General features: G+C 57.3%; 44 protein-coding genes (1 of these 44 running past the window's edge). 36 read left to right on the top strand and 8 right to left on the bottom strand.

Going from position 1 to position 57,671, the window contains the following annotated elements:
* The coding region annotated (locus VN622_14120; protein HWR36994.1) for an RNB domain-containing ribonuclease crosses the window boundary (this coding region is incomplete at its 3' end): on the bottom strand, positions 1-1,740 show 1,740 of its 1,841 nt. 101 nt of the annotated region lie to the left of the window's left edge.
* A gap of 359 nt (positions 1,741-2,099) precedes the next feature.
* On the opposite strand from VN622_14120, the gene VN622_14115 reads away from it, so the two are divergent.
* From VN622_14115 to VN622_14100, 4 genes are all read left to right on the top strand, one after another.
* Positions 2,100-2,639 (top strand): polymer-forming cytoskeletal protein, encoded by a 540-nt coding sequence (locus tag VN622_14115; protein ID HWR36993.1) that lies wholly within the window; start codon positions 2,100-2,102, stop codon positions 2,637-2,639.
* Between the two features lie 141 nt (positions 2,640-2,780).
* On the top strand, positions 2,781-2,975 hold the full coding sequence (locus VN622_14110; protein ID HWR36992.1) for a hypothetical protein: 195 nt from the start codon (positions 2,781-2,783) through the stop codon (positions 2,973-2,975).
* 386 nt (positions 2,976-3,361) lie between these two features.
* A complete protein-coding gene (murJ, locus tag VN622_14105; GenBank protein ID HWR36991.1) occupies positions 3,362-4,954 on the top strand; it encodes a murein biosynthesis integral membrane protein MurJ in 1,593 nt (530 codons plus the stop codon).
* 172 nt (positions 4,955-5,126) lie between these two features.
* Complete coding sequence (locus VN622_14100; protein ID HWR36990.1) at positions 5,127-5,672, top strand: inorganic diphosphatase; 546 nt, start codon at positions 5,127-5,129, stop codon at positions 5,670-5,672.
* Positions 5,673-5,772: 100 nt separating this feature from the next.
* Here the strand turns inward: VN622_14100 and hemG are convergent, their stop codons facing one another.
* Genes hemG through hemE form a run of 3 tightly spaced genes read right to left on the bottom strand, consistent with a single transcriptional unit; the run spans position 5,773 to position 9,236 of the window.
* Complete coding sequence (gene hemG / locus VN622_14095) at positions 5,773-7,191, bottom strand: protoporphyrinogen oxidase (protein ID HWR36989.1); 1,419 nt, start codon at positions 7,189-7,191, stop codon at positions 5,773-5,775.
* Between the two features lie 36 nt (positions 7,192-7,227).
* Positions 7,228-8,178 (bottom strand): ferrochelatase, encoded by a 951-nt coding sequence (hemH, locus tag VN622_14090; protein ID HWR36988.1) that lies wholly within the window; start codon positions 8,176-8,178, stop codon positions 7,228-7,230.
* Positions 8,175-9,236, bottom strand: coding sequence for a uroporphyrinogen decarboxylase (gene hemE / locus VN622_14085; GenBank protein HWR36987.1), 1,062 nt, complete (start codon positions 9,234-9,236; stop codon positions 8,175-8,177). Before hemE ends, hemH begins: the two co-directional genes overlap by 4 nt.
* A gap of 222 nt (positions 9,237-9,458) precedes the next feature.
* Here hemE and VN622_14080 point away from each other — a divergent pair, with 222 nt between their 5' ends.
* From VN622_14080 to VN622_13970, 23 genes are all read left to right on the top strand, one after another.
* A complete protein-coding gene (locus tag VN622_14080; protein HWR36986.1) occupies positions 9,459-10,019 on the top strand; it encodes a hypothetical protein in 561 nt (186 codons plus the stop codon).
* A 138-nt stretch (positions 10,020-10,157) separates the two neighbouring features.
* Positions 10,158-10,604, top strand: a complete 447-nt coding sequence (locus tag VN622_14075) for a DUF1761 domain-containing protein (GenBank protein ID HWR36985.1) — start codon at positions 10,158-10,160, stop codon at positions 10,602-10,604.
* A 403-nt stretch (positions 10,605-11,007) separates the two neighbouring features.
* Positions 11,008-11,676: a response regulator transcription factor gene (locus VN622_14070; GenBank protein ID HWR36984.1), complete on the top strand. Its 669-nt coding sequence runs from the start codon at positions 11,008-11,010 to the stop codon at positions 11,674-11,676.
* Between the two features lie 905 nt (positions 11,677-12,581).
* The gene (locus tag VN622_14065; protein ID HWR36983.1) at positions 12,582-13,175 is read left to right on the top strand and encodes a UpxY family transcription antiterminator; all 594 of its coding nucleotides are present in this window, start codon (positions 12,582-12,584) and stop codon (positions 13,173-13,175) included.
* 94 nt (positions 13,176-13,269) lie between these two features.
* The gene (locus VN622_14060) at positions 13,270-15,690 is read left to right on the top strand and encodes a TonB family protein (GenBank protein ID HWR36982.1); all 2,421 of its coding nucleotides are present in this window, start codon (positions 13,270-13,272) and stop codon (positions 15,688-15,690) included.
* A 198-nt stretch (positions 15,691-15,888) separates the two neighbouring features.
* A complete protein-coding gene (locus tag VN622_14055; protein ID HWR36981.1) occupies positions 15,889-16,509 on the top strand; it encodes a cellulose synthase operon protein YhjQ/BcsQ in 621 nt (206 codons plus the stop codon).
* A 59-nt stretch (positions 16,510-16,568) separates the two neighbouring features.
* Positions 16,569-18,218, top strand: a complete 1,650-nt coding sequence (locus tag VN622_14050; protein HWR36980.1) for a UDP-glucose/GDP-mannose dehydrogenase family protein — start codon at positions 16,569-16,571, stop codon at positions 18,216-18,218.
* Between the two features lie 68 nt (positions 18,219-18,286).
* Positions 18,287-19,093: a polysaccharide biosynthesis/export family protein gene (locus VN622_14045; GenBank protein HWR36979.1), complete on the top strand. Its 807-nt coding sequence runs from the start codon at positions 18,287-18,289 to the stop codon at positions 19,091-19,093.
* A 38-nt stretch (positions 19,094-19,131) separates the two neighbouring features.
* The gene (locus VN622_14040; protein ID HWR36978.1) at positions 19,132-20,673 is read left to right on the top strand and encodes a hypothetical protein; all 1,542 of its coding nucleotides are present in this window, start codon (positions 19,132-19,134) and stop codon (positions 20,671-20,673) included.
* A 76-nt stretch (positions 20,674-20,749) separates the two neighbouring features.
* Positions 20,750-21,442, top strand: coding sequence for a hypothetical protein (locus VN622_14035; protein HWR36977.1), 693 nt, complete (start codon positions 20,750-20,752; stop codon positions 21,440-21,442).
* Between the two features lie 30 nt (positions 21,443-21,472).
* A complete protein-coding gene (locus VN622_14030) occupies positions 21,473-22,792 on the top strand; it encodes an ATP-grasp domain-containing protein (protein HWR36976.1) in 1,320 nt (439 codons plus the stop codon).
* Positions 22,793-22,820: 28 nt separating this feature from the next.
* Entirely contained in the window at positions 22,821-24,368 is a 1,548-nt protein-coding gene (locus VN622_14025) for a flippase (GenBank protein HWR36975.1), read from the top strand.
* A gap of 129 nt (positions 24,369-24,497) precedes the next feature.
* On the top strand, positions 24,498-25,154 hold the full coding sequence (locus VN622_14020) for an SIS domain-containing protein (protein HWR36974.1): 657 nt from the start codon (positions 24,498-24,500) through the stop codon (positions 25,152-25,154).
* A gap of 6 nt (positions 25,155-25,160) precedes the next feature.
* A complete protein-coding gene (locus VN622_14015) occupies positions 25,161-25,820 on the top strand; it encodes a sugar transferase (protein HWR36973.1) in 660 nt (219 codons plus the stop codon).
* Positions 25,820-26,824, top strand: coding sequence for a UDP-glucose 4-epimerase GalE (gene galE / locus VN622_14010; protein HWR36972.1), 1,005 nt, complete (start codon positions 25,820-25,822; stop codon positions 26,822-26,824). Before VN622_14015 ends, galE begins: the two co-directional genes overlap by 1 nt.
* 54 nt (positions 26,825-26,878) lie before the next feature.
* Positions 26,879-28,330, top strand: coding sequence for a sugar transferase (locus tag VN622_14005; GenBank protein HWR36971.1), 1,452 nt, complete (start codon positions 26,879-26,881; stop codon positions 28,328-28,330).
* Positions 28,299-29,405 (top strand): GHMP kinase, encoded by a 1,107-nt coding sequence (locus VN622_14000; protein HWR36970.1) that lies wholly within the window; start codon positions 28,299-28,301, stop codon positions 29,403-29,405. The genes VN622_14005 and VN622_14000 overlap by 32 nt, the downstream gene beginning before the upstream one ends.
* 169 nt (positions 29,406-29,574) lie before the next feature.
* Positions 29,575-30,306 (top strand): nucleotidyltransferase family protein, encoded by a 732-nt coding sequence (locus VN622_13995; protein HWR36969.1) that lies wholly within the window; start codon positions 29,575-29,577, stop codon positions 30,304-30,306.
* Positions 30,291-30,941, top strand: coding sequence for an HAD-IA family hydrolase (locus VN622_13990; GenBank protein HWR36968.1), 651 nt, complete (start codon positions 30,291-30,293; stop codon positions 30,939-30,941). The genes VN622_13995 and VN622_13990 overlap by 16 nt, the downstream gene beginning before the upstream one ends.
* A 62-nt stretch (positions 30,942-31,003) precedes the next feature.
* Entirely contained in the window at positions 31,004-32,329 is a 1,326-nt protein-coding gene (locus VN622_13985) for a glycosyltransferase family 4 protein (GenBank protein HWR36967.1), read from the top strand.
* Positions 32,330-32,392: 63 nt separating this feature from the next.
* Positions 32,393-33,550, top strand: a complete 1,158-nt coding sequence (locus VN622_13980; protein HWR36966.1) for a hypothetical protein — start codon at positions 32,393-32,395, stop codon at positions 33,548-33,550.
* A 108-nt stretch (positions 33,551-33,658) separates the two neighbouring features.
* Positions 33,659-35,254, top strand: a complete 1,596-nt coding sequence (locus tag VN622_13975) for an O-antigen ligase family protein (protein ID HWR36965.1) — start codon at positions 33,659-33,661, stop codon at positions 35,252-35,254.
* A gap of 98 nt (positions 35,255-35,352) precedes the next feature.
* Positions 35,353-36,294: a polysaccharide deacetylase family protein gene (locus tag VN622_13970; protein HWR36964.1), complete on the top strand. Its 942-nt coding sequence runs from the start codon at positions 35,353-35,355 to the stop codon at positions 36,292-36,294.
* A gap of 100 nt (positions 36,295-36,394) precedes the next feature.
* Here VN622_13970 and VN622_13965 read toward each other — a convergent pair whose 3' ends face one another.
* A complete protein-coding gene (locus VN622_13965; GenBank protein ID HWR36963.1) occupies positions 36,395-38,755 on the bottom strand; it encodes a DNRLRE domain-containing protein in 2,361 nt (786 codons plus the stop codon).
* A gap of 491 nt (positions 38,756-39,246) precedes the next feature.
* Between VN622_13965 and VN622_13960 the strand changes: the two genes are divergently transcribed.
* Positions 39,247-41,016, top strand: coding sequence for a hypothetical protein (locus VN622_13960; GenBank protein ID HWR36962.1), 1,770 nt, complete (start codon positions 39,247-39,249; stop codon positions 41,014-41,016).
* A 139-nt stretch (positions 41,017-41,155) separates the two neighbouring features.
* Here VN622_13960 and VN622_13955 read toward each other — a convergent pair whose 3' ends face one another.
* Complete coding sequence (locus tag VN622_13955) at positions 41,156-42,832, bottom strand: hypothetical protein (protein HWR36961.1); 1,677 nt, start codon at positions 42,830-42,832, stop codon at positions 41,156-41,158.
* Between the two features lie 158 nt (positions 42,833-42,990).
* On the opposite strand from VN622_13955, the gene VN622_13950 reads away from it, so the two are divergent.
* The 3 genes from VN622_13950 to VN622_13940 all read left to right on the top strand — a co-directional run bounded on the left by VN622_13950 (position 42,991) and on the right by VN622_13940 (position 46,886).
* On the top strand, positions 42,991-43,998 hold the full coding sequence (locus tag VN622_13950; protein HWR36960.1) for a GDP-mannose 4,6-dehydratase: 1,008 nt from the start codon (positions 42,991-42,993) through the stop codon (positions 43,996-43,998).
* Positions 43,999-44,132: 134 nt separating this feature from the next.
* Positions 44,133-45,149: a glycosyltransferase gene (locus VN622_13945; GenBank protein HWR36959.1), complete on the top strand. Its 1,017-nt coding sequence runs from the start codon at positions 44,133-44,135 to the stop codon at positions 45,147-45,149.
* A 264-nt stretch (positions 45,150-45,413) separates the two neighbouring features.
* Positions 45,414-46,886 (top strand): carboxypeptidase regulatory-like domain-containing protein, encoded by a 1,473-nt coding sequence (locus tag VN622_13940; GenBank protein ID HWR36958.1) that lies wholly within the window; start codon positions 45,414-45,416, stop codon positions 46,884-46,886.
* Between the two features lie 15 nt (positions 46,887-46,901).
* Here the strand turns inward: VN622_13940 and VN622_13935 are convergent, their stop codons facing one another.
* Complete coding sequence (locus VN622_13935; GenBank protein ID HWR36957.1) at positions 46,902-47,522, bottom strand: GDSL-type esterase/lipase family protein; 621 nt, start codon at positions 47,520-47,522, stop codon at positions 46,902-46,904.
* 427 nt (positions 47,523-47,949) lie between these two features.
* Between VN622_13935 and VN622_13930 the strand changes: the two genes are divergently transcribed.
* The 5 genes from VN622_13930 (at position 47,950) to VN622_13910 (ending at position 55,232) form a co-directional block, all read left to right on the top strand.
* The gene (locus VN622_13930) at positions 47,950-49,773 is read left to right on the top strand and encodes a GNAT family N-acetyltransferase (GenBank protein HWR36956.1); all 1,824 of its coding nucleotides are present in this window, start codon (positions 47,950-47,952) and stop codon (positions 49,771-49,773) included.
* Positions 49,774-49,854: 81 nt separating this feature from the next.
* Positions 49,855-51,024 (top strand): GNAT family N-acetyltransferase, encoded by a 1,170-nt coding sequence (locus VN622_13925; GenBank protein ID HWR36955.1) that lies wholly within the window; start codon positions 49,855-49,857, stop codon positions 51,022-51,024.
* 63 nt (positions 51,025-51,087) lie between these two features.
* Positions 51,088-52,185, top strand: a complete 1,098-nt coding sequence (locus VN622_13920) for a DegT/DnrJ/EryC1/StrS family aminotransferase (protein ID HWR36954.1) — start codon at positions 51,088-51,090, stop codon at positions 52,183-52,185.
* 25 nt (positions 52,186-52,210) lie between these two features.
* The gene (murJ, locus tag VN622_13915; GenBank protein HWR36953.1) at positions 52,211-53,827 is read left to right on the top strand and encodes a murein biosynthesis integral membrane protein MurJ; all 1,617 of its coding nucleotides are present in this window, start codon (positions 52,211-52,213) and stop codon (positions 53,825-53,827) included.
* 49 nt (positions 53,828-53,876) lie between these two features.
* Positions 53,877-55,232: a nucleotide sugar dehydrogenase gene (locus tag VN622_13910; GenBank protein ID HWR36952.1), complete on the top strand. Its 1,356-nt coding sequence runs from the start codon at positions 53,877-53,879 to the stop codon at positions 55,230-55,232.
* 145 nt (positions 55,233-55,377) lie between these two features.
* On the opposite strand, the gene VN622_13905 is transcribed toward VN622_13910, so the two are convergent.
* On the bottom strand, positions 55,378-57,671 hold a 2,294-nt coding region (locus VN622_13905), incomplete at its 5' end, for an MBG domain-containing protein (protein ID HWR36951.1).

The following is a 57,671-nucleotide window of genomic DNA, read 5'->3' as shown; positions in this document are numbered from 1 at the left end:
CGGCGTGAGGTGAACCTCTTCCGGCAGTTCGATGGGACGGGAGCCGCCTCGACCTGTTCCCTTGCGCGCGCGACGATCTCCCCGCGGCTCGAAGCGCTTGATGGGAAGCGCACCGACACCCAGCGAATAGCCAAAGGCCGCAGCAATGTTCTCGAATTCGTAAACGCGTTTAGGATCGGGCTTCTGGTGGATGCGATAAAGCGACGCGACCTGCTTGTTTTCGAGGTAACTGGCGACGCTCTCATTGGCTGAGAGCATGAACTCCTCGATGATGCGGTGCGCGATGTTGCGCTCGGAGCGCGTGACGCCCTGCATTAGTCCGTTTTCGTCGAACTCGATGAGCGGTTCGGGAAGGTCGAAGTCGATGGAGCCGCGGCGCTTGCGCTTGGCGTTAAGAATCATGGCCAGTTCGCGCATCAGATCGAACAGATCGACGAGCGGCGAGTAATGCTCTCGCATCGGCTTGTCGCCCTCAAGGATTAGATTGACGTTGGTGTACGTCATGCGTTCGGCGGAGCGAATTACGCCGGGCACGACGACGTAGCCGACGATCTCGCCACGATGGTCAATCTCCATGATGCAGGACATGACGAGGCGATCGACATGCGGCCGCAAGGAGCAGATGTCAGTAGAAAGCTCGATGGGCAGCATGGGCACGGCGCGGTCGGGAAAATAGACGGAGGTGCCGCGCAGGCGTGCTTCGGCATCGATGGGCGCGCCGTCGCGGACGTAGTGAGCAACGTCGGCGATGTGGACCTGTAGCTCAAAGTTGCCATTGGAGAGGCGACGAACAGTAACAGCGTCATCGAAGTCGCGGGCCGTCTCGCCGTCGATCGTAACGATTGGCAGATTTCGGAAGTCCCTGCGGCGCCGGAATTCGCGAACGGGCAGGATGGGCTCGATGGCCTGCGCCTCATCGATGACCGTGGCCGGAAAACGGTGCGGTAGGTGATGCTTGCGAATGATGATCTCGACATCGACGCCGAAGTCGTCTTCGTGTCCAAGAATCTCGACGACGCGGCCCCTCGGATTCTGCGTAGGCGTAGGCCACTCGGTGATCTCGACATCGACGACGAGACCTTCGAGATCGTCCCACTCGGCGCGACGCGCTTCGGAGCCAATGACGCGATCGGCTTCGACCCTATGCTTGCGTTTTTTACCGTTGGTTGTGCTTGCGACGGCCTCGCCCGGAACGCGTTCCTCTTCGGGCCACTCGTCTCCGCGCGCGATAACGATGTCGTTGGTGACCTTCTCGTCGATGGGACGAACATAGTTGAAGCGCTGGCCGTAGTGGAAAGTTCCGACAACGGTGGCGTGCGCGCGCTCAACGATGCGAACGATGCGCCCTTCGGCGCGACTATCTCCGGGGCTGCGGCGAATTTCCACCAGCACGCTATCGCCGTGCATGGCATTCGCGATGGCCGGAGGCGGGATGAATATGTCGCCTTCGAGCGACTGGCGCAGCTCAACGCTATCTGGAATCACGAAGCCGAAACCGTCGCGATGCATATTAAGACGGCCCGCAATGAGATTCTGCCGTTCAGCCGCCGCTTCGGCGAGTGTGTAGCGGTCGCGTCCGGCCTCGACGAGTTTGCCGCGACGAACAAGTTTCGCGAGAAGGTCTTCTAGTTCCTGCCGCTCACTTCCCCGCAGACTGAGTTCGCGCACCAGTTGCTTGTATCCGGCGGAGCGGTTGGGCAGGCGTTCGATATGACGAAGGACTTGTGACTCGGAGATCATGTCTATCCTGATGACACAGCGCGAAAAGCGCGACTCGCTGAGAATTCACACCAACATACAGGCGCAAGAGCCAGAATAGAGAACCTGCTACTTTCTTCCTAATCCTTTCTTCTTGGTTAATGTTAAGCGCGAATGAAAACTTCATATAAGGTGTTTTCCCGATATAAGAAATGCCAACAGGGGTAGAGTATTTACAAAGACATCGCGGCTGATTTCGTTGACCGGAACAGGGATGAGGCAACGAAAAGCCACGTCAATCCGGCAGTTCTGCTTTGACGATTTGAACAACCTGGTTTGGCCAAGTACGTGCGGCTGGATATCTAGTCCATCATTCTCCCCTCGAAAGGAATTAGAACCACATGTGGAAGCCCGCTAATGCTACGCCCAATACGCCCGCTGCCGAGCCGCAGCGCCCTTCAGCAACGCCCCAGCGCCCCGCGCCCTCGACGTCGAATTCGTCGGTGATGGAACCGGCCAGCGCGCCGCGCAACGCGACACTGAACAACACCGAGCAGGCAACGATTGGCAAATCGCTTGTAATCAAGGGCGAAGTAACCGGCTCCGAAGCGCTGTACATCGATGGCCGTGTAGAAGGTTCCATCAGCCTCGCGGGAAATCGGGTCACGGTGGGACGTAACGGCGTAGTCTCGGCCAACATCTCGGCGCGCGAAATCGTTGTGCTCGGCAAAGTTCGCGGAAACCTTGTCGCAAGCGACCGTGTCGATATCCGCAATGAAGGTTCGCTGACCGGCGATGTGATCGCACAGCGCATCAGCATCGAAGACGGTGCATTCTTCAAGGGCGGCATCGACATCCGCAAGCCGGGACAGAAGATGGAAGCGAGTTCTGAATCTGCCGGCAAAGAGAAAGAAAAAGAAAGCACGGCCGCGCGAGCGTAGTAAGACTGCGGTGGCGCGCGAGAAGAGAGATGGGTTGCGGGCGGCGTAGAGCGCTGCCCGCAGCATCAGCGGAATTCGTAACAGTTCCGCACAGCCCACCTGGCGGTGGGCTGAAAGGCTGGACGGATGTTTGAGAAAGTAATGCAACTACTGTCGTTTAGTTGCCGGCACAACAATGTTTCGCAGCCGTTCGCATCGGCCGCGGTCACTGCTACTAAGAACGCTAAACAAGATTGGGAGCCGGTGACGGCGAGCCCCGGCGGACATTACGTGGTATGCCTGGACTGTGGCAAGCAGTTTGGCTACGACTGGTCGAAGATGCGCATCATGAAATAAGAAAGCGCCGCAAGCACAGTGCGACATGGATGAGGCCCCGGTAAACCCGGGGATTTCAGACTGCTACAAAATCCTCCAATAACTTATGCGTCATCCTGAGGTTGCGCCGCATTGCGCGGGCCGAAGGATCTGGTGTGTTTTCAGCAGCAGCACAAAGCAGATCATTCGCTTCGCTCAGAATGACACTTCGACTTTCAACGTTTTTCCACGTGCACGAGTTTGTCACAATCTTTTGTCCCACCTAAGGACCCGGAAACCCCGGGCCCTTTCTGTCTGTGCAACATGGCACGGTGCGTGGCCTACTGGAGCGGTGACCTAATGCGTTCTTGTCCTTCGTGGTTCCGGCCGTGTCCGCGCAAAGCTGCCGGCTTGTTATATTGAACGCAATGGCGAGTCCGACGGCAACGCGGTTCAACAAGCTATTTGCGGAGAGAGGCGCCGCCTCGCTGGTGGCCGCCGGAATTCTGCTGAGCCGCGTCGCCGGCCTGTTCCGCGACAGCGCGTTCGCGCACTACCTCGGCAACTCCTACACGGCAGACGCTTTTCGCGCGGCGTTCCGCATTCCGAATTTTCTGCAGAATCTTTTCGGCGAAGGCGTGCTTTCGGCGTCGTTCATCCCCGTGTATGCCCGTCTGCGCGCGGAAGGCAAGCACGAGGAGGCGAGCCGGTTGGCGGAGGCTATCGGCGCGCTCCTGGCGCTTACGACCTCTTTGCTCGTTGTGCTCGGCGTGATCGCAGCGCCATGGCTTCTCGAGCTTATCGCGCCCGGCTTTCACGGCGAAAAGCGCGAGCTGACGATTCAGCTGGTGCGCATCCTGTTCCCCGGCAGCGGACTGCTGGTGTTCAGCGCCTGGTGCCTTGGCATCCTGAATAGCCACCGCAAGTTTTTCCTCTCCTACGCGGCTCCGGTGATCTGGAACCTTACGATCATCGCGACCTTCCTGCTGAAGGGTCCCGGCGCGAAAGCGGCGCATTTGGCGACACTTGTGGCCTGGGGCTCGGTGCTGGGGAGCGCGTTGCAATTCGGCGTGCAACTACCAGTCGTTTTGAAGTTGCTGAGTCCCATGCAGAGCCTGATCGCGGCGCGCTCGCAGCATGTGCGGACGGTGGTAACGAATTTCTTCCCCGTGTTCGTGAGCCGCGGCGTGGTGCAGATTAGTGCCTATATCGATTCGATGCTGGCGAGCTTTTTGCCCGATGGCGCTGTGGCTGCGCTCGCGTACGCGCAGACGCTGAACTCGCTGCCGGTGAGCCTGTTCGGCATGGCAGTTTCAGCGGCGGAGCTGCCCGCGATGTCGAGCGCAATGGGGAGCCAGGATGAGATCGCTGCCGCGCTGCGCACGCGACTGGCACGCGGACTGGAGCAGATTTCGTACTTCGTTGTGCCCTCGGCGATGGCGTTCCTTGCCCTGGGTGACGTGGTGGTGGCGACCATCTACCAGTCGGGCATCTTCACTGAGCGCGACGTGCGCTATGTTTGGGCGGTGCTGGCTGGCTCGGCTATCGGCTTGCTCGCGTCCACATCCGGACGTTTGTATTCGTCCACGTTCTACGCCCTGCGTGACACGCGCACTCCATTGCGCTTCGCCGTCATTCGGGTCGCGCTGACCCTGGGGTTGGGATACCTGTGCGCGTTGCCGCTGCCGGTCTGGCTGGGCATCGACCGGCGCTGGGGCGTTGCGGGCCTTACGCTTTCGGCGGGACTGGCAGGATGGATAGAGTTCGTTCTGCTGCGCCACTCGCTGCACGGACGCATTGGACGCGTAGCATTTTCGGCGCGATACGTGGCAAAGTTGTGGGTGGCGGCAACGTTGGCCGCGGCAATCGCGGTCGGCATACGTTATGGGGTGCCGGTTCATTCGCGCATCCTGCGCGGCATCATCGTGCTTGGCCCCTACGGCCTGCTCTACTTCGGATTCACCGCTCTGTTCGGGATTTCCGGAGTAATGAACAGACTGCGCCTATTCCGAAAACGGTAGCTGCGCCTAAAGTAATTTACTTCTTGATAGCGGATGTGACTTTCGGCGCCGGAATCGCAACGATGAATGGCGGGCGTAGCGCCGGATGGTTACAATAAATCCAGAGTCTGCGAGTGTGCCGTGTATTGGCCACTCTCTCTCGATCGACCTCCCTGGAAAGAGTCTTCTTCTCATGATGCACGCATGGCACGACATCACACCGGGCGAAAATCTGCCCTCCGAATTCATCACTGTCATCGAGATCCCGTTTGGCTCGAGTGTGAAGTATGAACTCGACAAGAAGAGCGGGCTTATCAAGTTGGACCGCGTGCTGTACTCGGCCGTGTACTATCCAGCAAACTACGGCTTCATCCCGCAGACGCTGGCAGAAGATGACGATCCGCTGGACGTGCTGGTGCTGTGCCAGGAGCCAGTCGTGCCGCTGACGATGATCCACGCGCGCGCCGTGGGACTAATGACAATGATCGATGCCGGCAAGAAAGACCACAAGGTCATCGCCGTGGCGACGCAGGATCCGGAATTCAATAGCTATCGCGAAGCGGCCGAGATGCCGGACCATCGCCTGTTGATGTTGCGGCGTTTCTTTCAGGATTACAAACTACTGGAAGGCAAGGCCGTCGAAGTAGATGAGATTCAGCCGGCAGCGCAGGCGTACCCGATCATCGAGGACGCGCTGCAAAGGTACAGTCAGCAGAGACGTAAGGGGTTTGGTAGGTAGGCAGAGGCAGTGGTTAGTTGGCTTTCTCAGTAGTCTCAGGCCGCCCGTGGGCGGCCTTCCTGTTTTGCGAGTAATAACCGCACAACGCGTTCCGGTGGCGTTACTTCGTGGGTTGTGTTTGCACTGCCAGGCGCGCCATCGTTTTGGCAGCGTCCTGCCCGGAGTGGACGCAATCTGGGACACCGATGCCCTTGAATGCGTTCCCGGCCAAGGCAAGTCCGTGGAGTTGTTGCGTGTTGCGTTCGATGCGCGCTACGCGGTCGAGGTGTCCGGAGGAGTACTGCGCCATGGCACTGCGCCAGCGGTAGATGCGGATGAAAGTCGGCTCTGCATCCAGTCCGAGCACTTCGCGAAGCTCGCGGCGAACGATATTCTCAATCTCTTTATCGCCGAGACCGAGAACGAGTTCGTCCTTCGCGCCTCCGAGGAAGCAGCGCAGGATACCTTTATCGGGCGGAGCGCGGTGCGGGAATTTTCTATGAACGAAGGTGCAAGCGAGCATGCGCTTGCCTTCGCTCCGCGGCACCAGAAAGCCGAAGCCGGGAGGCAGCGAGCGGAGCTGGCTCGTCTTGTAACCCATGGTCACGGTGACTGACGAGCTATATGGAATATTGCCAAGGTCGGCAGAGAGTTCGGGCTTCACGCGTTCCAGAAGGCGTCCGGCGACGCGGGCTGGCGTGGCCAGTATGACGGCATCGAAGGATTCGGTGTCTCCGTCCAGAACAACCTTCCACCGGCCGTCGCGGAATTCGACGTCGCGTACCGGGCTGGAGAGCCGCAGTGACATTGGCGTGAGATGCGCAACGATGGCGTCCACCAGTTGCTGCATGCCATCCCGCATGGAAGTGAAGAGCGGGCGCGGCTTCGCGTTCTGGTTCGCTGTGGCCAACATGCGCTTGCGGGCGGCGAGCATGGCGCGGCTGAGGGAACCGTATTTCTCTTCCATCTCAACGAAGCGTGGCAGCACGGCGCGAGCGCTGAGCGAAGCGGCATCGCCGCCATACACGCCGGACAGCAAGGGGTCTGCGAGCCGGTCAACCATTTCAGCCCCGAAATGGCGCTCGACCATCTCGGCTACCGTCTCATCTTTCTGCATCGGACGCGGCGGGTGAAAGAGTTCCTTAATCATCCGCAGCTTGGTGCCCCAGGAGAAAAGCGGCGAAAGGCCTGTGGGTAGAATCTTGGTGGGCACCATGAACTGCAATCCGTCAGGCATCACGACGAGGCCGCCGTGAATGAGGATGTACGTCTTGCGGTCGGCGTCGTTTGAGCCAATGAGGCAATGGCCGATTCCAACCTCCGCCGCGAGCTGCGAGGCCCAGGGCTTCTCGGTAAGAAACGAGTCGGGGCCAGCTTCCACGATGCAGCCTTCAATGCGCTCCGAATACATGGAGCCGCCAAGACGATCCGTGCTCTCGAAGAGCACATACTCGACGGGAGCGCCTGCGGCGCGTTCCTTCTCAAGATAAAAGGCGGCACTCAAGCCTGAGATGCCGCCGCCGATGATTGCAACTCGCATATGAATCGGGGTCCGATGTCCCGGACCGCTGCCTCACTAAACTTGATGTGCCGGCGGCTTTGATTTGCCCGCGGCTCTGTCTTCGCCAACATCGAGGCGCTCACGCGCGACCTGGGCAACGGCGCGGGCGAATGTCTTTGAGCCGTTCAACGACTCAGCGCGCCAGAGGCGCATTCCGTGGTCGTCGGCAAACTTTCTGAAAGCTATATCAATGTCGTAGAGCACTTCGACGTGATCGCAAACAAAACCAATAGGCTGAATGAACACACCCTGGTTCCCTTCCGACTTGATAGCCAGAATGGTGTCTTCGACCGTGGGACCGAGCCACACCCCACCGCTCATTCCCTGGCTCTGGAAAGCGAAACGCCAGTCCTTGATCTCCGGAACCTGCTGCACAACGAGTTCAGCCGTGTGCCTAGCCTGTTGCCCGTAGGGATCGCCGTCGGCGATGGTACGCTCCGGGACGCTGTGCGCGGTAAAGATGACGGGCAGCGCGGCTCCCGCCTCGGCACAAGCCTTCTGCCAACCTTCGCGCAAGCGTTCGGCGAAGGCCCGGGTGAGCAACGGATGATCGTGCCAGTTCTCGACGAAATCAATCGTGAACGGCGTCTGTCCGTTTTCAGCCAGCAAGGCTTGCTTGTACAGACCGACGCTGGTGCGCGAGTTGTGCGGCGCAAGACAGATGGCGACGGCATGAGTAACGCCGTCGACAGCCATTTGTTTCACAGTGTCGCGAATGTATGGGCGCCAATTGCGCATGCCCACGTAAACCGGCAAGCCGCTATCCCGAGCCGCGCCCTCTGCCTGCTCCATGGTCCAGCAGGTGAGCGGTGACTGCCCTATGAGCGCGTAACGGCGCTGTACTTCCTTGACAACGGCCTCGGGCATGGGTCGCTTGCCGGTTATGTTGCGCAGGAACTCCGGTACGTCCTCGGCTGTTTCAGGACTCCCGTGGGCCAGCAACAAAATGGCCGTCCTCTGACTCACATAGTCCTCGCGGCGGTGGCTTTAAGCTCGGCGCTGTACTCCTGTACGAATTTCGCCAGCTTCTTCACATTCTCGAACGGGGTATGCGGAAGTATGCCGTGGCCAAGATTGAAGATGTGGCCCGGGCGCCCGGCGGCCTGATCGAGGATGAGCTTCGCGCGGCTTTCGATCTCCGGCCACTCGGCAAAGAGCGTGACGGGATCGAGATTGCCCTGAACGGCGACTTCGTAATTCATGCTGCGCCAGCCCTGGTCGAGCGGGATACGCCAGTCGAGTCCGACGACTTCTGCACCGGTCTGCTGCATGGTGGGCAGCAGGGTGGAGCTATCCGTGCCGAAATAGATGATGGGCGCTCCGGCCTTTTGCAGGCGCTCGATCAATTCGCGAGTGCGCGGCAGCACGTATCGGCGATAGTCCTCAACGCTGAGACACCCGACCCAGCTATCGAAAATCTGAAGCACGTCGGCGCCGGCCTTGACCTGCTGGGTGGTGTACTCCACAAGCACGTCAACCAGTTTGCCGAGAAGCTCGTCCCATACTTCCGGCGAGCGATACATCAGCTTTTTGACTTCGATGTAGTTGCGCGATCCGCCACCTTCGATCATGTAGCTGGCGAGCGTGAAGGGCGCACCGCAGAAACCAATCATCGGCAGCCTTGAGCCCCAGTGCTTAACACATTCCCGGATGGCTTCCGACACGTAGCCAAGATCGGCAGCACGATCGGTGCGCAACGCGCGCACATCCTGAGGAGTGCGGACAGGCCTCTCCACCACGGGGCCCTCGCCCGCGGTGAAATGGAACGGCAGTCCCATAACTTCCAGCGGCAAAAGGAGGTCGGCAAAGATGATCGCTGCGTCCACGCCAAGCGCCTCGGCGGCCGTAATCGTAACCTCGGCGGCGACCGTTGGCTTCTTGCAGATCTCGACCAGCGAATGATGCTTGCGGACTTCGCGGTATTCGGCCATGTACCGGCCAGCCTGTCGCATGAACCAAACAGGAGTGGACTCGGTAGGCAGGCCCTTACAGGCGCGTACGAAGATGGAATCAGGGGCAGCCATGAAGCATTAACTTTAGCAAATTGGCGAACCGCGTGGTGTGACTAGGGTCACAACACGAAAACCGTTTTCAAAATGGTCAAAATATGAGCGATTTGGCGGAACCGATTGGAGGAACAGAGCTATCTGCAAACCGGACTTCTTGCATCGCCCCGGTTTCCGTGCAAGCATCCCTGATTCGAATGATCTTGGCGGGATATGAAGGGACTCATTATGAAGATGACTATGAAGAGGACTCAGTTTGCAGCCGCTTGCGTTCTTATGATGATCATGACCTTGCAGCTCAACTCTCAGTTGAAACCTGGCATGGCACCGCCCGAACCTGCCGGACCTGCTGATTCGAAGACGAACATCGATCCACTCAAAGATGTGGCATGGCTGGTCGGCGGCACGTGGATGACCGATCTGAAAAGCCCGCGCGGCGAAGCGATCCACGTCGAGAACCGTATTAGATGGGCCGCAAACCACCGCGCCATAGAGTTCAACGCAGACTTCAACGGAGAGCCGCACTACAACGGCTTCTACGCATGGGACCCGGCGCACAAGACAGTTGGCTTCTGGTACACCAGCTCCGAAGGTGAACTCACGATCGGCACTGCGTTTCCGGACACTGATGCCCACACGCTGCGCCAGGACTTCAAGGTGATGAGGCCCGACGGGGCAACCAGCGATGTGCGCTCAACACTGGTTCGAGATGGCGAGAACGCCTACATCTTCCACGTTTTCGGCAACAAGAACGGCCAATGGGTAGAGATCTTCCAGACGAGATACGAACGGAAACCGTGACTCTGGGCGAAGTCCAACGTGGCGATGCTGCGCCGCCTTCCGGGTTGGCACAGTCAGAGGTGTGCTGATTCGCACTTTCGTGCTAGGCTGCCGAACGCAGTCGGGCTTTTATCTTGAGTTGCGTTCGAGGGGGCGGAAATGAGTGCAAGGATTAATTGGCTCGCGGTAGTAGTTGCTGCGATTGTGCACTTCGTTCTAGGAGCGGTTTGGTTCACGCTTTTCGCCAAGCCCTGGATTGCGGGGCTAGGACTGACGCCGGAGCAGGTGCAAGCATTCGCACAGGAAATGTCGGCCGGACCCTATGTGGTCGCCTTCGTTTGCAACCTCGTGATGGCCTACGCAATTGCCTGGCTTCTTGTGCAACTGGGCGACATAAACGCGCTGAGAGGAATCGCCGTGGGAGCCGTGCTCGGCATCTTTGCGGCGGTCGCGCTGGCGACGGAACACGGGTTCGAGATGCGGCCCACCAGTTTCAAACTTATCGCCTCCGGCTACCCTCTGGTGGGATCGATCCTTATGGGCGCAGTCATCGGAGCATGGAAGAAGAAGGCCGCTGTTGTAGTGGGTGGGGCTGGGACCAGATAGTCCGAACACCGCAGAGTGGCTCTGGCAACATGCGCGCGGAAAGCCCGCAGTGAAGCAATCCGCGAGAGATAAGGCGCTTGATGATCGAGATGGTGACCGGCCATTTCGTAGCAGAGCATCATGTTCACGCTCAAGCATCGTCGAGTTTAAGAAGACCCTTCCCTAGCGCCGCGGTTCTGGCAGTGAAAGCAAAGTTCGGTAAAAGATACACACCCGCAAGACCGGCCCAGCAGTGATACACAACAGTGCCGTTCATAGGCTGGCGCATATTTATTTATTGTTAACCTTTCGCGGAGCATTCCGCACATTCTTAGCAGTTCTGGTCAAACATCATTGAAGGCCGTGGCATCCAACTCTAGTCGCAAGAACGAAAGCTGGGTTGAGGAGGCCACTTGCGCAAAAGATGACGGCTCAATCCACGATCCGAGTGCTTGTATCAGACGCAACTATGATGGGGTGCGAACTCCTTGCCGACCGGCTGCGCCGGGCGCGGTTTGTGGTCACGGCCTGCTGCGTCACCACCGTCGACGTGCAGCAAAGAGTCAGCGATTCCGAACCAAACGTTGTCATCATCAGCGCAAATCTGCAGGACGGAAGACTGGGCGGCTTTAAAAGTCTCCGGGAAGTTAAAAAGAATAACCCGCAGGCGCGTGCCGTCATGATGCTGGAGGAGAGGGACCGCGAATTGATCATTAGTGCCTTCCGGGGCGGAGCGAAAGGTGTGTTCTTTCGCGCCGAAGCTTTCAATACGTTGTGCAAATGCATTCGCGCGGTTCACCTTGGACAGATCTGGGCGAGCAGCAAAGAAATGGAGTTGATTCTAGAAGCACTTGCCAGCGCAGCGCCGCTGCGTGAAGTTGACTCGAACATGTTGCGCACGCTCACAAGGCGCGAAGAACAGATCATCAATTTAGTGGCTCAAGGCCTCACGAACCGCGAAATGGCGAACAAGTTGTTTCTCAGCGAACACACCGTAAAAAACTATCTGTTCCGTATCTTCGATAAGCTGAACGTCTCGAGCCGAGTGGAACTCGTTCTCTATGCGACGAATTCCAAGAACAATGCGGCTTAGGTTTAACAATCGCAACGCCCGCATTCCGGTTCCTCATCACAATTCCTTAAATCTCAGCTGTCACTAACTTCGACGCCAAACACGGATTCGCGGAACTCCGCTTCGCCGGGTATGAGAAGTTCTTCTCCATCCCGAATCCGATCCTTTTCATTCCGTGCATGAGAACTTCTTCCTCTTCATCCATCTTTGCGAGAGCAGAACCAAAGAGCCGCAGCTGCAGGCGATGTCCCCACCACGACCACTGTCTTCAGCACATAGTGCTATGAGGCACGGAGGCCAAATCACCCAAGGAGAAGGAATCCAAAGTCCGGCCATTCGCATGGACTTGTCTCTGGGCCTGTCAGCGGGGTCTCGGGCAAAGGCATAAAGAGTCGTTCGGCCACTTGTTGCGTGAGCACCGAAAACATACAGTTGGCGCTCTCAACTAGGCGCTGTCACACGACGGCTGCCCAGGAGCTACGCGACGGTGACAACGACGGTGGCACAACTCAGGGCTAGAAATCGTGTCAGCCTGAAAGTACCCGTGCTCTTCGAATGGAGAGCAAATGGGCATAAGTACCGCGAACCGGGGCTTTCGCGAGATATGAGTTCAGAGGGAATGTACGTCGTCTCAGATACTTGTCCGCCGGTCTTGAGTGTCGCGCGGTGCCGCTTTGTGCTTCCAGCGCTGGAGCCGGAACTGATCTACGAAGCGGTAGTGATTGGACGAGTAACCAGAATTGAGTATGCCGAAAATAAACAAGTCGGATTCGCGGTGCATGCTCGCGTGATGCTGCTGAGAGAACCCGAGATTTAAGCAGAAATTGTGGTTTGGGTTGTTCTCCGGGCCGCAAACAGTCGGACAGAACGAGCATAGAAACTAATCATTTGTTTTCAAAAGCTTGCGAACGGAAGGTGTCGTTGAGATGGCGGAGCTGTATTTACCCCTGGGAAACGGAACGAGCGCGCGTGAGCTTTCGGTCTCGTTGCGAACCGACGGACTTCAGTCGCGCTGGTACGCCACCTACACAGCGGCGCGACACGAAAAAACTGCGTTGCAGCACTTACAGAGTCGCGAAATAGAAACCTTTCTCCCCATTTATGACAGCGCGCGACGATGGGAAAACGGCAGGCGAGCTGTAGTTCAGATGCCGCTCTTTCCCAGCTACTTGTTCGTTCGTATTTCCACTTGTGAGCGGCAGAAAGTTTTGGAAGCGCCGGGGATTATCAGGATTGTCGGGTTCAACGGCCAATTAGCTCCGTTGCGCGACGATGAGATAGCAGCGCTCAGAGCCGCAGTCCAAGTACGCAAGTCGCAACCGCATCCATTTTTATCCGCCGGCAAGCGCGTGCGAGTCACGGCCGGCGCCTTACGCGGACTGGAAGGTGTAATCGTACGCAGCACTCGAGAGCTCAAGATGATCGTATCAATCGACAGCATCATGCGTTCGTTCTCTGTGGAACTGGAACCGAGTGACGTGGAGGCTTGCATTTCAACACTGGCGAAGAGAGCAGGATGACAGAAACAAGCCGCATACCTGCCTTTCGCAAGAAAGAGTGGCAAACCCTCTGACGATTGATTTCGCCGGATAATTTAGAAGTTCACCAGGTGACATGTTCCTTCAGCATTACGGCCTTCGCGAAGAACCGTTCGGAGTAACGCCCGATCCGCGCTACTTGTACCTCGGCGAGATGCATCGCGAGGCACTCGCTTCGCTCATCTACGGCGTTGAAAGCGGCCGCGGATTCCTGGCGTTGATCGCGCCGCCGGGGATGGGAAAAACGACGCTGCTGTTCCACCTGTTGGAGCGGTTCCAGCGATCTGCTCAGACTGCATTCCTCTTCCAGACGCAGTGCGACTCGCGTGAGTTCATGCGTTTTCTGATGGCGGAAGTGGGAATGGAGATTGCGGGCAAGGACATGGTCACGATGCACCAGGAGTTCAACAGCATGCTGGTGCGCGGGGCTTCTGCAGGCAAGCGTTTCATCGTCGTGATCGATGAGGCCCAGAACCTGGACGACAGTGTGCTCGAAACCGTGCGCCTGCTCTCTGATTTCGAGACCTCGCGCACCAAACTCTTGCAGATCGTCTTGGCCGGTCAGAATTCGCTGGCAAGCAAGCTCGCAACTCCTGCCCTGATGCAACTCCGGCAACGCCTGTCCATGGTCATCCACCTGGATGCGTTATCGCCGGAGGAGGCTGGCAAGTACATCGATCATCGACTTCAGGTTGCAGGCTATCGCGGCCCCGACCTGCTCACGCCGGAAGCCCGCGCGCTGCTGATCTCGCGTAGCGAAGGCGTTCCGCGGAACATCAACACTCTGTGCTTCAATGCTTTGTCGCTTGGATTCGCTCTCGACGCCAAGGTGATTGATGAGCGGATGGTGCGTGAAGTAGCGGACGATATCGCGCTGCGCGGAGCGCAACGAGCCACGCCCATCAACTGGGCTCCAATTGCCCGGCGCGGGCCAGGTAAAAGCTCTCGGGTAGAGCGTCACGGGGCCGACGGGGCCGCCAGCAGGAATCTGCGAAGAGCACCCGCAGTCGAGCCACTGCCTAGGGAGCAATCGCAATCGGCGGCGGCACCCCATGTGCAGCCGTTCCTGGCGGCGACTGCGCCGCAGCAGTTCGCGACGTATGTGCCCGCGCGTCCACCCGTTCACTCACCCGTCGCCTCTAGCGAACCCGCTCCGCATATAGCTCCGCCTCACGTTGAAAATGAGCCATCGAACGGCCTCCCAACGCATTTCGCAGCACACGCCAAAGGCTACCAGGCGAATACAGCGAAATGCTCCCCTCCCGAATCGCCTTTGGCGGTAGCCGATCCGGTTGGAGCGAACACCAAAATTGCAGACACTGAGACAGCGAACACCGCCAGAGCGAATGCTGACGCAGGCACCGAAGGCGCAGTTCACGAATTACCGAAGCCAATCCCGATTGACCGCCCTGCGAAGAATGCGGAGACTTCCTCGGACGCAATCGCCGACGCGCTTCGCAACAGTCCATATGTATGGGGCAGCGTCGCGGCAGAACATCGCACAGGGTCGCCCAGATTGGATTCGCGCTTCTCAACAAGCGGGTCAACAGCAAAGTTGAATCCTCGGGCGATAGCTTTGGGCACGCTTGCGTTTGCATTACTTGGCGGCGCAGTGGGCGTCTGGCGTCAATACACATCCTCGGCGCACGACGTTGCGGCGGCGAACGATGTTGCTGCGGTGCCCGCAAGCCCAGCGAATAGCGCCACAAGCATGGCATCCCCGGCGAAGGAAGTTGATCGAGACTCAGGGGAGAGCACGCAACGGAGTAGACCGGCGCCTGCGTTACGAATGTCGCGCGAAAAGCAAGTGACGCAACCTGCCGCGCCCCGAGTGCAATCGTCACGTCCGTCATCGTTCGAGCCGGAGGCAACGACCACGGTTCTGCGACGGGGTGCGACCGGCAATGGTTCCGCCACTGCACCGGCCTCGAACAGTTTTGTCTCACATAATGTGGCGGCAACTAACGCGGAGACGAGCACGAACCGAGACACGACTCGGCCCGCCCCTCCCCCTGCCTCGAACATACCGGTACCGGCAGCCCAACCCGGGCCTGCCAGTGCTGGAACGGTGCAGACGGGAGCCGGAGCGACGCCTGCCGCTTCTGCTCCTCCGCCCTCCGATGTGCAGTGGAACGACCCTTCGAACGCGACGCCCACCACGACTGAATTGGCGAGCGGAAGCGTTCCGTCTGCCGCCAGCGTTGGCGATCAGCGAGTATCTCAGATTAGCCAAGTTGAACTGCTGCACTCCACGACACCGGAATATCCCACCCTGGCGAGGCAGTTAAAGCTGGAAGGCATGGTGGTATTGAAGGCTGTCATTACGAAGAATGGCTCCGTGCAATTCATTGAACGTGTCAGCGGAAACCCGGTGCTGGCGGGCGCGGCGATAAAGGCTGTGCGCGAATGGCGTTATCGCCCAGCCTCGCTTAACGGCCAACCGATCGATGTGGATACCGAAATCGTGGTCAAGTTTGCGCTGCGTACAACGTCTTGAGTGCGAAGCGTACGTGCTGAACAAGGAAGGCTAGAGGGGAGCATGAGCAGGAATTTCGAACTTTTGCAACGAGTGGCCAGTCTACGCGGCAATGCTGCTGCTGGTATGAGGAGTGCTGCGGTTTCCCAAACTGCTGCGGACACTTTGATTGAATCAGCGGGGACGCCGGCCGCGCCTGTGCGCTCCTTTGGAACCGAAGTGCGACCCGAGATCAAGGAACTGGTGCACCGCCTCTTTCTTATACCAGGAGCAAGCGCGCCAAAAGCGGTCGTGCTTTGTGGCATCACTGCGACACTGGAAGCGAACTCGATTGCTCTGCTCGCAGCCGAGGCATTGTGCACGTTGGGACAACCATCGGTGTGTCTTATCGACGCAAAGGTGGCTTCGCCCACCTTTCACGAGGTGTTCGATCTGACGAACAAACACGGCCTGACAACTGCGCTCCTCAGCGACGCGCCGATACAGTCGTTCGGACGTCGTCTGCCAAATCTCAACCTGCTGGTCATCCCTTCAGGACCTGAAATCGCGGGCTGGGAGGCGCTGCTGAGTTCTGGGGCGATGGCCACGCGCATAGATGAATTGCTACAGCAGTTCACTCACGTTCTGATCGAGGCACCGTCCATCGGCGAGTCGCAAGTGGCCGTTGCGCTGGGACGGGCTGCCGACGGCGTCGTCCTCGTAGTTGAGGCAGACGAGACGCGTCGCGAACTTGCAATGAAAGCGAAGCAGGAACTTGAGCAATCGAATGTTCGCTTGCTCGGCGCAGTGTTGAACAATCGACGTTTTCCGATTCCACAACGTCTGTATTCGAGGCTCTAAGCGGGCGCTCGTCGTGGCAGTCCGCCCATTCTTCTCATCGACGCTCAGGAGTTCCGCAAATGTACAGCCTAAAAAGCTTCCGGCCCAGCACGCGAGCGCGCAGCTTACGGATCGCAGTTCTGGGCATGGGTCACGTAGGGCTACCCACCGCAGTCGGGTTCGCCGAACTTGGGTGGCACGTGATTGGCGCCGACAGCGACGTGAACAAGATCGAGTCGATGAAGTCGGGAGAGTGCCCTTTTTACGAGCCCGGCTTGCAGGATCTTCTTCGCAAGCACTTAGGCTCGGGACGCTTTGAGCTAACAACCCGAGTGGAGGATGCGATCTCTGCCGCTTCGGTCCTTTTCATCTGCGTCGGTACGCCGCAGGCTGAAGATGGCCGCGCAGACCTTAGAAACATCGAGGCGCTTGCGCGCACCATCGCCGGCAATCTGAACGGCTATAAGTTGATAGTGGAAAAGAGCACGGTGCCTGCGGTCACAGGCCACTGGATCCACAGAACCATAGAGCGGGAACTCGCTGCGCTCGCTCTCCACTCCAAGCAGGCGCACGACGGTAACGGCGACGGCTCACGCGATTACGATGCCGCGAAGATGACCGAGGCGTCCGGAAGCGAGCAGGAATCAAGTGGCAACCGTCCTGTGGCGACGCCAACTCCGGCATCGAACATCGCTCAATGGAACAAGCCTCGGTTCGAGGTGGCTTCCAACCCTGAATTTCTCCAGGAGGGCAAGGCGGTAACGAACTTCTTCCAGCCGGATCGCGTGGTCTGCGGAGTAACGTCTGAGCGCGCGCGCGATATCCTGGCCGAACTCTACAAGCCGCTTGACTGCCCGCTCGTGTTCACCGATCTGAATACGGCGGAGCTGATCAAGCACGCCGCGAATGCATTCCTGGCAACGAAGATTTCATTTATCAACCTTGTTGGGGACATTTGCGAGTCAGTCGGCGCAGACGTGAAGCAGGTAGCCAACGGTATCGGCTTCGATTCGCGCATTGGCAAACAGTTCCTCGAAGCCGGCATTGGATTTGGCGGATACTGCCTGCCAAAGGATCTTAGCGCCTTCATCCACCTTGCTGAAGAACACAACGTACAAGCCTCGCTTCTCCGGGAAGTGGGAGCAATTAATTCCAGCCGGGCGCAACGCCTGGTCAGCAAGCTTCGCGAAGCTCTATGGATTCTTCAGGGCAAGACCATCGCCGTGCTGGGGCTCTCATTCAAAGCAGGCACGGACGACATACGCGAATCGCCCAGTTTGAAGATCGTCGAGGCGCTCGCTCGCCATGGAGCAAACCTGCGCTTGTACGATCCGAAGGCGATGAACAATGCGCGGCAAGTGATACCGGAAGATCCGCAACGAATCGTTTACTGCACCGACGCCTATGACGCTGGTAACGGCGCTGACGCCGTGGCGGTACTCACCGACTGGGAAGAATTCCGCGAACTCGATCTCGCACGCTTTCGGCTGGTGATGAAAGTGCCGGTTCTGGTTGATGCGCGGAATATTTTCGATCCGGAGATCGCACGGCACTACGGTTATGAGTACGTCTGCATGGGGCGTGCGTCGGATCGGCGACGGCTGCGTGGCGAGAAATCTCCGCGCGCATCGAAGCCAGTCGATCGGACAAACAAACGCGCAAGGTTTACGCGGGCGGTGGGCGTCGTTGATCGAACGCTGCCAACGAACTTACGCGACGAGCCAGCATGAGATTTTGCTGAAAAGCTGAATTCGCTTGAGACCCGGAAATGTACGAACAACACAGAAGAGGTTTTGGAATGACGTACAACAGAGCGCTTGTAACGATCTTACTGGCCGTGGTGGCGACCCTGAGTTGCGCAGCGTGGGCCCAGGTTGCCGCCGGTCCGGGAACGACGCCGGCAACACCCAGCGCGGCCTCGACGGCGACGCCTGCCGATTCCACAGTCCAGCTGCAAGGCGCGCCAATTTCCGCAGCGCCCCAGGCTGCTGCCGCTTCAGCGCCCGACACGCCTGCGCAAGCGGCGCCCGGCGAAACCCAGTTTGCAGACCGGTACCCGCGCTACAAGGTACGCCCGGGCGATGCCATGGACATCACGTTCACGTTTTCTCCGGAGATGAACCAGACGGTCGCCGTGCAACCGGATGGCTTCATCAACCTTAAAGAGGTTGGAGACGTACGCGTGCAGGACCAGACCACTGCGGAAGTAAGAGAAACCGTACGCAAGGCCTACGCGAACACACTGCGCGATCCGGTCATCACGGTCGTCCTGAAGGACTTTACCAAGCCCTATTTCATAGCCGGTGGTCAGGTACTACACCCGGGAAAATACGAACTTCGTGACAGCACGACTGTCGCGGAGGCGGTCGCAGTCGCGGGCGGATTCACCTCGGCTTCAAAGCATTCGGAAGTATGGGTTTATCGACGTCTTCCCGGTGATCGCATGGAAGTGAAGCGGCTCAACATGAAGAAGATGTTAGCGAAGGGAGATCTCCACGAAGATGTGCGCCTGCAGAACGGAGACATGCTGTTCGTCCCGCAGAACACGTTCTCAAAGGTGAAGGATGTCATCGTCCCGCGCCCCACGGTCGCAATACGCCCGTAGCGTTCACCCTCCCCGAATACAGCAAAGGAGTTCAGCAGATGAAAAACGAGACCGGCATGGTGGTTTACAAACCTCAGCAATCCGCGCTAACACCGCGTGGATTTCTGATGGTTGTCTTCCGCCGGCACAAGCTGATTGCACTCTCTTTCGCAGGTCTTTTCATTGGCGTGCTACTGGCAATCATGGTTTTGCCGGAACAGTACCAGGCCGAGATGAGTTTGCTAATACAACGCGAGCGCCTGGACCCGGTGGTGTCATCAGCTACCAGAGCCACGCCAGACGTACAGGCACAGATGGCAAAACTATCGGAGGAGGACGTCAACTCCGAAGTCGATCTGATGCAGAGCGAGGACGTTTTGCGCAAAGTCGTGCTCACCTGTGGACTGGAGAACGGGTTGTCGTGGTACCGCAAATTGTTGCCGGGACGAGCAAAGTACTTTATGTGGCCAGACCACGACACGCGTACTGGATACGCCGTCAAAACACTCGAGGACAAGCTCGACGTACAGCCGCCGAACCAGTCGAACCTGGTCAAAATAACGTACACGAACAGTAGTCCAGAAATGGCGTCGCAGGTGCTGCAAACCTTGGCTGCCGTATACATGCAGAAGCACGTGGAAGTCCACCGCCCTTCGGACGCCTACAAGTTCTTCCAGAACGCGGTGGACCAGTACCGCAAGGACCTGACGGATGCCCAGGCGCGCCTTGTCCTGTTTGGAAAGAATGAACACGTGGTCGCGGCGGAACAAGAGAAGACGAATTCTTTGCAGAGAATGGCGGAGTTCGACGCCAGCTTGCAGACGACGCGGGCGGCGATATCGGAGACACAGCACCGCATCAGCGAGTTGGAGGCACTAGCGAAGACAACGCCGCCACGCAGAACGACTTCGGTCACAACGTCTGCAACCCTGCTGGAGGAACTCAGGTCCACGCTGTTCAACCTGAACATGAAGCGAACGGACCTGCTTAACAAGTACGACCCCAAGTATCGGCTTGTTACGGACGTGGATAAGCAAATCGCCGAAACGCAGGCTGCAATTGCCAAAGCCGAGAGCGCACCCACAGTTGAGCAGACGACGGACGGCGACCCGACCTACGACTGGTTAAGTTCGGAGCTGGCTAAAGCACGCTCGGAGCTGGCAGGACTGCGCGCCCGTGCCGCGGAAACAGAACGCATCGTTGGTGCTTACCGGCAGAAAGGACAGCATCTTGATGAGAAAGGGTTCCAGCAGCAGGATCTCGTTCGAGCGTCCAAGGTCGCCGAAGAAAACTACATGAATGCCGTGCGGCGGCAGGAAGAAGCGCGCATGTCCGAGGAATTGGACCGGAGTCGCATCGTGAATGTTGCGATGGCGGGAACGCCTAACATCCCTCTCATTCCTAACACAAGCCCGCTTACCAAAGCCGCGATCGGGCTATTTGTGGCGATGATGTTGAGCATGGGAATCGCTTTCGTCGTGGATCACCTGGATTCCTCGTTCCACACGCCTGATGAAATGGAAGACTATCTCGCATTGCCGGTTCTTGCCGCCGTCCCGAAATCGGCGGAGCTGACAGGTGTCGATCGGCGAGCAAGCTAGTGATTGGGCGTGCGCTTTTAAGAAGTGAAAAATTCTTGGGCCGAAGAGCAGCAGAAGAAGAAAGCGGAAAGACGATATGTTCTCGGTCGCACTGATAGGCCCGGACGGTTCGGGAAAAACCACGATAGCGCACCGTTTGGAGAATTCCTTCCCCACCCGGTTGAAGTACTTGTACATGGGCGTAAATCCGGACGCAAGCAATGTCACATTGCCAACGACGCGAATCGCCCAGGCGCTGAAACGCCTGCTGAAGGTGCAAGCTGAAGATGCGGCGCAAAAGTTGCCTTCAAAGGGACGATCGCGGGGGCGGCTGTGGTCCACTCTGCGTTTGTTGAATCGCTTCGCAGAGGAGACATACAGGTGCGCGCTCTCCTGGGTTTACCAGAAACGGGGCCACATTGTCGTTTACGACCGCTATTACAAGTTCGATTTCGCCTGTGAAGCGGTTGATCTCTCCGCGTTACCGCTGAGCGAACGCTTGCACCGGATGTGGCTCGCCAAGCTGTACCCATATCCGGACTTGATCATCTTTTTGGAGGCACCGCCCGAAGTGCTTTTCGCCCGGAAACGGGAAGGAACCCTGGAATGGCTCACCGAGAGACAACAGGCCATTCTTCGCGAAGGGAAGGCGCTTTCGAACTTTGTCCGTGTCGACGCAGCGCGTCCCCTTGAGGATGTCTATCTCGAAGTGAAGCAACATGTCATGGGGTTCCGCCCTTCTGGCCTCGTCGCACCTCACTCGCCGGAAGCACCTCACACCCGGCAGTAGCAAGTATTCGAGATTCGCAACGGAAACCACTTGAAAGAGCGCACGGTGTACGACCGCCCCACGAACTCGCCTGCGTCCAGCGTCTTCGTCACGGATGGCGACAACAGGTCGACGTTGGCGGTTGTGCGCTCGCTTGGGCAAGCCGGCATCACCGTAACGGTAGGCTCGCCGGGTGCTCGGAGCCTGGCCGGAAGCTCGCGATGGGCTTCTGCCGAGGTTTCTTATCCATCCCCGCTGACGCATCCGAGCGAGTTTCGTTCGTTCATGCGGGAACACATCGGGCGGCACCCATACTCAATCCTGTTGCCTATGACCGATGTGACGGTGCAGTTGTTGAGTACGGATGCGGATTTTCTTTCTCAACGAGTTTTGCTGCCGTTACCCGGCACAGACCAGGTCCGGCGGGTGCAGGACAAAGCTTTCGTGCTCTCGGAAGCCCGGCAGCTCGGCATCGGCATCCCGCAGACGTACTGGGTGAGCGGGGCTGCCGAATTGGAGGCCTTGTCAGGCCGCGTCCAGTACCCTGTCGTTGTTAAGCCGCGCTTGTCCTGGCTGCTGCGGGATGGGGAGTGGGGCCGCGGTGGGGTCGAGTACGCGCACAATGCTGAGGAATTGTTCGCCACGTACTCGCGGTGTCATGCACAAATTCCGTTGCCGCTTATACAGGAGCACCTGGAGGGTGAGGGCCGGGGCGTCTTCGTTCTGCTTTGGCGTGGCGAATTAAAGGCCGCGTTCTGTCATCGCCGGATTCGTGAAAAGCCGCCTTCAGGGGGGGTGAGCGTTTACTCCGAAAGCGTCCCACCGAATGACGAACTGATCGAGAAGAGCGTTTCGCTGTTGCGCCGCCTCGGCTGGGAAGGGCCAGCGATGGTGGAATTCAAAATCGACGCAAAGACAGGCGAGCCAAAGTTGATGGAGATCAACGGGCGTTTTTGGGGATCGCTGCAACTCGCCATTGAAGCCGGAGTGAACTTCCCAGTTTTGCTGTATCGACTCGCCGCTGGGGAAGAGGTTCAACCGCAAATGGAGTACAGCGTGGGGACGAAGAATCGCTGGCTGCTTGGCGACCTGCAGCGCCTGATCATGGCGATGAAAGAAGACGGCAGCCATACCCTGGCCGCCAAGCTCAGGATGTGTCTCGAGTTCTTTCCTGTGTACGAGCGCCATGGGCATTTGGAAGACGTGCAAATGGCCGATATGGGCCCATTCTTTTTCGAGTGCCGCTCTGCGGTGAGAAGCATGTTTTCGCGGCTTCATCTCGAAAACAACAAAGACGGAGGCTCCACATCAGGCCTGGCTTCCATGGATGACAGTGCCGCTTCCCTTATTTCCTTGAACCCAAAGAGATAGAAGCAATTCGGCGCGAAGCAAGGAGGCCGTGATTTCGACTACTAGCAGAAGCACAGCACCAGGTCAGCACGATGCGGTTCGGAAGCAGATTCGCGGCTCAGGGCTGCTGCTAGCCGGACGCATTCTTTCAACTGGCATCGTGTTTCTTGCCCAGGTGCTTATCGTCCGGCAACTTTCAACGGCAGACTACGGAGCCTTTGCGTATGCCCTTGCGATCGTCAACGCGTGCCAGGCGTTCAGCACTCTGGGGCTGCACAAATCGATTTCGCGCTTTGTGCCCATCTACCAGGAGCAGCGGGACAAAGACAGGATTGCCGGGACGATCGCTCTTTCCATAGGCGTCATCGGAGTCACGCTGCTGTTAATAGGCGTCCTGCTTTTGGCCCTGCCGGATCGAGTGCTCCACTCGCTGGATCATGGCCAGCAGGCGGTCACGATCATCAGCATCCTCATCTTCCTGGTTCCGATTGAAGCATTCAACGAGGTGCTGATCAGCCTTTTCGCAAGCTTTGGACGGCCGCGAGAGATTTTTTTTCGGAGCCACGTTGTCGGACCCGTTCTGCGGCTGACGGCAGTGCTGGCCTTGATGGTGCTACATGCCGGAGCAGTTTTCCTCGCGATCGGATACCTCGTAGCCAGCCTGCTCGGAGTTCTGCTCTATACAGTCGTATTGGCTCGCTACATTGCTGAACGCGGGCTGTTCGAAGGCGTCCGCCTCAGCACAATTAAGGTTCCTGCCCGGGAGATGTTTTCATTTGCAGTTCCGATCCTCACGTCAGAGTTCGTGACCGGTAGCATGATGAGCGCTGTCGCGGTGCTGCTGCTGGGGCACTACCACGGCCTGACCCAGGTGGCGATCTACCGCGTTGCAGTTCCCGCCGCACGAGTGAACCTGACAGTTATGGCCAGCTTCTCCCTGCTGTATACGCCTCTCGCCGCAAGATTGTTCGCGAAAGCAGACTACGAAGGGCTCAACCAGTTGTACTGGCGTACAACCGCCTGGATCACGGTTCTGACGTTCCCGATTTTTGTCGTAACCTTCTCTCTTTCGAAACCGCTGACCGACTTGCTCTACGGTTCGCGCTACGATGCTTCAGCCAATATCCTGGCGCTGCTTTCGCTGGGCTCCTACTTCAACGTCGCGCTGGGGTTTAACACGTTGACATTGCGCGTATTCGGAAAACTGCGCTCGATTATCGTCGTCAACATTACCGGCGCAATCGCAAACCTGGTGTTGAGTTTCGCGCTCATACCACGCTACGGCGCGATGGGTGCGGCCGTGGCAACAACGTTAAGCATGATACTGCTCAACGTCATCACTCAATTCGCTCTCCGTACCGCACCCGGATTCCGCATGTTGAATATGCAATACGCTCCCGTCTACCTGTTCGTGACGGGTGGGTCGCTCGGATTGCTTGCTCTCCAGGCCTTCGCCTCGCCGAATCGGTATATTGCAGCAGCGCTGGCCGTCGTGATCTGTGCGGCTGTATTTGCCTTCTGCAAAGGCCACCTAAGACTGGTTGAGAGCTTTCCTGAATTGATGAGAATTCCAGTACTGCGCGCCATCTTCGCCTGACTTCACCATGCCTGATCTGTTCACCGTATCTGGAAGGTTTAGGCAGACACTTTCTGCCTCCCCCAAGCACTGCCTGAAAGCTGATCAAAAGTAACCGCCCCGGCCCAAATTCCCTATCTAGGAGTTCTAATGCCGCCGACCCGTGTAATGACCCAGCCATCAACGTGTGGAATGGACCCAAACATCACCGAGGGTCGTCAATACGTACACATATTGACCTCCACGGCAGCCAAGCTGGACCCGAAAGAGATTGATCATATTGCTGAGGTTCTGTTCGAAGCCTACCGTGACGAAAAGTCGGTTTTCATTGTTGGCAATGGAGGCAGCGCGGCGCTCGCCTCGCACTTCGCGTGCGACCTTGGGAAGGGCGTGACTTTCAATAACGGCAAAAAGAGAATGCGCGCACTATCGTTGACCGACAACGTTCCGCTCATGACGGCTTGGGCCAACGATGTCGGTTACGAGTGGGTCTTCGCGGAGCAGCTGCGAAACTTCGTCGCTCCCGGCGATGTCGTCTTTGCTATTTCGGGCAGTGGGAATTCCGCCAACGTGCTACATGCGCTGCAAGCTGCCAAAGCTGCCGGAGCGAAGACAATCGGAATTACCGGGTTTAAGGGCGGCAAGATGAAAGCCCTCTGCGATGCGTGCCTCGTCGTTCCCTCGGACAACATGCAGATCATCGAAGATCTACATACCGTCACAGCACATGCGTTGTCGACGATTCTCTACAACATGGTGGCCGATGCGCAGGCCGCAACGTCGGTCAGGCTGGCCGAAGCCGCGTAGGCTTGCATGTCTACGGCCAAAGTACAACCCGACTCTGGCGTTTCGAATGCGGTAGCTGCGAGCCCCGCGCTGCGCTCGGCTGTGAAGAGAGGCATCGACGTGACGTTCGCAGCCCTTCTGCTGGTGTGCCTTTCCCCGCTACTTGCAGCGTTGGCACTGCTCGTGAAACTGCAGGACGGCGGAGCCGTGATTTATCGCCGGCGAGTAGTCGGAACGAGAGGTGAATTCGATGCATTCAAGTTCCGCACCATGAGGCCGGATGCGGACCGCTGGCTGGCCGCACGCCCCGAATTGATGAGGGAGTTCGAGCGCAATTTCAAGTTGGCCGATGATCCACGCGTGACCTTCGCCGGTGCCCTGATGCGCAAGTTCAGCCTCGACGAATTGCCGCAGCTCTTCAACGTCGTTCGCGGTGAGATGAGTCTCGTGGGCCCGCGCATGATCACGGCGGCCGAACTGGAGAAATACGGCGCGAACCGCGATCTGCTGCTTACGGTCAGGCCCGGGCTGACCGGCTATTGGCAGGTGAACGGCCGGCAGAGCGTCTCTTACGAAGACCGTGTCCAGATGGACGTGTTCTACATACGCCACTGGTCGATAGCGATGGACTTCGCAATTATCGCGAAGACGCCATTCGCGATCCTGGTTGGGAAAGGTGCGTACTGATGTCGAACATACTTGTAACCGGAGGAGCAGGGTACGTTGGTTCCGTCTGCTGTGAAGAGCTGTTGCGGCGCGGTCACAGCGTGAGCGTGGTGGACAATTTCTCAACCGGCTACATTGACGCCGTACCCAAAGGGGTCAGGTTCTACGAGACCAACATCAATGATCGCCGCGCGATTGGCGGACTGCTGCGCGAGCAACAGTTCGACTCGGTTTTCCATTTCGCTGCGAAAGCACTTATCCCGGAGTCCATCCGAAATCCTGCAGCATTCTTTGAAAACAATCTGGTCGCAAGCATTGCGTTCGCAGAAGAATTGCGCAATGCCGGTATTCGGCGGTTTGTCTTCTCATCCACAGCCGCGGTTTATGGCAATCCGATCGAAGTGCCGATAACCGAAGACCATCCCAAGGAACCGGTGAACTCATACGGCGAAAGCAAATTGGCCTTCGAGCGCGTGCTGCGCTGGTATGCCTCCGCATATGGCTGGAGCGTGGTTGCGTTCCGTTACTTCAACGCTTGCGGCGCCACGCCAACGTCGGGCGAGCGCCACGATCCGGAGACGCACATCATTCCCCTGCTGCTTCAGACGGCTGCGGGTGCACGTGAGCGATTCGAAATCTACGGTGGCGATTACGCCACCCACGACGGCACTTGCGTGCGCGACTACGTTCACGTCGTCGATATCGCAGCCGCTCATCTGCTCGCGCTAAAGAAAATGGACGTTCCGGGCTTCCATGCCTACAACATCGGCAACGGAACGCCTTTCTCCGTACGCGAGGTGATTAGGGCAGTTGAGCAGGTCACAGGTAAAACGCTGCCCGTCGTGATGGCCTCGCGGCGTCCGGGCGATCCGGCGGTTCTTGTCGCCAGCCACGCAAAGCTCGCGGCCGAACTGGGGTGGAAACCACAATATTCTGGCCTTGACGAAATCGTTCGCAGCGCCTGGTCGTGGATGTTGGGACAGGGACACGGTAAACCCGCCGAACAAACCAGGACAGCTGCTTAATCGGAATTTGCGGGAAGCGCACCACGAAATTGCGCGCTGCTCCACAGGGAACAGATGAAGCGAGCAAGCAGGACGAGACTCGAATCCGCGATTATGCTGGCCGATATCGGCGGTGTGGTACTGGCATTGTTGATCGCCATCAACTTACACCCCAGCACCGCTATCCACAGTTGGGCGCGGTTGCTGCGGGAAGCGTTGCCGTTGCTCTTCGGCACCATCCTGGTGTGGCTGGCCGTGTCAGACCGGTTGGCGCTCAATCAAGTCCAGCGAGGATTCGCAGACCTGCTGTCCAGGGCTGTCGTCGCAAGTAGCATTCTGAGCATGGGCGTCGCGGCGCTGGCGTTCATTACCAAAGTTCCCTTTTCAAGACTGGCGATTGGCATCTTTGTCGTCGCGTTCTTCTTGATGGCGCTAACCAGTCGCCTTCTCTTGCGGGCGCTGATGCTGCGAGAAGGCAGCGTTGGCCGGAGAAAGTACGTCGCGATTATTGGCGGCGGTCCAATCGCGCGCGAACTCGCCGAGAAGATCGAAGAGAATCCGGCGTGTGAGTTGGTCGGGTGTCTCGTGCCGGAATCGCAGGAGAGTGGAGTACCAATCGCCGATAACGCTTTGAGGGAGACGGTGTCTACGCTGAGTGTTGCCAAACACCTGGCACTCAAGAACGTCGAGCAGGTTTACATTGTGTTGCCGAACAGCGGCGACTCGGAGGTACAGAAACTCGTTGCCGAGTGCAGGAACGCGAGCATCGAGGTGGCATTCGTACCGCACGCGTATGAACTCTATGTCTCCCGCGCCATCACGCACGACATTGGCGGCATTCCGCTCATCTCTTTCGAGCGGTACACATCATCGCCGCACTCCCGTGTGATCAAGACGCTCGCGGATTCTTTTACCGCAGCGGTTCTGCTGGTCATCACCGCACCCGTGCTGGTCGTTTCAGCGGTTGTACTGCGCCTGAAGCATGGCAAGGCATTGCGTCGCGAACTGCGGTGCGGCGAAGCGGGACGCACGTTCGGCATGTATCGCTTCAGCGTGGACCGCTACAGTGCCGAGTTGGACCGCTTCGAACAGTTCTTAGTCAGAACGTCCATTTCGGAACTCCCGCAGATATTCAATGTCCTTCGCGGCGACATGAGTATCGTCGGGCCGCGCCCAGAGCCCCCCGATCGAGTGAGACATTACTCCGAGTGGGAAAAACAGCGATTGCTATACATACCAGGGATCACCGGATTTGCGCAGGTACGTGGCTTGCGCGAGCAACATTCTTCCGACGCCAAGACTCGTTACGATTTGCAGTACCCGCTTTCGTGGTCGCCATTGCTGGATTTGACCATACTCGTACAGACTGCCCTGACCGTCGCTGGCCGGGCTTACAACGAAACTCAGTCCGCGATGGAAACTAAACGCCGGCATTCAGAAACGTTAAGGCCGCAGACCGTGAACGCCGTAAAAACGTTCACCCCGGAGATTGTCAATGCTGATCGTTCGCAGCCCAGTGCGGATTAGCTTCGCCGGCGGTGGAACCGATATGCCGGTTTATTACGAAAAATACGATGGAGCTGTGATCAGCACCGCCATCAACAAGTATTTCTACACGGTTTTGCAGAAGCGTACGGACGGTCAGGTGCAGGTGATTTCTTCCGACCTGCGCGTGATGGAAACTTGGGAAGACATCGCAAAAACAGACGTGGCGAGCAGTTCGCTTGCAATACCGCTAGCCGCGGTGAAGGAACTTGGATTTCCCGGGCTTTCGTTTGACATGTTCATGTCGTCTGAGATTCCACCCGGTACGGGCCTGGGCTCCTCTGCCAGCGTTTGCGTCAACGTGCTGAGGGCGCTATCGTCTTACCTGCACGTATCAATGTCGCGCTATGAGCTTGCCGAGCGCGCGTACCACATCGCGCGCGACGTTCTGAAAAAGCCGGTCGGCAAGCAGGATGAGTACGCGGCGGCGTTCGGCGGATTGAATCACATTCAATTCTGTCGAGATGGAAATACGAAGGTGGATCCGCTGGAACTCGATCGCGATATCGTTGCCGCGCTGGAGGCGAACCTGCTGCTCTTCTTCACTGGCGCCTCCCATGACTCGTGGCGAATCCTGAAGCATCAGGAGATATCGGTTTCTGCTGACACAGGACAGGCAGTTGAGCATCTGCATCGCATACGGGAGCTCGTGGACCGGGTGGCTACCGTACTGCGGCGTGGAGATCTGTACAGCTTTGGCAAGTTACTGGACGAAGGGTGGCACACGAAACGCGCAATCTCGCAGCACGTCTCCACGTCGCGCATCGACGACCTGTATCGGCTCGCGCAGACAAACGGCGCGATAGGCGGCAAGATTACGGGCGCCGGCGGCGGAGGCTTCCTCTTGCTGTATTGTCCCCGCGACAAGCAGAAGGCAGTGCGGGAAGCGTTCGCGCGTGAAGGCATCCGCGACATGGGATTCAGGTTCGATTTTCAGGGCGCGCACACCGTCGTCAACGATCCGTTCATCGACGCGGACGAGCGGTGCGGCACGCGCTGGATCTTTTACAAAACCGGTCGCACACAAGCCTCCGCATCAGGAGCTTTGTCCTCCTGAGCGAGAGCAGTCTGTCCATTACTGACACTCTGTCCTCCTGCGAGGGCGCAAGCCCGAGTCGAAGCATCCCTTTTACCAGCTCCATGCAGTCCAATAACTGCGCCGCCGACTGTGCGACTTCGTCGCTGCGCAAACAGCTGTTTACGACATTGTTTCCATCGAGATCTAGATGAAAGCTTTTCTCCTTGCGGCAGGAAATGGCACACGCTTGCGCCCGCTCACCAACACAATTCCAAAGTGCCTCGTGCCAATCCGCGGAGTGCCGATGCTGGGCATCTGGCTGAACTGGTGCCGGAATTACGGGATTGACGAGGTGCTCGTCAATGTCCATGCACATCCGGACGCCGTTCGCAGTTACTTGGCCGACACTGAAAATTCTGGCGTGCGTGTCACCGTGTCCCACGAGCCCGAATTACTTGGCAGTGCAGGCACGCTCCGGCGTAATCGCGAATTCGTGAAAGACGAGGCAGAGTTCGCGGTGCTATACGCGGACGTCCTCACGAATGCTGACTTTACGCAGATGGCAGGCTTCCACCGCAGGCTGCGATCGCCTGCCACAATTGGCGTATATCACGTTCCCGAGCCGCGGCAGTGCGGCATCATTGCAACTGACGAGAACGGCGTCGTAACAGAATTTGTTGAAAAGCCAGTTCGGCCGAAGAGCGATCTCGCATTCTCGGGGCTCATGATCGCCGATACATCCGTGCTCGAAGAAGTTCCCGACAAGCTGCCCGCTGATATCGGATTCGACCTCTTGCCGCGACTCGTCGCGCGCATGTTCGCGTTCACCATAACGGATTACTTAGTGGACATTGGAACGATGGAGAAGTATGAGCGTGCTCAAAGCGAGTGGCCCGGACTGCGTGGCGCGAAGGAGTATCCGGCATGTTTAAGGGCATGATCTTCGATATGGATGGCGTCATCGTTGACAGTCATCCAAGCCACTTGCGCGCCTGGAAACGATTGTTCGCCTGTTTGGGCAAGCCTTTAAGCGACAGCGGATTTGAGTACATCCTCGACGGCCACACTCGCGAAGAGATCCTCCGGCATTACCTGGGCGACATGTCCGCAGAAAGACTTGAGGAATACGGCAATCGAAAAGACAAGCTCTTCCGCGAGGAAGCCGCCGGGCTACTGCCAGTTCCGGGCGTGCTTGCCTTCCTTGACTCGATTGAGCAGGCTGGAATCAGGAAGGCGGTTGCTACCTCGGCAAAGCGCCAGCGCGCTGATTTCATTCTGGGGCACTTTGGCATATCACGGCGCTTCGAGACAATCGTTGCAGCGGACGACGTTGCGGAAGGCAAAAGTAGTTCGCGCGCGTTTCTCCTCGCCGGCGAACGACTCAGTCTTAGCCCTCGTGAGCTGCTGGTCGCGGAAGATGCAGTGTCTGGCGTGAAAGCGGCTAAGGCCGCATCAATGCGCTGCCTGGGCGTTAGCTTGAACGGTCATCGGCGGCAACTCCTTGGGGCGGGTGCAGACAAAGTCGTTTCCGACTTCTGTTCTGTTTCCGTCCCGGAATTATCTTCATTGTTTTGATCTTCATCGTTTGAAACTTTGTTTTTGGATCTCCTCTGGAAGCCACTATCGCCAGCCCGACCATGCGAATCCTTCTGATCACTCAAGCGTTTCACCCCGAGATGGGTGCGTTGCCAAGCCGCATGTACCCGTTTGCGCAGGAACTCACGCGTGCGGGGCACTCAGTATTCGTCGCCACGGGCATGCCGAACTACCCGAAAGGCATCGCCTTCGAGGGCTACAAGAACAAGTTATTCATGCGCGAGGAAATTGATGGGTACACGGTGCTTCGCACGGCTTCTTATTACGTGCCGCGAAACATCTCGCGTTGGCGCCAGTTGCTCAGTTACCTCAGCTTCATCCCCGCGGCGTTTGTGGGCGGTGTGCGCGCCGGCAAAGTGGACGTTGTGTTCGTAACTTCTCCGCCCATATTTCCCGCAATTGCGGCCATTGCTCTCGCCAAGTTGCGCGGGGCAAAACTCGTGTTCGACATTCGCGACCTGTGGCCGGATGAGATCGCCGCATGCGGCGGCGCAAAGGATGGATCGCTGCCGATCCGGTTCATCAGCCGGGTGGAACGCTTTATCTACCGCTGTTCCGATTGCGTTTGCTGCACCACTCCGTCATTCGTAAGCACTGTGATAGAACGAGGTGTAAGCAGCAGCAAGGCGGTTTACCTGCCAAACGGCGCGGATCTGCAACTGTTCCGGCCCTCGCAGTCCGGTGAGAATCATTCACGCCCTGAGCACCTGCGTGGAAAGTTCGTAGTTCTCTTCTCAGGAATCTTGGGAATTAAGCAGGGTTTGGACACGCTGCTGTCCGCAGCCAAGCTTGTCGAAAAAGAAAAGGACATTGTCTTCTTGCTCGTTGGAGGCGGCTCCCGCGAGCGCGACGTGGCGGAGCGCGTTCAGACGCTTGGATTGAAAAATGTGATTCTCGCCGGGGAGCAGAAGTTCAAAGATGTTCCGCGCATGATTCAACTTGCCGATCTGTGTGTGTCGCTGTTGCTGCCGGAGCCCTACCTGCAAAAGATTATTTCCGTGAAGCTGTTCGAATATATGGCGAGCGGCAAGCCAATCGTGGGAGCCCATGCTGGAGAGAGCGCGCGAGTGATTCGAGAATCCGGCTGTGGCATGGTGGTCCCACCCGGCAACGCAGAGGCTCTTGCCGAAGGCATTCGAGTGATGCGGGACACTCCGGAACTATGCGCAGAATGTGGCGAGCGCGGCCTTCAGTGGGTTGAGCAACACCATTCGCGGCGCCGTATTGCCCAGCGGCTTGAAAGAATTCTGACAGGACTCGTGACGCAAGGTGTCGTCGTCGACGAGACAGCGAGCGACTCCGCAAGGCTCGCGGAAGCGCAAGCGGCGGACGCACACCATGCCCGCGCACAGGATGCTGCCGCATAGATCAATTCAGTTATTGCCCGACCATGCGACTCAATCGAAACGCAGCATGAAAGCAAACATCGAATGGTAAGCCGGTTCAGCAGCCAAGTAACCACATCGCAAGTGGATTTCGATGTTCACGGCATCGTGTGTCTGCGCCTCATCGACGCACTGCCGCAGGACGTGAGCGCTGTCACGCGGCAGATCGGCCCACTCCAAACCTCGGCGCTCGATCGCGAACCCGACATTGTCATCCGTTACGTGGATGAAATTCCAATCAAGGATCTCTGCCATGTGACATATCAGGGCAGCGGCTACACGCCAGATGGTTTCTTCATCCTGCGCAGCGGCAGGCGGGCGACGCGAGTCCGCATCGATTTCAGCCAGATTGGCGGGCGCTGCAAGATTCTGTGCCAGCGAGGACTTGGCCCTGTGCCGATGCTGATCGGCATTGTCACCATGACGGCCCTCAGCAAAGGCTTCGTCCCGCTGCATGGGTCGGCATTCGTTCACGATGGAACCGGAGTGATCGTAACCGGGTGGTCAAAAGGCGGGAAGACGGAAGCGCTACTTTCATTCAGCAACCACGGCGCACGCTACGTTGGCGACGAATGGATCCTGTTAAGCAGCGACGGCCGCAACGTTTACGGGGTGCCTGAGAACATACGACTTTGGGAGTGGCATCTTCAAAATCTCCCCCATCTGCTGGAGCGCGTTTCTCGAGAGGATCGCTGGCTTTTTCGAGCAATCCATTCCCTTGAGTGGCTGTCGTCACATGCGCTGCAGCGGAGATTCCCGTGGACAGCGCTGCACAACGCGATGCCCGCGTTGAAGCGGCAGCTTAATGTCGTCTTACCCGCACAAGTCATCTTCGGCGAGCAAACTGGCCCATTCTCAGCCGAACCGCGAAAGCTCTTCTTTATGGTCAGCCACGAGTCTCAGCACATCGAGGTGGAGCCGGCAGACCCTGTTGCGATCGCGAGGCGAATGTCTTCGTCAGTCCGCTACGAACAACTCGTGCTGATGTCGGCATACCTGGAATTCAAGTTCGCGTTTCCTGAAAAGAGAAACGAGTTTCTGGAGAATGCACACGAACTCGAACATGACTTGTTGTGTCGTGCGCTCGCGGGCAAGGAAGCGTACACGGTTAAGCATCCATACCCGGTACGGTTTGATGAGTTGTATCGCGCCATGATCCCCTGCCTGGCATCAAGCACGGTCAAGTCGTATTCCGCCTATTAGGAAGACAAAAATCAACTGGCGAGCGAGGTCGCTAGTCGAAACAGATCCGCGGCTGCGGGCAGAGAGTTCGTGCGCCATGCCCGGCTTTTCAGCGGGAGATAAACAGAAGTGAAATCAACCACGGAAGCACTCAAAACATTCGCGGCTCCTCTGCTTCTATTCACTTTCGTCGGCATAGCGGGGGCGATTGTGCTGCAGCGAAGTTTGCTATTGGCGCTCGCTGCAATCGTTCTGGCGGGAGTCGTAGGCTTGATGCTGCGACAACCAGAGTGGGGAACGGCTCTCATCCTGTTCGCGATATATTCCAATGTGGCTGTCGCGGTAATGCGATTCGTGGCCACTGGCGGAGCGCCGGTCTATGTCGGCGGCCTCGATAACGGCGGCATGGCGAACGTGGACGCTGGGATGCGCGCCGCATTGCTGGCGTCGGTTGGGCTTGCTCTGGTTGTGCCGGTCTATCAGTACGTGTGGGTGCGCCGCCAGCAGTTGGTGTTTGATCGTACGCTCGCGCTGATCTGGTTTTTCCTCTGCTCACTGATGCTCTCGGCAGTGTTCTGCCGTGACCCCATGCTCTCGCTATGGAAGATTTTCCGCTTCGTCAGTGAAGGGCTAATACTGTACTTCCTCGTAATCAACGTAGTACGCGACGGCCAAACGCTGCGCCGGGCGATGTGGACGCTGGTGATTGCTGCGAGCCTGATGGGTGGCTTGTCTGTCTTCCAGGAAGCCAGCGGCACCCAAGACAATACGTACTGGGGGATGGCACAGAGAGGCGGCGTCTTCGTTACCAATTCGAGCGGAGACCAGGTTGTCACGCGAACACGCGCAGCAGGTCCGATCGGAGAACAGAATCGATATGCGCAGGTCCTGCTTGTCGTGGTGCCGTTCGCGGCATTCTTCTTCCGGCACGGAGTCACACGCATGCAGCGGATATTCGCGCTTCTCGGCGGTGGCTTGATTTTCGGCGGGATCGTGCTGACATTCTCACGGGGCGCGTTCATCGCCCTGGTCCTGCTCATGTTTGGGATGGGGACGGCACGGCTGGTGAAGTGGTCCCACATCACCGTTCTTATCCTGATTGCGTCTGCGTACGTTGTAATCCAGGAACCTGACTACGTCGCGCGGCTGAGTTCATTGGGACACCTTGACAGCCTTGTGAAATCAGAGGGTAGGCCGACAGCCGACGAGTCCTCTGCAAGCCGCCTGGCCGGAAATATCGCGAGTTGGAATGTTTTCCTGGACCATCCTTTGCTAGGTGTGGGACGCGGCATTTATGCAGACTATTACGCAACGCACGCCGTCAATCAGCTCGGCTATCGGCAGGTGAGGGACTATCCGAGTCACAACCTATACCTCAATATGGCGGCTGAGAGCGGCATTCTCGGACTCGGCTTGTTCATGGCCATCATCATCCTTATCGCGATGCAACTGCGCAGGCTCGCCAAGCTGCGAGCTCCGACCGATACGGAAATGTCAGACCTGGCAACTTGCTTCCTGCTTGCCATCGGAGCGTATCTGCTTTCAGGAATGTTCATACATCTTGCGTACGAGCGATACTTCTGGCTTCAACTGGCGCTCAGCAGTGTGGCGATCCGGGTCATTGCCGAGGAGATGCCTTTTGCGGAGCCGCGTATTCTCACACTTCGGCGACCGCGAGGGATTCAGCCCCAGCCCGCCACTTCGTTTCGAGGAGGGCGGCAATAGCAAGCTCCGCAGGGTGACTGCGCACCTCGAGTGGGTGAAACGTTCTGTTCTGTATTTGAAGGAATCGGATATTTCGAGTGTTGTTCGCGGGGTGAAACTTGCTGCGTGTTCTGACTTACCATCGCATTGTCGATTCAAACAGCCTGTCAATCGTGACCAATGTGAGCGCACCTCCGGCAGCGTTCCGGGAGCAAGTGCGTTACCTGGCTGAAAACTACAACGTCGTTTCGATGGACGACGTATTGAACGCGGCGCAGACGGGCGTTGAGCTTCCCGATCGCGCTGTTCTGCTCACGTTTGACGATGCTTACCGCGACTTCGGCGAAGTGGCGTGGCCGATACTGAAGACATACGGACTTCCCGTCACGCTATTCGTCCCGACTGCCTATCCCGGCGATTCGAGCCGAGTGTTCTGGTGGGATCGGATCAAGGCCTCAATCATGCTGACGCCTAAAACCGAAACGCAGGTTGCGGGCCGTGAATTTCGATTCCGATCACAGCTTGAAAGATACAGAGCCTACATCACGATTCTGCATTGCATTGAAGACATGCCTAACGAGGAAGCAATGCAGGTAGTCGCACAGCTCAGCCAAAGCCTCGGCGAATTCCACGCTCGTGCTCCGCTGGTTCTGAGTTGGCCCGAATTGCGTCGCTTGGCGAATGAAGGTGTCACGCTCGGTGCTCACACCCGAACGCACCCGATCATGACCAGGATTTCCGCCGAGCGGACTCGAGAGGAAGCTGCTGGCTCCCTGAAAGACTTGCAGCGAGAGATTGGAAGGGTTACTCCCGTATTTGCCTATCCTGCCGGCAGGCACGATGATCACGCAGTGCGAATCCTTCGAGAAGAGGGTTTCGTCCTGGGATTCACCACCATGGACGGCCACAACGATCTTGCGTCTGCCGACCCCCTGCGGTTGCGCCGTACGAACATTACGCCGAGAACATCTATGCCGATCTTTCGGCTGCGATTGTTGCCTGCTTTCGCGCATTTAGACGCATTGCGCCATCGATACGCGCCACGCTTTTTTGCGGCTTGATTCAGCTCCGCAGGAGCTGTCGCCAAAAAAAACCGGCCCAAGCCAGTCACGCCAGCTTGGGCCCGGAATCAGAGCTAATGAGCGCTCTTCTGGACTAGCTTCAACTGCCTTGGATTACGAGTTGTGGCTTGTTTGTACTGCTCTCCCTGGAATAGAACTTTGTGTACGTAGAGGCTGACGAGGGCTGATCCACGGCAATGCTGACGAGGCTCATGCCTGCCGCCTTTTGCGTCTTGAGATAGTTCGTCAGGTCGATCTCGTACCAACGATAGGCTGTGCCCGAGACGGTGACGCTGCCGAGCCTGGAACCGCGACCAGGTCTGTTATTCCAGGTAGTTCCGCTTTCAGACCAGCTTGTGCTCGCTACTGCATAAGCTGCGGTAGTGATCGTGGCAGTTGCGCCGGTCTGGGCATAGATTCTGAATTTGGCCGAGTTGACGCTATTAACGGAGCTCAGGTTGAACCGGAGATAGATATCCCGGTCATTGCTGCTTTCAGTGGTGTTGCGGGCGTACAAGGCTGATGAGCGAGTCCCGTAACTGGTGTTTGCATATGAGCCGTTGCGAACATATGTATCCGCAACCGGAGTAAGCGTGAAAGTCTTTGTCGTCGGCGACGTTCCCGTCGATGTTCCCGACACGGTCACGCTGATGGGGGCCGAGACACCGACGTTCCCTGCGGCATCGTAAGCTTTCGTTTGAAGCGTATGCGTCCCGCTGCTCACGCCTGACGTATTCCAGGTCATGCTGCCCGCAGAGGTTCGAGTCGCAAACGGCGTCGAGGAACCGTCGGCGAAATATTCCAACCGGGTGACTCCCTGGTTGTCACTGGCAGTCGCCGTAACAGTGACTGTTCCCGAGACCGTTGCCCCGTTAGTGGGGGAGGTGATGCTGGTGGTCGGGGGCGTCGAATCCGGAACCGAAGGCTCGCTCGTGCCACCAGCAGTCTTCCGGAGAATGAAAGCGCCAAACTCAGGAGCTGTGTGTGTGTTGGTCAAATGGGTCACAGTCCCAACCAGCTGAGAGACTGTCGTCAGATTCATCGGCAAAGTCACGTTTGGCGAAGCATCGTAGTAGACGCCCTTCGCAATTGGTGCTCCATAGTAATTCTGGGCATCCATGATTTCGAACGCGGTGCCTTCGGCCAGACCGGCATCCGCCAGGTTCACGCTCACGGAGCTCTTCAGATCCCAGTTGTAAACGACGATGTTGGCGCGCTCACCTGGCTCATAAATGTTTTTCCTTACGACAGCTTTCACTCCAGTCGGACGGCTGGCACTGTATGAACCGGCTGCATCGACAGACGTTGCGGACCTCCAGCTGGCGAAGGAGTACGAGTGCGTGGAAGAATTGATGAATTTGAATGGCGCGCTATTACCGCGGTAATACTTGTTGTTGTCCCACTGGACAGAGTTAGGCGTGAATTGTCTGATCCACTGCGTGACGCTCCCGCTTCCATTGCCAACGCTGGTGTTGCCCGAGACCTGGAGATTTTTCCAGTTCTGCACCTTGAAGGCGCCAACAGCAGTTGAGCCTGACACGAAGTAGTTGTCACGGATAACCGCGTCTTCACACTGGATGCCGCTGTTCTGAACGCATCCGAACTCGGCGTTATAGGGATTGGTGCTGCTGGGAGTGCGGTATGTGAAATTGTTGATGAACTTGAGCCGCTTAATCGGCTTGCCTACAACTGAAGAATTCACAATGAAATTGCCGTGCTCGTGTACGCCGCTCACACGCGCGCCATTGTCGAACGAGATATTGCCTTCTATGTCGTAGCCATCAATGTACGAATCTGACCATTCCGTATAGACCTTCATGCCAGCATAGAAATTGCGAAAACCGATGTTATCGCGCACATAGTTGACTGCATTGGCATCCGGGACGCGCTTCCAGAGGTTCAGGTACATCGCGTCGCCGCGCTGGTCGACACTACTGTCGTAGATTCCGTTGCCCCACATTAGCGAACCATAAATCTCGAAATTGTTGGCGCCACCGGCTATGCCGGCGCGTCCGACATCGTGAACAATCATATTGATGATCTTCACGCCGTAGGTGGACGTTCCAATCAATATGCCGCGAGGGCGTTCGGTATCGATGTTGGAGACGGCCCGCTTCGTGCTCTTGTTAGTAACTTCGAAGCCCCACAACCGGGTGTAGCTTCCGTTCACCCTGAGAGCTCCGTTTACCGTTGCGCGCTCTCCGCGATACTGCCGGATGGTGACGGGTGCGGATGGTCCGCTGCCCTTGACGCTGATGTTGTAAACAAGCGATCCGCCGCTGCCGTAGGTTCCGCCACGAAGCCAGATCGTGTCACCTGGTTTTACGACCGCGGTCTTCTGCAGTCCAGACGTGATGTCCCACGGACTATTGATCGAGCCGGTGCCGCCCGAGCTGCCGTTCGGGGCTATGTAGTAGTCGGTTGCTTGAGCGGGGTGGGCGACAAGAAGTCCGAGCGCCACAAAACACGCAGTAGCAATGATTTTTGAACAAGTTTTCCGAAAAGTTGAAACAGCTCCCATGTTGGCTCCTGGTAAATGCAATTGCGCCGTGGGGAATCCATGACGTGGTGTTATCCAGGAGTGACTCTAGTTGCGCTCAGGGATGAGAACTATTGGGGAAACGGCTGTGCTTGACTGATTAGAAACACCTAGAGACGGAATACTTCGTATGTGCAACAAAACATTGGGGCAATGGTAAGTTGAAGGTGGGGATAGGCACTTACTCAGTAATGGAAGCTTTCGGTTAGCCGAGAGCGGTTCCAGCGAAAATTCCTAGTAAGTATCGTACGCATGGTCATCGTATCTACGTTCTTTCCCGTGTTGTTCGCTAAGTTAAAAACCCTCAGTAAATTCTCCGCAGGTGACTCAGAATGCCCGGTTTAACGTGTTGTTCTACTCCTCTTGCCGAATCGCAAGCTCTTCGCCAAAGGTTTGACGAAGCACAGACCACAATGCTTCATGCGCCCGATTACAGCGCGAGAATCGACATTGCCAGAGCCGGATGCATCATCGGACACGTAGCCTATCCGGAGTACCCCGTACAGGTATTCACGTCCGGCACTCAGGACATCTACCTAGAGGGTCGCATCTACAACGTCCGCGCTGCGGCGCTGGAATCCGATTTGAAGCTGCTTGCGGATAGGGTGTTCAAGGCTACGGGTCGAAGCGAGTTCGTGCGGAACTGGATCATCGAGCACGACGGCGAGTATGTCGTCGTCATCGCCGACCGGAACACGCAGGAGATAGCGATTCTGACCGACCCGCTGGGACGGCTGCCCGTCTATTATCACTTCGACGAGACAAGTCTCATCGTGGCAAGAGAGTGCAAGTTCATCCTGTCGTTCCTGCGCGAGTGGGAATTCGACCGCATAGGATGCGCGCAATTTCTCTGGGCCGGATATCCGTTGGGCCGGCGAACTCACTTCGCGGACGTAAGCGCAGCGCCCAGTGCGATGTTGCTGCTCTCTTCCGTAGACGGGCATCGGCTGAAGACTTCTGTCTCCACACTCATCGATTTCAATCTCGAAGACAAAGAGACCGCTTCGAAAACGCCGGATCAGTATGCATCTGAACTCGTCGAGACGATCGTCAGTACGACAGCCGACCGCGCTCGTCATCCGGACGTTACAACGAATGTGATCTCGCTCAGCGGAGGCTGGGACTCCAGAATAATAGCTACTGCCCTGGCAAGATCCACCAGGCGCTGTGTCGCAGTAACGTATGTCAACGCCGAAGGCCGAGGCGAGAAGGACGCGCAGTTGGCGATGCAAATCGCCAAAATCCTTGAGATGCCTTGCGAGTTCGTCAGAATCCGGCCGGTTCGCCCTGAGGATGAAGAGCGCCTGGTATCGCTCACAGACGGCCTGAATTACGTTTCGATGGCCTATAACCTGCCATTCATGGAGGAAGTAGTATCGCGCTGGGGACGCCGGGCGGCTTACCTGACAGGGGACGGTGGGCCACAGATCATATCTCTGAAGGGCCTGAGGACGACGGTGCAGTCGATGGATCGGCTGGTGGAGGAGATTATCGGAGAGCGCAGTATTCTCCCCATCACCGTTGCCGAGGACGTAATGGGCTTGGGGCCGGGGACGCTGACCGACGAGCTACGCAACGTTGTTTCGAAGTACCCGGAGAGCGATTTCAATCAGAAAGGGGCACATTTCGCGATCTTCGAACGCGGACGCCGCTGGGGTTTCGAAGGCGAAGATCGCGCCCGTTTCTACATGTGGCAGACAAGTCCGTTCTACTCCTATCCTTTCTATCGGTGTGGAACGAGAATCCCGGATCGCTTCAAGCGGGACAACAAGATGTATCGACTGTTCCAAATCAAGTTGTCTCCAAGCGGGTCCCGCATACCTGACGCGAGCACAGGGATACCTCCATCGTCTCCACTGTTGCCGTATGCGTATCGCTTGAAGAGGTACCTGCTCACGCCGCACAATTTTCGACGCAGCCTGAAGCCCTTCGTATTACGCGGCGAATTTGGGCGATCTCCTACACCGGAGCAGGCACTCTCATACGTGCATGAACTTGAACTCCTCGGAGAGGGCTCGTTAATGGGTGGGGCGGCGGTTCGCAGGATGCTGGCTTCCGCCAACAAAACTCAGTATGCGAATTGGTGGACGGTGGCGCTCTTGGACAAACTGATCAGGAATGGAAAGTACGGCTCGCGCACTCACGTCTTCGACCGCGAACAGCATCAGGCGCGGGCTTCATGATTGATTGTGCATGGAGCAGCACGGAGTAGCGCAGCCGCGTAATTGATTGCGCAGCGGCGGAATCGTACAGTCACGTGCTTGTTGTCTCCCTGAGCGCAGCGACGCAGTCGCGCCGCGCAGTCGAAGGATCCCTGCCGTACTAACCACCTTTGCGCCGCACCGGTGCGTGGGGCGGAGAGCTGGCACGCTTCCGAAGAATGAAAACCGCGAACTCAGGCCCGGTATGCTTGTTCGTCAGATGATCGACGTTCCCTACAAGCTCCGATACAGCCGTTAAGTTCATCGGCAACATTACGGTCGGCGAACTGGACCTGAAAACGCCGGTCGCCACGGGTGATCCGAAATAATTTTGTGCATCGAGAATCTCGAACGAGGAACCCTGCGCTAACCCAGCCGCGGTCAGGTCCACTGTCACGGACTTCTTCTTATCCCAGTTAAAGATGATGATGTTTGCGCGGTCTCCTGGCTCGTAAAGGTTCTTCCTCACGACAGTTTTTATTCCCGTTGGCCGGTTCGAGTCGTAGACGCCGCTTGCATCAGCAGATGCCTCCTTCTTCCATTTTGCGAAATCCAAACGGCGCGGTGCCGGGCCCTTGCCTTTGGACTTAACTGGAAGGGCGAAAGCCCACTGCGAGAGTTTGTCTGGCTGAGATGTAGCTGTAGTGAACGGCGTTCCGGAGCCGCCGTAATAATGATTGTTGTTCCATTGGACGAAAGCGGGCTTGAACTCTTGGACCCACTCGGCCAGCGCGCCGTTCCCATTCGCAACCGCGGTATTGTCCACGGTCTCGACGTGCTTCCAGTTTTGCACCTTGAAAGCGCCGACGTTCGTCGTGCCTGCGACGAAGTAGTTGTCGCGGATTGCGGCATCTTCACACTGAATGCCGCTTCCGGGCGTACACCCGAACTCGGAGTTGTATGGGTTCGTGCTCTCGGGCGTCCGGTACGTGTAATTGCCGATTACCTTGAGCCGCTTGATTGGAGTGCCCCCAATGGCGGAATTGACAATGAAATTGCCATGCTCATGGGAACCATTCGCGCGCGCGCCATTGTCAAACGAGACATTGCCTTCGAGTTCGTATCCATCGATATAAACGTCCGGCCATTCGGTGTAGACCTTGAAGCCGGAATAGAAATTGCGAAATGCTATGTTGTCGCGAACAACGTTGGTTGCGCCGGCGTCAGGAGAGCGGTGCCACAGGTTCAGGTAAGTGGCATCTCCACGCGGGCCGACCTTGCCATCGTAAATTCCGTTGCCCCAGAAAAGGCTGCCGTAGATCTCGAAGTTGTTCCCACCGCCGGCAATACCGGCGCGTCCGACATCGTGAATGACCATGTTGATGACCTTCACGCCAACGCTTGCGGCCGCAATGAGGATGCCGCGTGGCCGCTCATTATCGATATTGACCACGGTACGTTGGGGACTGGAGTTGGTGAGTTCGAATCCCCACAACCAGATGTAACTTCCGGAAACATTGATAGTCCCGTTCACTTTGGCGTGCTCGCCGCGTTGCTCCCTGATAACCACCGGTGCCGACGGCCCGCCGCTCAGCGTGCATGAGTAGACCAGGGGGCCGCCTGTACCGTACGTGCCTCCGCGTAACCAGACCGTATCTCCGCTCTTGACGGTCCCAGTCTTCCGCAGTCCCGTGACGATGTCCCATGGACTGTCGATTGTTCCGGTGCCGCCCGGTTTGCCGTCGGGGGATATGTAGTAATCGGCTGCATGTGCTGGCTGGACCATCAACCCAAGAGCCAGGCACGCGAAGGCAACAATCTCTACGAAAGCTTTGTCGAAATGAAGCTGCGTTCCCATGTTCGCTCCTGCCAATCAACGGCCGGTGTCGCTTACCCGCATTTTGTTTGATGCGCAATATTCATTCAGACGCGATGCCGCGAACCGGGACAGCACGAACGGCGCCTAACGACTTCGCTCAACAACTTGCACTCACAAACTTTAGGGGGATAACAGACGTGAACATTCTGATCACTGGCGGTTGTGGGTTCATCGGCTCGCATCTGGCAGAGGCGTGCTTGCAACGCGGACATAGCGTGTATGCAATCGACGATCTCTCGACAGGTTCGATCAACAACATCGAACATTTGAAGAACGAACGTGGCTTTTTTTACGAAATTGAGTCGATCACCAACAAGCAGCTCATGGCAGAACTGGTGGACCGGTGTGACATCGTGTACCACCTCGCGGCTGCGGTCGGCGTACGGTTGATCGTTGAAAGCCCTGTGCGCACGATCGAAACGAATGTTCGCGGAACCGAGGTCGTACTCGAACTCGCGGCGAAGAAACAGAAACGGGTGCTAATCACTTCGACATCCGAGGTGTACGGAAAAGCGGAGCGGCTGCCTTATCGCGAATCCGACGACACCGTGATGGGCGCCACGACAACCGCGCGCTGGAGCTATGCCTGCTCGAAGGCCATAGACGAATTCCTGGCCGTGGCCTACTGGAGAGAGAAGCACGTTCCGACGGTGATTGCGCGCTTGTTCAACACGGTGGGTCCGCGACAAACGGGGCGTTACGGGATGGTGATACCGAACTTTGTCCGCCAGGCGCTGGCAGGTGAAGACATCACGGTCTTCGGCGATGGGCGGCAGAGCCGTTGCTTCACATATGTAGGCGAAGCAGTCCAGGCGCTGATCGGACTGGCGGAAAACAGGCGCTTGCTGGGCGACGTCTTCAATATCGGGAGCTCCGACGAGGTGACCATACTCGAGTTGGCGGAGCGCGTGAAGACGATCACAAACTCCGATTCGCGCATTGTGCTGGTGCCCTATGAAGACGCTTACACAGAGGGCTTCGAGGACATGCGCCGCCGTGTCCCGGACATCAGCAAAATCAATCAGGCGATTGGCTGGAAGCCCAGCATGAAGCTGGACGCCATTCTGACGCGCGTAATCGAGCACGAGCGCAATGCGGCTCGTGTCGCTGCGCCCGAGGCGGTTCAGCAAGTCAGCGCCGCGTAGCCACTCTGCTTCTCACCTAAACTCCGCCGCTCATCGTCGCCCGCCTTGGCAGACGATGAGCGGCCAGATACGTGTGCCGCTGCGTAGGCGCGAGGTTCATGGTTCGTGGTTAAGGCATCACTCAGGAGATAAGGATGGCAAGCGCACCTTGTGGACAAACCAATGCCGGAACCGCGCCTGTAAGGCCGCGAGTGCTCGCCGTAATCCCCGCAAAGGAGGACAGCGTTTGGATGATCTTCGCCCGGCGGCAGGTCAATGCAATTGCCAGGACCGGGCTAGACATCCGGATGTTCTACCTGAGTTCGCGCACCTCCCCTCGGATTCTGTTCAAGGAATTCCTGAGGTTCAGGCGCGAGTTGCGGGAGTACAGGCCCGACCTGGTCCACGCCCACTTCGGCTCTGTGAACGCTTTTTTCTGCGCGCTGGCAACTCGAACTCCGCTCATCATCACCTTCTGGGGAAGCGATCTAAACCCGGTTCCAACGGCGGTCAGTTCCCTGCACTGGCGCTTCACGCACCTGCTTTCACAACTTGCGGCATTGGCTGCGACGGATGTGATCTGCGCCAGCTCGCAGTTAAGATCGCGCTTATGGCTGCGCCGGGATGCCAGGATCGTTCCAACTGGGGTTGACCCGCAGGAATTCTGCCCATCGCCAAGGCTTGAGGCTCGTCATCGGCTCGGTTGGGAGCAAGACGTGCCCGTCGTGCTGTTCAACGCGAGCAACAAGCCGGAATTTAAGGGACTTCCGGTTGTGCGCGAGGCAATTGAGTACGTGCGGCAGACAATGCCTCGCGTGCGACTTGAAGTGATGGAGGGCAACGTCTCCCCTGAAAAGGCACCGCTCTACTTCGCAGCCGCTGATTGCCTGGTGCTCGCGAGCCTTTTCGAAGGTTCGCCGACTGTCGTGCAGGAAGCGCTTGCGTGCAATCTGCCCGTCGTCAGCGTGGACGTTGGCGACGTACGAGAACGCCTGTGGGGAGTATCGCCGTCGCGCATCGTTGAGAGGAACCCCGCTGCGATCGGCAGAGGTATCGCCGAGGTACTCGCTTGCGGAACTCGATCCAATGGACGCGAGAATCTTGGAGACTGCGCAGTTGATCGCATTGCCCAGCGCGTCCGGACGGTTTACGAGAACGTCTACAGTCATTGATGGAGGGCATATTCGGCCAGCCAACAGCTCACAAATGGCAAAGACACTCGGAATGCATCCAGCTCTCGACAGACGCAACTCTGGATTATTTCAGGGACTATTTCCAGTTACTAACAATCCAAACGATTCCATCGCGCAACTCACTAAGTAAGCTGTCCGAAGAGGACGGCGCGCAGTTCCGTCGCGGCTCCGAATTTTGAAACAATCGAAAGATCACAGGTGTCGCAACTTGCTTGCACTGAGGACGCCTGTCGCGAGGCTGTCATGTTGAATCGCAAACTGTGCGCGCTTCAAGTCATGGTTGTTGCGGTTTTTATGCTGCTGTTCGCTGTCCCCGGAATGGCACAGACGAACTCTGGTGAGTTCACGGTGATTGCGCTGCCGGATACGCAGTTCTATTCCGCCAGCTACCCGCAGATTTTCACGAGCCAGACTCAGTGGATTGCCGACAACATTGACGCTCTGAACATCAAGTTCGTGCTCGGCCTTGGCGACATCGTGGACAAAGGCTCCGACCTTACGCAATGGCAGAACGCCGATGCGGCGGTCAAGCTGATTGAAGGAAAGATTCCGTATTTCCTGCCGATTGGAAATCGTGATTACCAGTCCGTTTCGGCGACCACACGCAAGGTTACTAACTTCAACACCTATTTTGGACCTTCTCGCTACGCCGGTTACAGTTGGTATCGAGGCAACTATGCTGGAAGTAACGAGAACTTCTACGGAGAGGTGAACGTCAACGAGACGAGCTATCTAATCCTGGCGCTTGAGTTCTATCCGCGAGATGCCGTGCTTGCCTGGGCCGACCAGATCCTAAGCGCAAACGCCGGTAAGGAAGTGATCGTCATCACCCACAGCTTCACATACAAGGACAGCACGCGCGTGGACAAGTGTGACGACGGGGTTTACACGACCTACGGCAATGACGGTGAGGCAATGTGGAACAAGTTGTTTCGCAAGTACTCGAATATTTTCCTGGTGCTGAGCGGACACATTTCCTATACAGGACGGCGCAGCGATCTGGGCGAAGCGGGCAATCTGGTGAACGAGGTTTTATCCGATTACCAATCCGGCGAGAACGGCGGGAATGGATACCTGCGCATCCTGACTTTCAAGCCGTTGCTGAACCAGATCGATGTCAAGACCTATTCGCCGTACCTGGATGCATACATGACGGATTCGGCGAATCAGTTCACCATGTACTATCACGCACCGGCCATTGCTGTTGCGACAGGCGGTGTGGACGGCAAGTCCCGCGTAGATAAGGTTGGCAGCACAATCGACTGCAGCACTCTTACCGCCGTAAGCGTCCAGGCGCAGTTCAGGTCTGTCTCGACGAACTCGTCGGGCAAGTACGCATTGAGCAACGTTGCGGCTGGGAACTATACAGTGAATGGTTCGAAGTTGAATTGGCAGAGCCAGTCGCAAACGGTTGGAATCGATGCCGGATACACGGCGCGCCTCGACTGGTTTATGAAACCGAACATGGGAACTATCTCCGGAAAAGTGACGAATTCTTCCGGCGTTGCGATCTCAGGCGCTACCGTCCAATTCTCTGGCGGCATAGTTCCATTCTCGAAGAGCGTCACCACGAACGCGTCGGGAGTGTATTCGTCTGGCCAGATGTCTATTGGCAGCTACGCGGTAACAGTATCGAAAACCGGGTATACAACGCTGCAGCAGTCGGCGACCGTGACCACCGACACCAACTCCGCCGTCAACTTCAACCTGCAATAACTATGACACCTAAGGCTATTGCATAGCCGCTGCAATGGCGGCTGCGGCGATCGGCGTTATTACCTCGTAAGCGGCCGGTGTCAGGTGCTCTGTGCCGTTTGCAAACTCCGGCTTGATCATGCCAGCAGAGTCAACTAGCAGCGCGTAGAAATCCGCCAGTTGAACCTTGTTGCTGGCCACGTATGACCGAAGCCAATCGTTGAACTCAACGATTGCTGGGTTCTGATTCGCATCGGTTCCGGTTTTCGGCGGGACCGTACCGAATACAACTCCAATGTTGGCCGTTGCCGCCTGTTGACGCATCGCGTCAATGTTCGCTTGAAGCTGGGCGAGCGGGAGTTGTCGATCGATATCGTTTTCGCCAGCCCAGATCACGACCACACGGGGCTTAAGGCCTACAACGTCAGTTTGGAACCGCGCCAGCATATCGGCCGACGCATCACTGAGCCGGCCCTTTTTGACGTAGTTCTTTCCGGGAAAGCTTTGCGGCAGTTGCCAGTCAACAGTCTGAGAACTGCCTATGAATACGACCTCAACTGGTTGAGAGCGGGTTGAGTTACCACTCCCACCACCACAACCGAGAGCAAACAATTCCAGGATCAACAATATCGCGACGCAAAACTTTGCTCCACGCACGCTGGCACCCCCTTGGCGGGACAAAGTTCGTTCAATCGTGAACCTAGTCCCGGAAACCAACTCTGCCCAACTCTGATGTTGAACTTGCGTCGCTAAGTTGCCGCCCGGCTCCGAATCCTCTCTGAAGCTTGACGTTGCCGTGAGAAGGGCGGCTCGCTCACTCGCTCATCGCGAGTTCGCTCGCCCCTTAGTTTTGAAATCCAGTGCGCTTTAAGGCCGCTGTGCCGGGAAAGGCTGGAAAGTGCGGGACCGTCCACAAAGCAATTACCTTTGGGAAGCTCAAGAGCGAAGTCAGCTCCGCAGTCAACTCAGAGTACAAACGAAAACCCTAATCCGGAGTCGAAGACTGAAACTTTAACAAGCCCGTAATCTTTTCCGGCTTCTAACTAATATGAGGAAGATGCCCCAAGGGATCATCTGTTTCCCTATGTCAACGCGAAGAGATGTGCCGTGCTCCACGAATTCCCCCCCGGCGACCGTGTTCGCCAGCGTTGGGCCGCGTGACCGTATCAGTTCCGCATTCCATTGCGAATTTGTAACAAGCTTTGACGAGCTGGAAAGCATCTCGTCCGACTGGGCACGGCTGGTCGCCGCCGAGGCCTCCAATTCCATATTCCAGACCTTTGGTTGGTTTCGGGCTTTTTGGCACGCATATGGCTCCAACCTCACGCTTCAGATCCCAATTGTTCGCGATCAGCGAGGGTGCGTAGCTGGCATCCTGCCAATGGTTGCAAGCGGTCGAATCCTGCAGTTACCCCGAGGTGACTACAACGACGTGATCTGCGAAGAATCTGCGGCTGCCGATGTCGTTGAACAAACCTTCATAGCGCTCTTGCGAACACGCGACACCTGGGATACATGCGAACTGGAGAATGTGCCAGCAAGCTCCCGGCTGGCGCGTGCGGTCAACAAGCTGCCGAGCCAGCTTCGAAGCCATCTACAGGTCGTCTTTAGATTCCCCTGCCCAACGATTCTTATCACCGAAAACGACAAGGGAGCTTTGCGGAAGCTGGCTCAGAAAAAAGACATCAGGCGCCAGCAGCACCGGCTCGAACGCCTCGGCCGCCTCGAGTTTCGACACCTGGAAACGCGCGAAGAAATCCGACACCATCTGCCAATCTTCTTCCGCCAGCATATCGAGCGGCGCGCGCTGCTTGGACAAAGGAGTCGATTCCTGGAGGAGAGTGCGCGAGAGTTCTACCAGAACATCACAGAAGAGTTCGACCCCGCTGGCCCCTTGCGATTTTCATTGCTGCAACTGGATGGGCGGCCGCTGGCTTACCACTTCGGATTCCAATACAACCACAGCTTCATTCGGTACACATCGGTCTTCAACGTCGATGAGATGGTCTACTCACCCGGAGAGGTGTTGCTGGGCAAACTGCTGGAGTACGCGGAGGAGAGCGATATTTGTGAGTTCGACTTCGGGATCGGAGGCGAAGACTACAAGCGCCGGTTCTCGAATCACACCAAGGAGAATGTTGCTGTCTACTTGAACAAACAATCCGGTCATTTGTCTTTCCCGTATCTGAGACGACGAGCGATTGACACTCTCAGGTGGATCAAGGAGCAAGGCAAGCAACAGACGTATGCCTCTCGCCGAACGCCCGGACTTCTTCATCGGATTCAGCATGTTGCTGCGGCAATGAACGGCGATATCACGTCGGCAAATTGGGCAGAAATGCTCCGCTCTTCTGTGCGCTCGATTGCGAAGTATTTGTACTCAAAAGAAGAGGTCGCAATATTTACCTTTGCGGAGCAGACGCCCCAGTGTGACTCAGCACATCCGCCTCTTGTTCTGTCACCTGCATCGCTTGGAGAACTCGCGACCGTCTCCCTTGAACACCGCGAACTGGGAGGACGGTTACGCCATTTTGCCGACAGGCTCCGGCGCGGACATGCGGCGTACATCTACCACCCAAGCCCCCATGTCACCCTGATCGCATGGGCAGCAAAGCAGGCATTTGAGATTACTGCCCCGGAAGAAGATCCGATCTGCCGAGTGTCGTTGGACAAGCCTGCGATTGTGCTTTACGACGTTTGGTCTTCGTCCGGCCAGACCTTCCACATTCGCGAGTTGTTCGGTGCTTTGTCCAGAGAGGCCACGTCGCTTGGCTATGGCTTGCAGGTTGTTTTGCAAGGAGCGCTGCTCTCATCCCAACAGAATGTGAATAGCGCCGGGCTAGTGCTGGAGCGCTGGTGTACTCGAACCAGAATCCTGGGCCGGCTTCAGGACAGCACGCGCAATTAAGTCGATGGCCTCAGTAACAGCCGTTCCTTTGGGTTTCCCTAAACCGTTGGTGATTACAAACCAGTGAGCGAACGAGTGAGCATGTTGGGCAGTACTCTGCGGCAGAACGTTAGCGTGGATGCCTGGTTCGGCGGCCATGAGCGACTGGAAGAAATCGCCGATGAGTGGCGCGGCCTTTGCACCGAAGGGCCGAATGATGAACCGTTCTATCGTCCGGAGTGGATTGCGGCATATCTCCGCGCGTTCGTGCCGCCCCAGCGCGTTTTGCTCCTCGAAGCCAGGGTGGACGGAAAACTGAAAGCGGTACTTCCTCTCATTGCGCAACATGTCGGCAAAGGCCCTTTTCGTTTCAGGACGCTGGTAGGCGCCGCGAATATCCATTCCTGCCGCTTTGATTTAATCCGTGGCGCGGGGTCCGAAGGCAGTGCTGCCGTCGCGTCGATCTGGTCGGCGCTCAAAGACCGTACTGATTGGGATTCCATCGAACTTCCGCGGGTGCCGCGCGCTGGCGGAGCAGAGCAACTGCTCTCATTGGCACGCCAGGATGGCTACCTGACTGGGCAATGGCCGTCGAATCTCACTCCCTACATTCAGTTCGATTGTCGAACAGTAGATGACCCTTCCAGCCTGGCCCGGCACGCGCACTTCCGACAAAACCTGCGGCGAAGAATACGCAAGGCTGAGAACACTGGGTCGCTGACGCTTCGCAAAGTCGAGCACGCCGGCCCTGCCGATTTGGAGGCTTTTTTTGAGCTTGAGCAGCGCGGATGGAAAGGCAAAGAACAGAGCGCAATCGGCTGCAATGCACGAACAAAACAATTTTATGTTGAAGCTGCAAAGGCGGCAGCGCGCTTCGGCTATTTGTCGCTGTATTTCCTTGAGTTGGACGGGAACCCAATTGCAGCCCACTTCGGCCTCAGTCACCGGAATCGTTACTACTGCCCGAAGATAGCCTACGACGAAGCAGTCGCAGACTTGGGGCCTGGTCACACGATTGTGGGCTTCATCCTGGCTGATATCGCCAAGATTGGATTTTCAGAATTTGATTTCCTCGGACCAATGATGCCGTGGAAAGCAGAATGGGCTGACACTGTGCGTCCACATTCGCGGTGCTTCATTTACCGGCCAGGGCTCCATGGGAGCATGTTGCACTTCGCAAGATTCCACGCCATGTGGGAGGCACGGAAATTCCTCGAACTGCCGTGGGTTGCGGAGCGGGTGATACCGCTGATGAAGCGGATCAAGAGCTAAAGCCGGTCATCGCCAATGAACAACACCGCATTTATCAATAGTAGACAGGCGCTTCAGCCTTACATGCTTCGTCCTCGCGGAGCGCGGCGACCGCCTGTCTTCCCTTTCGGCGACACGAGCACCCGCTACTACTACCTGGGCAGAAATGCTGTCCACGCCCTTGCGACAGAATGGCGGCTCGGCGGAGAGGAAGTGCTGTTCCCCTCCTACTGCCATGGCGTGGAACTTGAGGCCCTCATTGCGGCGGGCGTTCAGCCCAAATACTACCCGGTTCGCTCCGGCATGCGCGTCGATGTTGAAAGCATAGCGTCGCGCATCAGCGGTCGTACTCGTGCCGTATATCTCATTCACTACCTCGGATTCCCGGGCGCTGTCGAAGAGGTCCAGGAGTTGTGCCGCAAACGAGGAATTCTGCTGATTGAGGATTGCGCGCTGGCTTTGCTCTCCTGCAAAGGAAGTCGTCCGCTTGGCTCTTTCGGCGACGCAGCTATCTTTTGCTTGTACAAGACTTTGCCGCTGCCCCACGGAGGGGCTCTCTACTACCCAACTGAAAGCTCGGCGACATCCTCTCGAACGCGCTCACCGTCTATCGCATCGACCGTTGCGTATAGCTTGTCCTCGCTGTCGCGGTACTTCAAGGCGCACGGAAGTGAGAACGTCGTGAAGATGATCGACAAGCTCCGCAGCACCGGCGTTGCGAAACGCGAGTCGATTGGAGTGCGAGCGGTTGCGTCGCCACATTTTGACCCAGCCGACGCAGACCTCGGCATGAGTGCGCTGTGCGGCTGGATTATCCGTTCTCTGGATATGCAGGCGATCGTAGCGCGCCGCCGCGAGAATTACGCGCGTTTGCGCGATCGCCTGCAAGAGGTATCGCTCCCGATTTTTCCAAACCTGCCGCAAGGCACGTGCCCGCTTTTCTATCCGCTCTGCGTTTCAAACAAGGAGGAGATTCTGCCAATGCTCGCGGCTCGGAATATTGAACCAGTGAACTTCTGGTCGAACCAGCCAACGAGCATTCCTGCTGGCATGTTCCCGGAGACCGACGATTTAAGGAAAACAATCGTCGAGCTGCCTTGTCATCAAGATCTCACGCTGAGGGACATGGATCGGATTGCCGATCAAGTTTGTGAGATAACGCGCGGAGCGGTTGCCGCATAGCTGCACAACTACCCGGAGATATTTGTTGGCTTCGCACGTCACCATAGGAAAAGGTTCAGTTGTAGCATCCAGCGCGCTTCGGCTACTTCGCCCAACGCACGAACATAGCTCGCTTTCCGCAACCATCCTGCTAGCGGGTTCGGTGATTGTGTCCCGGGTTCTCGGCGCCGTGCGGGATGCTTATGTCGCTTGGGCGTTCGGAGCGGGCGCGACGACGGACGCTTTTGTCGCGGCATTTACGCTGCCGGATTTGGTCAACTACCTGCTTGCTGGAAGCACAGCGAGTATCGCCCTGATTTCGATATTGACTCGATATAAGGCTGAGAAGCGCGAGCACGAAGCTCAAGGGGCGTTCTCTGCCATCGTCACGATTGTCTCGGTCATCGTGACAATTCTGATCGTGATTGCGGCAGTCTTCGCGCACCCGATCATCCGCGTGCTCTGCCCACGCTTCACACCCGACCAGCTAGAGTTGTGTGTTCGGCTCACGCGCATTCTCCTGCCGGTGCAGGCGTTCTTCATTGTTGGTGGAATCGTTTCCGCCACGCTGCAAGTGCGCCGCAGATTTCTATATCCGGCGCTCGTGCCCGTCGTCTTCAATCTGGGCATCATCGCTGGAGGCGTCCTGCTCTCAGGGCGCTACGGTATTTCGGGATTGGCCTATGGGGCGGTAATCGGGGCGTTCAGCGGCGCAATCCTGCTGAACGTGATCGGAGCGCGGCGGGCGGGAGTATCGTTCAGGCCCTCCTTCCAGTTCCGCAACCCTGCTTTCATCGAATGGCTCAAGCTCACGATCCCCCTGATGATCGGGGCATCACTCGTCGTCTTTGACGATCCGTTCACGCGTCACTTCGCTTCCGGCGGAGCAGGCGATATCACAAGGATTAATTACGCTAAGCGCATGTTCGTCGTCCCGGCGGCGGTGATCGGACAGGCGGCTGGCCAAGCATATCTGCCGCTCTTCGCGAAGTTGTTTAACGAAACAAAACGTAAAGAATTCGGCGAAGTCGTAAATACAGTCGTAAGTCGCGCTGCGATGTTTTCGCTTTTGGCAGGTTCATGGTTGTTCTGCGCGGCGCTTCCCTGCGTCGACTTGATCTTTCGGCTCGTGCGAGGACACTTCCAATTCGCCGACTCGCAGAAGACAGCTGTGCTGCTGGCGTGTTTCTCATTCGCATTGGTGTTCTGGTCGGTGCAGGGATTCTATGCCAGGGCGTTCTACGCGGCAGGAGATACGCTTACTCCGATGTTAGTAGGGACAGCGATAGCGGCAGCCTCGTTCCCAATTTACGGCTTTATGTTCCAGAAAATGGGCATCGTTGGACTGCCGCTTGCCTCGAATTTCGCGATGTTTCTGTACGCCGCGACGCTTGCAACCTTGCTGAATAGACGGAAGATGGTTCCTCTCCTTGCTGTGAATCGGATCGAAATCGCAAAAGTGGCAGTAGCCGCCGTTGGTAGCGGGGTCGTCGGAACAACTGTGGCACTCCTCGTCCCGCCGCACGGAAGCCGACTGGACGACGTGAAGTCGCTCGCGTTCACTTCCATCGCATGGGCGATCTCCGCCGTGGCCTTGCTCGTCGTTATGAAATCAACGCTGTTCGTGGACATCCGCAAAATGCTTCGGCGGGTGTCGTCGTAACCCTCGCATACTTGGGAAACATATCGTTCGTGTTACTGACAGGAGCCGCATGCTACCGAAGCCTTCGCCTGTATCAGCACTGGAGACGTTCGAAACAAGAATCCAGGATCGTTCTGCCAAGCTCGGCATTATCGGACTTGGCTATGTCGGACTGCCGCTCGCCTTGCTGTACAGCGAGGAGCGGTTCGCCATCACCGGTTTTGACATCGATGCGAAAAAGGTCAGCGCCTTGAGCAACGGTGGGTCATACATCGTCCGTATTCCGCCCACCGAAATCCAGGCTGCGCAGAAGTGCGGGTTCACTGCTTGCGCGGATTACGCGCAAGTGGCCGAGATGGACGCGGTGATTATCTGCGTTCCTACTCCGCTAAATGAGTACCGTGAACCCGACATGACCTACATCGAATCCACGGTGAAAGCGATCGCCCCTTATGTCCGCGCAGGTCAACTCATCGTTCTTGAAAGTACAACCTACCCGGGGACAACGGACGAAGTCGTCGTCCCGCTGCTTGAAAGTGGCAATCGCAACGGGTTGAGGGTCGCGCGCAATGCTGCCGATGACTGCGGCTTCTTTGTCGCCTTCTCGCCCGAGCGCGAAGACCCCGGCAACGACACGGTTGCGCGACGCGACATTCCGAAAGTCATCGGTGGCGTTGGACCGATTGCAACGCAGATGGCGAAGGCTATGTACTCAGCGATCTTCAACCGAGTCGTGCCGGTTTCGTCGCCAGCAGCGGCTGAAATGACGAAGTTGCTCGAGAACATTTACCGTTGCGTAAACATCGCGATGGTCAATGAACTCAAGCTGCTCTGCCTGCGCATGGGAATCGACATCTGGGAAGTGATCGAGGCCGCGAAAACAAAACCTTTTGGCTTTCATCCTTTCTATCCCGGCCCCGGCCTGGGCGGCCACTGCATTCCGGTTGACCCCTACTACTTATCCTGGAAGGCAAAGGAGTTTGACTTCCACACGCGGTTCATCGAACTTGCCGGCGAAGTGAATACCGACATGCCGTACCACGTTGTCCGTTCCGTCACTGCGGCGCTTAACAGCCGCCGAAAGGCGTTGAACGGTGCGCGAATCCTGGTGCTCGGCATCGCCTACAAGAAGGACATTGACGACCTGCGCGAGTCACCCTCGCTCGTCATTATCGAACTGCTCCAGAAGGAGGGCGCGGAGGTTCGCTACAACGACCCATACTTCCCGTTTGTAGGCAAAGGGAGGAAGTACGATCTACAGATGCGCTCCACGCCGCTCGACAATCTCGAACAGTACGACTGTGTCGTGATCGCAACGGACCACAGCGATTACGACTACGCGGAAATCGCGAACCACACCCAACTCGTGGTGGACACTCGCAATGCGACGCGGGGAATTGCATCAGGCAACATCATCCGCTGCTGAAACGGAAGCATCGGCAGACAGAAAGCGCGGCTAGTAGCCGCGCTTTTTTTGTCCAAAAAGCCAGGGGTTGTCATCACAACCGATGTGACCCGCAATTAGAAGAGCGCGACAGGTAACCTCCCGCGCTCAAGTCAGCCAACTCCTCTTACTTCAGCGCATAGTGGAAATCGATAAAGCTTCCATCGTTCAGCGCGATTCGGAAGTAGTACGTTTGCGACTGCCACGCACCACCTTTCGTGCTCGTGTTGAAGATCCACTGCTGGGAAGTGGAATCCCAACGGAAGTTCGTGTCGGGAGTCGTTGAGTCAAGCACGCCTTCAGGGATGCCATCCGCTGTCCAAAGCACCCCCGAGACTCCGTAGGACGTTACGATGTTCGCCCCGTTCACGGCGCTCGGTCCGATGGATAATCCATTCGCGTCGCAAACGCGGAACTTCGTTGGGACCGTGCTTCCGCGCTTGAAGACGCTTTGGTGGAGCACATCATCCTTTAGGACTGCATTGATTGGATTTAGCACCTGGTGACCCATGTCGCCGGCGCACATGCCACCAATGAGATACGTCACCTTGAAGGTGCCGGCAACGATACTCACGTTGTAGTTTCCGATCAGATTATTCGGGTCCACAACCGACGGCGTAATGGTGAATGTGCCAACCGCATTCTGCGTGCCGCTAGTCGCGTATGTCGCCGAGATCGGATCGTTGTTCTTGATCCCAGTGATCGTGCCGGTGAGTGTAGGCATTGCCGCGTGCAGAACGATCGTGACATCATTCGCCTTCACCGTCAGCGCCGCCTTCGTGACGGTCAGCGTGCCTTCGTTCAGCGTGACGTTGTAGTTGCCCAGCTTGCTGTCCGGATCGCTCAGCGTCGCCGTAATCGGATACGTGCCAACCGCGCTGGCTGCTGTTGCCAGCGAAGCATAGCTCGCCGTGATTGTGTCGCCGTTCTTGATGCCGGCAATCGCGCCCGTAAACGCCGGGTTCGCGTCGCCGTATTCGCGGCTGGCGTTCGCTGGTGTGACCGTCAGAGTCGCTTTCGTGACGGTCAGAGTGCCTTCGTTCAGCGTGACGTTGTAGTTGCCCAGCTTGCTGTCCGGGTCGCTCAGCGTCGCCGTAATTGGGTACGTGCCAACCGAACTCGTTGCCGTTGCCAGCGAAGCGTAGCTCGCGGTGATCGCATCGCCGTTCTTGATCCCGACAACCGTCCCCGTGAATGCCGGGTTCGCGTCGCCGTATTCGCGGCTGGCGTTCGCTGGCGTCACCGTCAGCGCTGCCTTCGTGACGGTCAGCGTGCCTTCGTTCAAAGTGACGTTGTAGTTGCTCAGCTTGCTGTCCGGATCGCTCAGCGTCGCCGTAATCGGGTACGTGCCAACCTCGCTGGCTGCTGTTGCCAGCGAAGCGTAGCTCGCGGTGATCGCGTCGCCGTTCTTGATCCCGACAATCGCGCCCGTGAATGCCGAGTTCGCATCGCCATACTCTCGGCTGGCGTTCGCTGGCGTGATGGTCAGCGTCGCTGCGGTGACGTTCAGAGTGCCTTCGTTCAGCGTGACGTTGTAGTTGCCCAGCTTGCTGTCCGGGTCGCTCAGCGTCGCCGTAATCGGATACGTGCCAACCGAACTCGCTGCCGTTGCGGCACTCGCGTAGCTCGCCGTGATCGCGTCGCCGTTCTTGATCCCGACAATCGCGCCCGTGAACGCCGGGTTCGCGTCGCCATACTCTCGACTGGCGTTCGCCGGCGTGACCGTCAGCGTCGCTTTAGAGATGGAGAATGCTTGTGCAACAGGCGTTGCTGGAAGGAAGCTGCTATTTCCTGCTTGCGTCGCTGTGACAATGCAAGATCCTGCTGCGGTGATATGAACTGTGCTTCCGGAGATCGTACATTGGTCCGACACGCCAACAGCAAATGAGACAGGCAATCCGCTCGATGCAGTCGCCGTCACCTGGAAGTCTGCGTCTCCGTAGCTCTTGGCCGACAGCGGGCCAAAGTTGATGGTTTGGCTGGCCTGAGTTGCGGTGAAATTCGCAGTGATGGTTACTGTGTTCTGGCCGCCTCCGCCTGGAACCTGCACACAATTCGATGTACGTGCCGTTCCGCTTCCGACCCCGGACCAATTGCTGAATGCAAAGCCAGCGGGATCGGACGGAATGGTGACCTTCACCGAGTTGGAATTGCCAAGTCCCATGTTGGCGGAGTTGTTGCCGGTTATGGATTGAGATTTTGGCCATGACTGCCCATTGGCAACCGTTACGCAATTTGCGTCGGAATACCCGGTGAATTGGAAGTTCGTAGTCGTTCCCGGTCCGACACCGCTAACGGCCAGCGTGACATTTCCATCCGTGAAACTCGTCTGCGCCTGGGATTGCGAGCCCGTTGCGACAACGAAGAATCGCACCTGGAAGTCGTGTTCGTCCGGGGTGAAGCTGCTATCGCTGATGTTGC

Source organism: Clostridia bacterium (assembly GCA_035561135.1).
Taxonomy (GTDB): domain Bacteria; phylum Acidobacteriota; class Terriglobia; order Terriglobales; family Acidobacteriaceae; genus DATMYA01.
This window is presented reverse-complemented; position numbering and strand designations above follow the sequence as displayed.

Bases quoted from the DNA above. Each gene is read 5' to 3' on its own strand.
- VN622_14115 (HWR36993.1), top strand. From the start codon at position 2,100: ATGTGGAAGCCCGCTAATGCTACGCCCAATACGCCCGCTGCCGAGCCG.
- VN622_14110 (HWR36992.1), top strand. From the start codon at position 2,781: ATGCAACTACTGTCGTTTAGTTGCCGGCACAACAATGTTTCGCAGCCG.
- murJ (HWR36991.1), top strand. From the start codon at position 3,362: ATGGCGAGTCCGACGGCAACGCGGTTCAACAAGCTATTTGCGGAGAGA.
- VN622_14100 (HWR36990.1), top strand. From the start codon at position 5,127: ATGATGCACGCATGGCACGACATCACACCGGGCGAAAATCTGCCCTCC.
- hemG (HWR36989.1), bottom strand. From the start codon at position 7,191: ATGCGAGTTGCAATCATCGGCGGCGGCATCTCAGGCTTGAGTGCCGCC.
- hemE (HWR36987.1), bottom strand. From the start codon at position 9,236: ATGGCTGCCCCTGATTCCATCTTCGTACGCGCCTGTAAGGGCCTGCCT.
- VN622_14080 (HWR36986.1), top strand. From the start codon at position 9,459: ATGAAGAGGACTCAGTTTGCAGCCGCTTGCGTTCTTATGATGATCATG.
- VN622_14075 (HWR36985.1), top strand. From the start codon at position 10,158: ATGAGTGCAAGGATTAATTGGCTCGCGGTAGTAGTTGCTGCGATTGTG.
- VN622_14070 (HWR36984.1), top strand. From the start codon at position 11,008: ATGACGGCTCAATCCACGATCCGAGTGCTTGTATCAGACGCAACTATG.
- VN622_14065 (HWR36983.1), top strand. From the start codon at position 12,582: ATGGCGGAGCTGTATTTACCCCTGGGAAACGGAACGAGCGCGCGTGAG.
- VN622_14060 (HWR36982.1), top strand. From the start codon at position 13,270: ATGTTCCTTCAGCATTACGGCCTTCGCGAAGAACCGTTCGGAGTAACG.
- VN622_14050 (HWR36980.1), top strand. From the start codon at position 16,569: ATGTACAGCCTAAAAAGCTTCCGGCCCAGCACGCGAGCGCGCAGCTTA.
- VN622_14045 (HWR36979.1), top strand. From the start codon at position 18,287: ATGACGTACAACAGAGCGCTTGTAACGATCTTACTGGCCGTGGTGGCG.
- VN622_14040 (HWR36978.1), top strand. From the start codon at position 19,132: ATGAAAAACGAGACCGGCATGGTGGTTTACAAACCTCAGCAATCCGCG.
- VN622_14035 (HWR36977.1), top strand. From the start codon at position 20,750: ATGTTCTCGGTCGCACTGATAGGCCCGGACGGTTCGGGAAAAACCACG.
- VN622_14020 (HWR36974.1), top strand. From the start codon at position 24,498: ATGCCGCCGACCCGTGTAATGACCCAGCCATCAACGTGTGGAATGGAC.
- VN622_14015 (HWR36973.1), top strand. From the start codon at position 25,161: ATGTCTACGGCCAAAGTACAACCCGACTCTGGCGTTTCGAATGCGGTA.
- galE (HWR36972.1), top strand. From the start codon at position 25,820: ATGTCGAACATACTTGTAACCGGAGGAGCAGGGTACGTTGGTTCCGTC.
- VN622_14005 (HWR36971.1), top strand. From the start codon at position 26,879: ATGAAGCGAGCAAGCAGGACGAGACTCGAATCCGCGATTATGCTGGCC.
- VN622_14000 (HWR36970.1), top strand. From the start codon at position 28,299: ATGCTGATCGTTCGCAGCCCAGTGCGGATTAGCTTCGCCGGCGGTGGA.
- VN622_13995 (HWR36969.1), top strand. From the start codon at position 29,575: ATGAAAGCTTTTCTCCTTGCGGCAGGAAATGGCACACGCTTGCGCCCG.
- VN622_13990 (HWR36968.1), top strand. From the start codon at position 30,291: ATGTTTAAGGGCATGATCTTCGATATGGATGGCGTCATCGTTGACAGT.
- VN622_13985 (HWR36967.1), top strand. From the start codon at position 31,004: ATGCGAATCCTTCTGATCACTCAAGCGTTTCACCCCGAGATGGGTGCG.
- VN622_13980 (HWR36966.1), top strand. From the start codon at position 32,393: ATGGTAAGCCGGTTCAGCAGCCAAGTAACCACATCGCAAGTGGATTTC.
- VN622_13960 (HWR36962.1), top strand. From the start codon at position 39,247: ATGCTTCATGCGCCCGATTACAGCGCGAGAATCGACATTGCCAGAGCC.
- VN622_13955 (HWR36961.1), bottom strand. From the start codon at position 42,832: ATGGGAACGCAGCTTCATTTCGACAAAGCTTTCGTAGAGATTGTTGCC.
- VN622_13945 (HWR36959.1), top strand. From the start codon at position 44,133: ATGGCAAGCGCACCTTGTGGACAAACCAATGCCGGAACCGCGCCTGTA.
- VN622_13940 (HWR36958.1), top strand. From the start codon at position 45,414: ATGTTGAATCGCAAACTGTGCGCGCTTCAAGTCATGGTTGTTGCGGTT.
- VN622_13930 (HWR36956.1), top strand. From the start codon at position 47,950: ATGTCAACGCGAAGAGATGTGCCGTGCTCCACGAATTCCCCCCCGGCG.
- VN622_13925 (HWR36955.1), top strand. From the start codon at position 49,855: ATGTTGGGCAGTACTCTGCGGCAGAACGTTAGCGTGGATGCCTGGTTC.
- VN622_13920 (HWR36954.1), top strand. From the start codon at position 51,088: ATGCTTCGTCCTCGCGGAGCGCGGCGACCGCCTGTCTTCCCTTTCGGC.
- VN622_13910 (HWR36952.1), top strand. From the start codon at position 53,877: ATGCTACCGAAGCCTTCGCCTGTATCAGCACTGGAGACGTTCGAAACA.